This window comes from Streptococcus sp. HMSC034E12 (genome assembly GCF_001835915.1).
Taxonomy (GTDB): Bacteria; Bacillota; Bacilli; order Lactobacillales; family Streptococcaceae; genus Streptococcus; species Streptococcus vaginalis.
Genome location: NZ_KV826434.1, coordinates 115,343 through 156,336, shown reverse-complemented (window position 1 = coordinate 156,336; position 40,994 = coordinate 115,343). Strand labels below are relative to the sequence as shown.

At 36.6% G+C, this 40,994-nt stretch carries 34 protein-coding genes and 2 pseudogenes (1 of these 36 cut by a window edge); 15 read left to right on the top strand and 21 right to left on the bottom strand.

What is annotated here, in order from left to right; all coding sequences use genetic code 11:
• Positions 1-1,229, top strand: a 1,229-nt coding sequence (locus HMPREF2574_RS03850) for a DNA polymerase (protein WP_083312993.1), incomplete at its 5' end; no start/stop codon positions are given.
• A gap of 60 nt (positions 1,230-1,289) precedes the next feature.
• On the opposite strand, the gene HMPREF2574_RS03845 is transcribed toward HMPREF2574_RS03850, so the two are convergent.
• From HMPREF2574_RS03845 to HMPREF2574_RS03750, 21 genes and pseudogenes are all read right to left on the bottom strand, one after another.
• Positions 1,290-1,889 carry a hypothetical protein gene (locus HMPREF2574_RS03845; RefSeq protein ID WP_070812201.1) on the bottom strand — a complete coding sequence of 200 codons (600 nt, stop codon included), beginning with the start codon at positions 1,887-1,889 and terminating at the stop codon, positions 1,290-1,292.
• Positions 1,890-2,278: 389 nt separating this feature from the next.
• Entirely contained in the window at positions 2,279-2,947 is a 669-nt protein-coding gene (locus tag HMPREF2574_RS03840) for a helix-turn-helix domain-containing protein (RefSeq protein ID WP_070812200.1), read from the bottom strand.
• 81 nt (positions 2,948-3,028) lie between these two features.
• Positions 3,029-4,198: an ImmA/IrrE family metallo-endopeptidase gene (locus HMPREF2574_RS03835; protein WP_070812199.1), complete on the bottom strand. Its 1,170-nt coding sequence runs from the start codon at positions 4,196-4,198 to the stop codon at positions 3,029-3,031.
• A gap of 15 nt (positions 4,199-4,213) precedes the next feature.
• Entirely contained in the window at positions 4,214-4,741 is a 528-nt protein-coding gene (locus HMPREF2574_RS03830) for a restriction endonuclease subunit S (protein ID WP_180363983.1), read from the bottom strand.
• A gap of 16 nt (positions 4,742-4,757) precedes the next feature.
• Positions 4,758-5,810, bottom strand: coding sequence for a restriction endonuclease subunit S (locus tag HMPREF2574_RS03825; protein ID WP_257374174.1), 1,053 nt, complete (start codon positions 5,808-5,810; stop codon positions 4,758-4,760).
• Positions 5,811-5,871: 61 nt separating this feature from the next.
• The gene (gene xerA / locus HMPREF2574_RS03820; protein WP_070812196.1) at positions 5,872-6,840 is read right to left on the bottom strand and encodes a site-specific tyrosine recombinase/integron integrase; all 969 of its coding nucleotides are present in this window, start codon (positions 6,838-6,840) and stop codon (positions 5,872-5,874) included.
• A gap of 54 nt (positions 6,841-6,894) precedes the next feature.
• Positions 6,895-9,810, bottom strand: a complete 2,916-nt coding sequence (locus HMPREF2574_RS03815) for a type I restriction endonuclease subunit R (protein ID WP_070812195.1) — start codon at positions 9,808-9,810, stop codon at positions 6,895-6,897.
• Between the two features lie 3 nt (positions 9,811-9,813).
• On the bottom strand, positions 9,814-10,950 hold the full coding sequence (locus HMPREF2574_RS03810) for a restriction endonuclease subunit S (RefSeq protein WP_070812194.1): 1,137 nt from the start codon (positions 10,948-10,950) through the stop codon (positions 9,814-9,816).
• Complete coding sequence (locus HMPREF2574_RS03805; protein ID WP_070812193.1) at positions 10,937-12,427, bottom strand: type I restriction-modification system subunit M; 1,491 nt, start codon at positions 12,425-12,427, stop codon at positions 10,937-10,939. Before HMPREF2574_RS03805 ends, HMPREF2574_RS03810 begins: the two co-directional genes overlap by 14 nt.
• Positions 12,417-14,081: a type I restriction-modification system subunit M gene (locus HMPREF2574_RS10850; RefSeq protein ID WP_373878895.1), complete on the bottom strand. Its 1,665-nt coding sequence runs from the start codon at positions 14,079-14,081 to the stop codon at positions 12,417-12,419. Before HMPREF2574_RS10850 ends, HMPREF2574_RS03805 begins: the two co-directional genes overlap by 11 nt.
• Positions 14,058-14,837: pseudogene (locus tag HMPREF2574_RS10845) on the bottom strand (ADP-ribosylglycohydrolase family protein); the annotation flags it as partial. The pseudogene HMPREF2574_RS10845 and the gene HMPREF2574_RS10850, both read right to left, overlap by 24 nt.
• Positions 14,838-14,849: 12 nt before the next feature.
• Positions 14,850-16,463 (bottom strand): restriction endonuclease subunit S, encoded by a 1,614-nt coding sequence (locus HMPREF2574_RS03795; protein WP_070812192.1) that lies wholly within the window; start codon positions 16,461-16,463, stop codon positions 14,850-14,852.
• Positions 16,464-16,763: 300 nt separating this feature from the next.
• Positions 16,764-18,584: a recombinase family protein gene (locus HMPREF2574_RS03790; RefSeq protein ID WP_070812191.1), complete on the bottom strand. Its 1,821-nt coding sequence runs from the start codon at positions 18,582-18,584 to the stop codon at positions 16,764-16,766.
• 665 nt (positions 18,585-19,249) lie between these two features.
• Positions 19,250-19,660 (bottom strand): sigma-70 RNA polymerase sigma factor region 4 domain-containing protein, encoded by a 411-nt coding sequence (locus tag HMPREF2574_RS03785; protein WP_007895256.1) that lies wholly within the window; start codon positions 19,658-19,660, stop codon positions 19,250-19,252.
• Between the two features lie 316 nt (positions 19,661-19,976).
• Positions 19,977-21,335 (bottom strand): MATE family efflux transporter, encoded by a 1,359-nt coding sequence (locus tag HMPREF2574_RS03780; RefSeq protein ID WP_007895203.1) that lies wholly within the window; start codon positions 21,333-21,335, stop codon positions 19,977-19,979.
• Positions 21,336-21,370: 35 nt separating this feature from the next.
• The gene (locus HMPREF2574_RS03775; protein WP_007895241.1) at positions 21,371-23,104 is read right to left on the bottom strand and encodes an ABC transporter ATP-binding protein; all 1,734 of its coding nucleotides are present in this window, start codon (positions 23,102-23,104) and stop codon (positions 21,371-21,373) included.
• The gene (locus tag HMPREF2574_RS03770; protein ID WP_007895173.1) at positions 23,098-24,843 is read right to left on the bottom strand and encodes an ABC transporter ATP-binding protein; all 1,746 of its coding nucleotides are present in this window, start codon (positions 24,841-24,843) and stop codon (positions 23,098-23,100) included. The genes HMPREF2574_RS03775 and HMPREF2574_RS03770 overlap by 7 nt, the downstream gene beginning before the upstream one ends.
• Before the next feature lie 33 nt (positions 24,844-24,876).
• Positions 24,877-26,274, bottom strand: a complete 1,398-nt coding sequence (locus tag HMPREF2574_RS03765) for an ATP-binding cassette domain-containing protein (protein ID WP_007895192.1) — start codon at positions 26,272-26,274, stop codon at positions 24,877-24,879.
• Positions 26,267-26,968 carry an energy-coupling factor transporter transmembrane component T gene (locus HMPREF2574_RS03760; RefSeq protein ID WP_002989377.1) on the bottom strand — a complete coding sequence of 234 codons (702 nt, stop codon included), beginning with the start codon at positions 26,966-26,968 and terminating at the stop codon, positions 26,267-26,269. Before HMPREF2574_RS03760 ends, HMPREF2574_RS03765 begins: the two co-directional genes overlap by 8 nt.
• A 20-nt stretch (positions 26,969-26,988) precedes the next feature.
• Entirely contained in the window at positions 26,989-27,576 is a 588-nt protein-coding gene (locus HMPREF2574_RS03755; protein ID WP_007895227.1) for an MptD family putative ECF transporter S component, read from the bottom strand.
• A 19-nt stretch (positions 27,577-27,595) separates the two neighbouring features.
• Positions 27,596-28,189, bottom strand: coding sequence for a TetR/AcrR family transcriptional regulator (locus HMPREF2574_RS03750; RefSeq protein WP_007895162.1), 594 nt, complete (start codon positions 28,187-28,189; stop codon positions 27,596-27,598).
• Positions 28,190-28,670: 481 nt separating this feature from the next.
• On the opposite strand from HMPREF2574_RS03750, the gene HMPREF2574_RS03745 reads away from it, so the two are divergent.
• The 14 genes and pseudogenes from HMPREF2574_RS03745 to tet(M) all read left to right on the top strand — a co-directional run.
• Positions 28,671-28,985 carry a YdcP family protein gene (locus HMPREF2574_RS03745; RefSeq protein WP_000420682.1) on the top strand — a complete coding sequence of 105 codons (315 nt, stop codon included), beginning with the start codon at positions 28,671-28,673 and terminating at the stop codon, positions 28,983-28,985.
• A 15-nt stretch (positions 28,986-29,000) separates the two neighbouring features.
• Positions 29,001-29,387, top strand: coding sequence for a YdcP family protein (locus tag HMPREF2574_RS03740; RefSeq protein WP_000985015.1), 387 nt, complete (start codon positions 29,001-29,003; stop codon positions 29,385-29,387).
• 28 nt (positions 29,388-29,415) lie between these two features.
• Positions 29,416-30,801 (top strand): FtsK/SpoIIIE domain-containing protein, encoded by a 1,386-nt coding sequence (locus HMPREF2574_RS03735; RefSeq protein ID WP_000813488.1) that lies wholly within the window; start codon positions 29,416-29,418, stop codon positions 30,799-30,801.
• Between the two features lie 2 nt (positions 30,802-30,803).
• Complete coding sequence (locus HMPREF2574_RS10135) at positions 30,804-30,956, top strand: hypothetical protein (protein WP_000879507.1); 153 nt, start codon at positions 30,804-30,806, stop codon at positions 30,954-30,956.
• A gap of 22 nt (positions 30,957-30,978) precedes the next feature.
• Complete coding sequence (gene mobT, locus HMPREF2574_RS03730; protein WP_000398284.1) at positions 30,979-32,184, top strand: MobT family relaxase; 1,206 nt, start codon at positions 30,979-30,981, stop codon at positions 32,182-32,184.
• 42 nt (positions 32,185-32,226) lie between these two features.
• Positions 32,227-32,448: a hypothetical protein gene (locus HMPREF2574_RS03725; protein WP_001009056.1), complete on the top strand. Its 222-nt coding sequence runs from the start codon at positions 32,227-32,229 to the stop codon at positions 32,446-32,448.
• A gap of 116 nt (positions 32,449-32,564) precedes the next feature.
• Complete coding sequence (locus tag HMPREF2574_RS03720) at positions 32,565-33,062, top strand: antirestriction protein ArdA (RefSeq protein ID WP_000342539.1); 498 nt, start codon at positions 32,565-32,567, stop codon at positions 33,060-33,062.
• A gap of 88 nt (positions 33,063-33,150) precedes the next feature.
• Complete coding sequence (locus tag HMPREF2574_RS03715; RefSeq protein ID WP_000723888.1) at positions 33,151-33,543, top strand: conjugal transfer protein; 393 nt, start codon at positions 33,151-33,153, stop codon at positions 33,541-33,543.
• Positions 33,527-35,974: a conjugal transfer ATPase TcpF gene (locus tag HMPREF2574_RS03710; protein WP_000331160.1), complete on the top strand. Its 2,448-nt coding sequence runs from the start codon at positions 33,527-33,529 to the stop codon at positions 35,972-35,974. The genes HMPREF2574_RS03715 and HMPREF2574_RS03710 overlap by 17 nt, the downstream gene beginning before the upstream one ends.
• 2 nt (positions 35,975-35,976) lie before the next feature.
• On the top strand, positions 35,977-38,154 hold the full coding sequence (locus tag HMPREF2574_RS03705; RefSeq protein ID WP_000804748.1) for a CD3337/EF1877 family mobilome membrane protein: 2,178 nt from the start codon (positions 35,977-35,979) through the stop codon (positions 38,152-38,154).
• Positions 38,151-39,152 carry a bifunctional lytic transglycosylase/C40 family peptidase gene (locus HMPREF2574_RS03700; protein WP_000769868.1) on the top strand — a complete coding sequence of 334 codons (1,002 nt, stop codon included), beginning with the start codon at positions 38,151-38,153 and terminating at the stop codon, positions 39,150-39,152. Before HMPREF2574_RS03705 ends, HMPREF2574_RS03700 begins: the two co-directional genes overlap by 4 nt.
• Entirely contained in the window at positions 39,149-40,081 is a 933-nt protein-coding gene (locus HMPREF2574_RS03695) for a conjugal transfer protein (RefSeq protein WP_001224319.1), read from the top strand. The genes HMPREF2574_RS03700 and HMPREF2574_RS03695 overlap by 4 nt, the downstream gene beginning before the upstream one ends.
• Positions 40,082-40,394: 313 nt before the next feature.
• Positions 40,395-40,442 (top strand): annotated as a pseudogene (locus tag HMPREF2574_RS11105) (hypothetical protein); the annotation flags it as partial.
• 15 nt (positions 40,443-40,457) lie between these two features.
• Positions 40,458-40,994, top strand: partial view of a tetracycline resistance ribosomal protection protein Tet(M) gene (gene tet(M), locus HMPREF2574_RS03690; RefSeq protein ID WP_000691727.1) — the 5' portion only. It continues 1,383 nt past the right edge of the window; 537 of the gene's 1,920 nt are visible here — the first part of the coding sequence; it begins with the start codon at positions 40,458-40,460; its stop codon lies beyond the right edge, outside the window.

The following is a 40,994-nucleotide window of genomic DNA, read 5'->3' as shown; positions in this document are numbered from 1 at the left end:
TAGGGGATTTACCCACTACAAATATTATAGAGCCGAAATCCTGGTTATCTGATCAGGGGATTGAAGCAGAATCACTTGGTAAGAAGGCCATTGCTGAAATGATCAAAGATGCTCCGGAGGATTTAGCACAGGTCCTCTCCCTTCGTCAGCAACTTGCAAAGAGCTCTGTCAAAAAATATCAGGCCATGCAAAATGCTGCCTGCAATGATCACCGCACCAGAGGGATGTTCCAGCTCTATGGAGCCAATCGTACCGGGCGCTGGGCTGGCCGCTTAATCCAGTTACAGAACCTTCCTCAAAACCACATGGATGATCTGGACTCTGCAAGAGAACTTGTCCGCATTGGCGATTATGATTCCTTGTCTATGTTATATGATGATATCCCAGATACCCTTTCCCAACTTATCCGCACTGCCTTCATTGCAAAGCCTGGATACAAATTCTATGTGGCTGACTTTAGTGCAATCGAAGCTCGTGTCATTGCTCACCTTGCCGGAGAATCATGGCGTGCAGAGGTATTCAAAAATGGTGGGGACATTTACTGTGCGAGTGCCAGTCAGATGTTCCATGTACCGGTTGAGAAACATGGCATCAACGGTCACCTTCGTCAAAAAGGTAAGATTGCGGAGCTGGCTCTTGGCTACGGCGGCAGTGTCGGCGCACTGAAGGCAATGGGTGCCCTGGAAATGGGACTTACCGAAGATGAGCTCCAACCGCTGGTAGACGCCTGGAGGCAGTCCAATCCAAATATCGTAGCTCTCTGGTGGGACTTCGATACAGCCATTAAAAATGCAGTCAAGATGCATTGCAGCACTGCCTCACACGGTATCAAGTTCACATGGCGCAGTGGCATGCTATTCATTACTCTTCCATCCGGTCGAAAACTCACTTACGTCAAACCACGTATTGGCGAGAATAAATTCGGTGGTGAATCTGTAACCTACGAAGGTATCGGAGCAACTAAAAAGTGGGAACGCCTGGAAAGCTACGGACCTAAATTTGTCGAGAATGTAGTACAAGCCATCTCCAGAGACCTTCTGATGAATGCTATGAAAACACTCTCCAACTGCTTTATTTGCGGTCATGTCCACGATGAACTGATTATCGAATGTTCCGAAAGAGTATCCCTGGAAGTGCTTTGCCAGCAGATGGCAAGAACGCCTGAATGGATGCCGGACATCTTTCTTCGCGCCGATGGCTACGTTACAGAATTTTATAAAAAAGACTAAAAAATAGCAGCATCGGTTAGCTACTCCGGTGCTGCTGTTGTTTTATGTGATTACAGATTATCAATCACGGTACTTATCATTGTAAATCTTAAGAGCAATTTTCTGCGTTTTTTCAATGAAGGCATATCCCTGAGTCTTTCCTTTCCCAAGATCAACTTTTTCAAGGATTTCTTTCTTTTGAAAACCATCTGCAAGTAAACGAATAATCTTACCCATATTAGCATCTTGAGATTCAAGTTCTTCTATAAGTAACTCGAATGCCATCATCATGAGTGCTTTATCCTCATTATCTGTTGTTCCAGTTGGATCATAACCATTTCCATCTTCATCATCAATATCCTCAAGGAATTTATCCAATGAAAGATCATCACTTGTTATGTCCTCCTTATGCTTAAGGTATCTTTCGACTTCCTCATTAAAAAATTTCATGTAAATATCCATAAAACCTTTTTTATTCGGAATGAATACCACCGGCACTTTCTTACCATGTGGGAAGGTCCATGTTTCTACATTTTCAAAATCTAACTCCATGGGTTTCAAAGTTACAATCATTTCTTTTGTAAGAACTGCTGGAAAAAGCTCTTCATCTACACCAACGGGTGCATTGTTGAATGATTTTCTGTTACTAAAATCTCTGTAATTACTATTTTTTTCTACCATATAAATTTCCTCCGTAGTTTTTCTGCGAAGGAAATCGCATGGTAAAGGTGTGCCAAATTTAGACAATAGCTGACCACCCAAAATGGAATCCTCCGCTTTGGTTTACGTGGTCAGCACGTCCTAATCGAGCCGACATCACCTGTATGAGCATTGATGGTATTAGGAAATCCTTTGATCAGAAGGACTGCCATCAATTGCTTTTTATGAAGTTCTTCACCTCATGGTTTAAATATACTTGGATTTAAATCTTAAAAACACGAAGCCGGAGTTCCGGTTTTCGTGACTATTTCGCTGAAAAAAGCATAAAAAAAGGCCTCATAGCAAAATTAATTGCTATAAAGCCTCATTTCATACAGGAATTCCGAGTTCCTGATTTCATAAAAATATTTTTAAATATCTCGTTTTCTATTATCCGGTAGTTGCTGTTTTATTCCAAAATCCGTTAGTGTGCTATTCCAAGAAGCAAGATTCTCATCAGTATGATTATCTATGAGAAATCTATATACCATATGTTCCTCAGTAGCCTTCAATGAATAGCCTGCCTTATTTATTAATGAATAACAATATTCAGGTTTTAAATTTAATCCAATACACAATGCAAGAACTGCAGGTAATTGAATATTTTTATCCATTCTGTGGTAATCTCCAACGGAACGAACACTTAAACCAGATCTTTCTGCAAGCTGTTCTTCGGTGATACCTCGTCTCTTCATGTGATATTCTAAACACTCATAAAATTCCAAGCCTGCAGTTTCTTTCTGAATTTTAATGGATTCTTGTAATAATGCTTTTGACTTTCTTATCTCTTTAGCGCGCTCTGCAACATCCTGATTATTCTTATAATCTTTATCGAATGTTGCTTCTACAATGTTATCTGATTTTATATCTCTACACAGGAAGCAAACTCTATAATAGGAATCATCGTATTTGTTACTAACACGAATCTTCCTATCGAATGCAAGACAACACTCGTCTACATGTTCTAATGCATAATCAGTTAAAATCGGTGTACCAGCATCGCTTCTAGTAACATATTTCTCATCATTGATGCAATACATACCATTCGCATAGATAATTGCACCAGAGTGTGCCAGCTCACCTAGCTCTTGATTAAAAGTAGTCTCAATTACTGCACTCTTTTAATCAATGATAAAAGTCTGATTCTTTTGGAGGCTGCCCATCTTAAACGAATATGGCGGATAGTATTTACCATCCACATATACACTGGTTCCCTCCACAAACTCGAATCCAAGTTCTGCAAGTCGTATCTTTGCTGATACAACTGATACATCAAAGAAATCAGCAAGTGCTTGAATAGCAAATTCTGTAATAACCGCTGGTCGTGTGCCAGGATAAGCACGTCTCGTATTGGATAATATTTCTTTAAATTTTACCTTTGCCATTTCAGATGGCATTAGAATATGAGGAGTCAGAGCATTAGCTTGCCATTCCATCCACTTTAACGCATCATCAATTCCACTTGTCTTAGAATCATACTTTTCAACTATCTCACAGCTTATATGGCTGATATCATCATTAAGTAGTTTTTGCAATTCAAAGAAATTACTATGTCTATCCCAATGAACGCACTCATGCACAATGGTATTATTCCTTGATCCAACATTACGCATAAAAAATATCATCGGATTAATGAGAATTGTTCCCGCTTCAATATGCTCCTGATGGATATTCTTTTGAAGTGCATCACATACATCAACATCAGCATCATCAAAATATGTCATACCAAATATATTATCCGGCAATGGCGCGTATCTCATTTCAAGACACATATTTTTCAACAGTTCTTCCATGTTGATTGGCATAGGTGTTTTAAGTGCTTTTCTATAGTACTTTTCGAGAAATTTTGTAGCCTCAGAATCCAGGTTCTTTGAATACAAATACGGTATAAGAAACTTACTTAGAGAATCTTCTGCATTAAATTTATCCCTGCTATACAGATCAACGCCTTTGATAGTAACCATATTTAGTCCGCCTAGCAAATACCCAGTAAAAGCAACGGAAAACCATACCTGTTGTGTATCAGCTTCATAATCACGCTTTCCGATACCTTTGAGAATAATATCTGCTTGAACAGATGCATTAAATTCAAGAAGATTACCATCTCCCTGATGGAAGGATACACTCTTTACGTGAATATCATCTAATTCGATATAAGACATATCCAGAACAACATATGAATACAGTCCCAGGGAATTCTTATGACTCCACATATAGTTCTTGATTGCTTTAAACATTTCATTGTAATACTTATGTTCGAGATACTTCTCGAAGCTGCTAAATTTTTGCAATCTTCCTTCCTCCTCTTATTTTGATTTATCGCTCTCTTTAACCAACTCAACAAACACCATCTGCTTCTCAATTGGCGGTACAGGAATTAGCACTTTTTCAAGATTTTTTCTGCTAATACGTTTTCTAGTTGTTCCTGTTTTAACCGATTCAATTTGTGATTGATATAAACCTGTCAGTGTAAAGCCAATTAAATATTCTGGCTCGACCATATCCTTAAGTCTAACAATAGTGCAATCTACAGCTGTAATCGCTTTTCCTATTCCATCAGGTAAGATACAACCTCTCCCAACAGGATCTGGAAGCCTAGAAATAAGGATATCTCCAGGCAATATTTCAGTGCAGTTCAATCTTAAAAAAGTTTCCTCACTTACATATCTAGAATGTGCATCCTTATCAATGTAATACCCATTCCCGACGTTTCCTGTTTGCACTAAACGAATTCCGTCATCAGATTGATCCTTAGTTTCAATCCAATCACCATCAGCAAATAAAGTGCTTATATCTTTTAACTGAACACGTTCATACTCTGGTCTGTCAAACATCTCGATAAATTGCGATTTACCCGTAAAATTTTGATTTATCGCTCTGTTTAACAAAGTCTGCAAATCGTATTTGTAGCTCCTCATTTGGATAAGCAATCTTTGTATTATCAAATTCTTTTTTCACAATGTGTTTCATTGTTGACCCATGTGATTTATGCGCCATCTCTTCTAATTTCTGTTGAACCGCATATATATAAAAATACTTATCAATCTCTAATTTATCAAAATCAACCTTAAAAATATGTTGATTAAGAATAGCCTTTTCTCCTTGCCAAAGATAGACGCCAAGGCTTGCTGACCAAGATATCAGTACATCTCCCGTATTAACTTCAACCTTCTCTGGATATTCTCCATCAAAATAATTAAAAGCCTCACCGCTACCTGTAAGATTTTGTATTCGGATAATTGGAAGTCCTTGTTCCCCCCAATCATCAGGTTTAAATGCCATACCATTAATATATGTTGCGATATCACCTAATTTCACAAACTGTACGTCTTCTGGATGATTATCCTCAGTACCAAACATCTCGATAAATTGCGACTTAACGAGCTCATCGGTAGCTAAAATAAGCTTTTTATACTTATCTTTCATGTCATAAATAGCCCATAAAACCTCAGCCAATTTACGCTGTTCTTCCAAAGATGGCAACTCAAATTTCAATTCTTTTAAATCTCTCCAATTTATGGTTGGAGACAATGACCCAACAGAAATCTTAATCGCTGCATCTAAGAAATAATCTGATTTTATAAACATTGGGAAGAAATCTTTGTCGATTACGTCTTCCTTTGGTCTTAGCACCATACCATGTGCAGAGAATATTCCATCAAATGGAGCGATTGCTACTTTCTTCTGGTAAGCTCTTCTTTTTCCAAAAAGCACATCACCTTTTTTCATGATTAGCTTTTCGCCCTTAGGAGCAACATCAGCTCCATACCTTGTGACGTAAATACTATCTGAATCCAAATGTTCCAAACCTAGATATGTGTACTTATCCTCATCAACAGGCTTCTTCTTTTCAGTACTATTAAACGCGATTTCATCGAACTTAAAAATCCCCATTATGCGCACCTCCTCATATTGAAAATGCGCATATTTTCAGCGCTTCTATGCCCGATAAATTGCGATTAGTTTAGCCTATAAATTTCCTATGTGACTGCTTCACGTTATTTTGGTTAACCATTGCATACTGCAATGTCGTATCAATACTCTGATGCCCTAAAAGCTGTTGCACTTGTTCTATTGGCATACCTTTATCAATAGCAGTAGTTGCCAATGTTCTACGGAATTTATGTGGATGCACCTTATGCAAGTTCAGTTTTTCTCCTAGATTTCGAAGTCTGATCTCAACACCGCTAATAAGCAAACGATTGTAAGGTTTCTGTAGTGATACGAATAACGCTTCATTAGAATCCGCTCTGCTATTCAAATACTTTTGTAGATGTAACTTGGTTCTTGCATCGAAGTACACTCTTCTCTGCTTATTACCTTTTCCTAGAACAACACATTCCCTATTTTCAAAGTCGATATCATCACAGTTAAGCTTCACAAGCTCTCCAACTCTCATTCCAGTAGATGCAAGAAGATCGATCATAGCCAGATCTCGCAACCCATCACATTCGTCTCTCATTATTTCTAAAGCTTCGTCTGTATAAGTCTCCTTTACAGTTTTACAGGTCTTAACCTTATGAATCCTTCTAACCGGGCTCTTGACGATATAATCCTCATCTTCAAGCCAAGCAAAGAAGCTGGACAGAATTCTTCGTATATTATCCACTGTGACTTTACTGATATTGTTTTCTTCCTGATATCCATCTAAAAACATTCTCAAATCATCAGTTGTTATTTTCACTACATCTTTATCTATCTTTTCCACAGCATTTCGAATAGTTGATTCGTAATAATGCACTGTTTTATTAGAACATCCTTCTACTCTTTTTGCTGCAAGAAATAACTGTACCAAATCAACAGCTTTACTATCAGATTGTTCTTCAGAAGAAGAAAGACAGTCACATAAAACCTCATGCAACTGTCTCATCTGCTCTTCTCCCAAATAGGCTTGCATTTTTTGTTTTATCTTGTTTATTAGTTCATTTGTCATATCGGTAATCTCCTCATTACCGACATCCTACCCCACTAATATGAAATGCAGATATTAATAGTACTGTTCAATATAGCTGTAAGCCTTATCAAACACATCTTTATCCTTTATTTTGTATTTAATCCAAACAACACTTCTAAGAGCCTTCTTAACTTCATTCTTTCCAGTTGTTGTTTTCTGCCATCCATCGAATCTAACGATTTTTACGATATCATCTATGTCTGAAACTATTCTTTCTACAATGACTGGTGTCTTATCATTACGAAGTCCATTAAACAATTCTGTAAGAGCTGCTTTTCCTCTATCGATTTCTTCTTCAGGGACAACTTCCTTTTCTGCGCGTACTGCTTCTTTAGCTAGCTCTAACAATAATTTTAAGAACTCAATACTAGTTACCAATCCTTGCTCGTGCTTTTCCCTAAGTTCTTCTAATTTTTCACCAAGTTTCTGGAACTTAGGATCATGGCTATGCTTTTGGATTTTTGCAACAAGATCGATTTCAACCTTCATTGTAGTTTTCTTGATATCCTTTTGCTTCTCGATAAACTCATCGATTAACGCAGTATCCAATGTAAGAATATCAACATCATCATGAACCTCTCCAACTTCAATATGCTGATGAACAAGTTCAAGTGTTTTTGGTCCAAGGGCCGCCCATACAAGCTGTCCTCTGTTATCAGTTGGTTTCACTGATTCGTATACCTTACTAAGCCATACATAATCGTATTTAAATGGTTCAAGGAACGGATCTGGTGATAGTGCGTTCCATGCACGATTTAAAACTCTATAATCTGCTGCAAACTCATCTTTGATTTTGTTATTTGGCAAGCATTCCTGTGCGGCCAACAATCCTTCCCAGCCTTCTACAGTTCTGTCTACTCCCATAAAATAGCTGAGACATTTTCTCATAATTGCAGGAACCTGTTTCTTAACTTCTTCAATGTTTGTAACGACTTTTTTCATGCCCGCTTCATCGAAGTTCAAAGCCTTAGCGACATTATCAAAAATTCCTATATAATCGACGATCAAACCATTAGTTTTGCCTTCATCGTAAGTACGATTAACTCTACAGATAGCCTGAAGCAAGTTATGATCCTTCATAGGTTTATCTAAATACATTACCTGTAAAATTGGTGCATCAAATCCGGTCAAAAGCTTGTTAGTTACGATTACAAACTTTAATGGATTACTTGGTTCTCTAAACTGATCAAGTACCTTCGCTTCTTCATCACGGCTTCTCTTATATTGTTTATAACGGCCAGCTTTATCATCGCCTGTAGTCATGACAATTGTGGATGCTTCTGGTGGAACTAACTTATCTAATTCTTCCTTATACATCAAACAACATTCACGATCATAAACAACAATCTGAGCTTTATATCCGTTTGGCTCAATCTTTGTTTTATAATGGTTAACAATATGTTCTACAACCTTTTTGATACGCTTACGGTCATACATGATGGCTTTCATCGTAACATTTTTAGAAAGTTCGCCTTTATCCTCGTCAGATAAACCATCTGTCATTTCATCAAATGCCTGATCAAGCTTTTCTTTATCAACATGTAAATCAATCGGAACTGGTTCAAAGTTAAGTGGTAGTGTAGCATTATCTCTGATGGAATCTGAGAATGAATACTTACTCATATATCCACTCTTATCTTCAATAGCACCGAATGTTTTAAATGTATTCTTATCGAGTCTATTAATTGGAGTACCAGTTAAACCAAAGAAGAACGCATTAGGTAAAGCTAAACGCATCTTTTCACCGTAATCACCTTCTTGTGTTCTATGCGCCTCATCGACCATAAGAATGATGTTATCTCTCATATTAAGAGCTTTTTCAACATCACCAAATCGATAAATAGTTGTAATCGCAATCTTACGCATATCCTGTTCAAAGAAGTTCATCAAATCTTCTTTAGTTGATAAAGACTGCAAATTTGGAATATCAGCAGCGTTGAAATCACCTGTGATTTGAGTTTCCAAATCAATACGGTCATCAACAATAACAACTGTAGGATTTTGAAGTTCAGGCATCATTCTAAGCTTTTGTGCAGCGAATACCATTAGTAATGATTTACCTGATCCTTGAAAATGCCAAATCAATCCTTGCTTTGGATAACCTGCTTTTACACGATCAATCATCAAGTTAGCCGCTTCGTACTGCTGATACCTGCAAATAACTTTAATCTTACGGTGTTTCTTATCTGTAGAGAATACTGTGAAGAACTGCATGATATCCATTACTTTTTCAGGAGTGATCATATCAGCAACACTAATCTTTACATCAGCAAGGCTACCTTCTGCTTTATGGTCAGGAGTGTGCCAAGGTCCCCATTTTGTAAGTGGCATATTTACAGATCCGTATCTGTAGCACTTTCCTTCTGAGGCAAAGTTAAATACATTAGGAACAAACATTTCTGGAACAGATTTCTCATAGTCAGAAATATCCTGTGCACCATCAAGCCACGATATTGCATTTCTTACCGGTGTTTTAAGTTCACCAATAGCAACTGGTAAACCATTGATAAGAAGCACTATGTCAAAACGTTTGCCATTCTCAACAGTCGGATATACCCACTGATTTGTAACAACATATTCGTTTTTATCAAGTTCCTCTTTTGTAAGAGTCCCAAATAGCTTTATTGGTGTTGGTTTTCCGTCTTTTCCAAACGGATATGAGTTTTCTTCAAATACTTTCTTCTTGAAGGCTTCGTTTTGAGCAACTAAATTATCTGCTAGAAAAGGCTGCAACATGGCACGAAGCTTATAAATAACTTCATCCGCTCTAGATGGTTCCTCTTCAATTTCAGGATTAAGTCTTATTAAGGCATTCTTTACCATCGACTCTACCATCACATCAGAAAGTTCTCTATCAAGCTGTTCTGCCGGGATATATTTCCAGCCATTCTTCTTGAGCGTCTCTATAAAAAGTTGCTCAACAGTATTATATTCATTAAACTGTGACATAGTTTACTCCTTCCCAGCTGGAATTAAATTCTCAGCTATAATTTTCTTACTTAAGGCATCCAGATCCTTAATCGCTTCTTGTAGTGCAAATTTTGATTTATCGCTCTGTCTTTGAAAATCAATAAAGTCTCTTTGTTGCTCATCCGATGGTATTGGTATCATTAAATCGTTGATATGTTCATTTCTAAGATTATTAATATTACTACCTTGTGCCAAATCAGAAATAGTATTTCTATACGCATCTGTTCTCATATATCCAGCAATATATTCTGGATATAATTTTCCTATCGGACGAATTAATTTGCAAAACGCACCAAAGGTATACTCCATATCCGGCATACATAAAGCTGCTTTACCAACATGTTCAAGGCTTCCACTTGATGCACAGATCAATATATCGCCTTCACGTATAATCTGATCATCTGATACTCTTCCTTCTGATACAAACTGCACGTCTTCAAAATTCAGTACATTATTCGCTATATTGTTAGCTCGCAATAATGTAACAAATCCTTCTTTAAGACCCTCGCTCAGATCCTTTGGTTTATATGAAACACCACGAATTTGCAAAATATAATCTCCAAGCTTCTCTCTGTTACACTTCTTAAACATCTCGATAAATTGCGATTTCACCAATTCATCAGTCTTGTTTATTAAATCCTCATACGCATTCTTAGTTTCAATGATTGACCATAAAGTTTCAGCCAATTTGCTTTGTTCAGGCATTGATGGAAGTTCAATAGCAAATTCTTTTAAATGTGTCCACTTTACACGAGGGGATAATGACCCAGCCGATTTTCCTACAGCAAAATCAAAAAGGAAATCATTCTGAATTATGAAAGGCAAAAGATCAGGATCAACCTTGTCTTCTATTGCTCTTATTACAGTAATATCTCCGGAGCAAATTCCACCAAATGGTGCTACTGCTGCCTTTTTTAGATAAGCACGTCTTCTACCAAATAAAACATCACCTTTTGAGAATTCCTTAGTAAACGTATTCTCTGTATCTTCACTCCATGATGATAACGTAACGTTTGATGGAGTAAGATGCTCTAGTCCAACGATTCTTATTCCGGTTTTATCACCTTTATTTGATGATTTAGCCTCAATTGCAATATCTCCGAGCTTAACTGTTGCCATTACCATCACCTCCAATCACTTCATTTATCGATTCAAAATGTCTTGATGCCATTTCAGCAGCTTCTTTCCAGTCTGAATAACATTCTTGGACAGTTCTATCATCTTCTTGTTCCTCGCTACTTGTCTGAATATACAAAGGAATACTGAGAGAGTAATCATTCTTTGCTATATCCTTTATAGTAACTACTTTAGCGATGTCACCATCTGACTCATATTTATCGTATGCTTTAGCAATTTTTTCAATATGCTTGTCTTCTAGATAACTCTGAGCATTCTTTCGCGTAACTTCATTTAGTGCATTAATAAATAATACTTGTCCTTCACGATTTACAGCTTTTCTTGTTCTGCAAATGATAATGCATGCCTCCATTGGAGAGTTGTAGAAAAGATTAGGTCCTAAACCAATTACACATTCCACCAGATCAGACTTAACTAGCTTCTCTCTCATGTCCCTCTCTTCATTTCTGAATAGAACACCATGAGGAAACAGTATTGCACAGCGTCCAGTCTTTTCATCAAGACTTTTTAATATGTGCTGGAAAAACGCATAATCAGCACGTCCTTGTGGTGGAGTTCCTAAAAAATTACGCCCGTACTTATCTGACTCAAAAGCTGTTCTATCCCACTGGCTTATAGAGTAAGGAGGATTCGCTAAAATCAAATCAAATTGCTGTAATTTCGCGTGATCCGTAAATGCAGGTGTTTTTAATGTATCCGCATTTACAATATTGAAGTCCTGTACACCATGAAGAAGAAGATTCATTCTTGCAATCGCTGATGTAAGAGTTACAATTTCTTGTCCGTAGATAGAAAGATTTCTCCATTCAAGTCCTTGTTGTTTCAAATACGCAACCGCAGAAATTAACATACCTGCGCTTCCACATGTAGGATCATAAATTGACTCACCCGGCTGTGGTTTAAGCATTTCTGTCATTAAATTAACAACAGTTCTGTTTGTATAAAATTCCTGTGCTGTATGACCGCTATCATCTGCAAACTGCTTGATAAGATATTCATATCCCTGACCTAATTCGTCAGCAGGACAATTTGCTATAGATAATGTTTTAGTGCTGAAATGCTCCAGCATGTCTTTCAAAAGTCTGTCCGGTAAACGATTCTTATTAGTCCAAGATGCGTCACCAAAAATACCATGAAGCTTCTCAGGATTTGCAGCTTCAATCTTATGGAAAGCTTCAATAATAGCTTTACCAACATCCTGCGATACGTTTCTTACATCATTCCAATGTGCTCCATCCGGAATCTGAAACTGATGGTTTTCTTCCCAATCAAGTGCCTCTTCTCCATATTCAGCTCTTACCTTCTCACATTCCTCGTCATAAACATCACTAAGACGTTTGAAAAATAAAAGAGGAAAAATATATTGTTTGTATGCTCCAGCATCAACATGTGTCCGAAGAAGTACTGCTGATCCCCAGAGGTATTTTTCTAATTCATCAATCGTAATCTTACTGCTCATCGACATAACCTCCTTCAATCAACAATGCTTTCATCTTTGCTTCTGCTTTCTTAACATTTTCCAATGCTTCGAAATATTGTGCTCTTACTATTTCTGGAGCAACAACCTCTTGTTTTTTCTTTTCAATGTAGGTGTTTACCGCAAGCGTATTTCCTGCTGCATCTAAATCCGCAATAGATACAATCTTACATTTTTCAATGACATCTTTATACTCCTGATAAAGCTTGAACACTTCATTGATATCTTTCTCTTCCATTACGTTTTGAGCACGTTTTGGAGTATAGATATTTGTCGCATCAATCAAGCAAACCTTACCTTTATGTTCTGGTTTCTTATGATTATTCAAGAACAGAATACAAGCAGATACACCAGTTCCGTAGAACACACCACCTGCAAGAGCTACTACTGCTTCAATCAAATCACTCTTGATAAGCTGTTCACGAATATCTCCTTCTTTGCCGCTATGGAATAAAACTCCCTGTGGAAGAACAACTGCAACTTTACCGCCCATTGGTTTCATAGACTTGATCATGTGCTGAAGCCAAGCAAAATCTGCATTTGAATTTGAAGGACAGCCCCACATATTACGACCGTATTTATCTGACTCAAAACTATCAGCACCCCACTTTTCCTGACCAAATGGAGGATTAGCAAGAACACAGTTAAACTTCTGAAGTTGTCCATGTTCGATAAACTTTGGTGTCCTCAGAGTATCTCCCTGTGCAATCTTAAAATCGCTAGCACCATGTAAGAATAAGTTCATTCTTGCAATTGCTGATGTAGACAGATTATTCTCCTGACCATAGATTCTTCCGTAAGTCATTTGCTTATCGCCAATGTGACGAATTGCCTCAATCAGCATACCGCCAGTACCACAAGCTGGATCGTATACAGTGTCTCCTGGCTTAGGATCCATCAGCATAACCATCAATTTTACAATCGTTCTTGGTGTGTAATATTCACCAGCATTTTTCTTAGATAGGTCAGCAAACTTCTTGATAAGGTATTCATATGCATCACCCATTACATCTGCGCTATAGTTTTTATTTCCGACCTTCAGACTAGACATGTGTTCGATCAAGTCTTTTAATCTTTCATCTGTAAGCTTTGTTTTGTCGGTCCAAGTAACATCATCAAAACTTGAAAACACTCCGCTAAGAGTTCCTGGATTAGCTCGTTCAATACCATTCATAGCTTTGACGATAATCTTACCCACATCCTGACTTGCATTTCTTAAATCTTTCCAGTGACAGCCTTCTGGAATTACAAAGCTGTGATTTTCATCAAATGCAGCAAATTCCTCATCACCACCTGAAAGTTCTAGCGCTTCCTGGGTTTCTTCATCATAAACATCGCTTATTCTTTTAAAGAACAAGATTGGTGTTACATAGTCCTTAAACTCATCTTGGTTAATTGGACCTCTCAAAATATTACAAGCTTCATACAAGTGAGCAAATAGCTTCTGACTTGTTGTCTCTTCGTTTTCAGGGATAGAATCTTTCAATTCTTGATCCGCTGTCTCTGTCGCTGATTGAATCATAGATTCTCGACCTCCTGTCTTAACTTTTTTATCTTCAGAACGTTTTATTCTAACGCTCATATCATCGTGCATTTTCTCCATCACTGGAGGATATTTGTTTTCAAATAGTATCAATAGCTGCATAAGCTTCTGATCTAAGAATGTTAATGCATGCTTTCTTATATCTGTCGGAATACCATAATATGCTTCTGCAACTCCACCACAGATAGCTGCAACCGTATCACTGTCTCCACCAATAGATATTGCATTTCTAATTGCATCCTCAAATCCAGTAGACTCGAAGAAGGCCTGTAAAGCTTGTGGTACTGTTTCCTGACAAGTTTCATTGAACTGATATGTATCGCGAATTTCATCCAAAGTGAAGTTCATTGGATAATAATTCTTATCAATGTAATCTCTTATTTCAAAGATATTGCTTCCCGTCTTGGCCATAAAAATCGCAACAGCGGTCGCTTCAGCACCTTTAATTCCTTCTGGATGATTATGACTAACTTCTGTCACTAACCTTGACAGTTTCCTAGCTTCCTCAATACTATTAGCAGCAAAACCAGCTGCACTTACTCGCATTGCGGCTCCGTTTCCATAACTGTTATATGGTTTAGGATCATCAGAAAAAATCCATCCATAAAAGCTTCCACCATATCCACAGTCAGGATAATTTCTACCAACGTTCTGCATACATTCAACCGCATTTTTCGATAAATCACTATGATCTTTTTTACTTACCAATATCGCCTGCGCAATTGCTAGACTCATGATACTATCATCGGTAGGAAAACACTTATAAGTTAAAAACTCAAAATCTTTACTTCTGTGATTATTCCATTCAAAACGAGACCCGACGATATCTCCGATAATCGCTCCTAACATCTAACGACCTCCTTAAATTCTTGCTTGAAGTCTTGATAGCGTTGAACTCCATCTATTTTCTGCCTCTTGGATGGCTTTCTTATATGCTTCAAGTTCTCTTGTATATTCCTCAGCTATTGATCTTTGTTCTTCAATAGAAGGAAGTGGAATTTCTATATTGTTCAACTCCTTATAGCTGATATTCATTACTGCAGTACCCTGCTGTCTAGTAACTAACATCTTTCTTCCTAGCGGACTATCAAAGAATAGCTTTAAATAAATTGTGGATAAGCTTTCATCGGTAGCTCTAATAACTATTACATTCGATGAAGCAATACATGGATATGCTTGTTCCTCGAATATTGCTATTCTTATAGCTGTTCCTCTTGCAGGTATTAAAAGATCACCTGTCTGAAGAATATAGTTTGTAATCTTACGATCCTCTTCATCTAAATGATCCAAAGAAGAATAATCAATTTCATACTCACCAATATTAGAAATATTAACAACACCAATACTTCCGTTAGGATCTTTTCGATTGATTGCTTTTCCTCTAAAAATAGAAGCAACCGTTCCAAGCTCTTGCTTTTTCACATTTGACTCCTGGAATTTTATCCAGTCTTCATCTTGAGCCTCAAATATTCTATCAACGTTCCAATCTCCCATATCTGTCAGCTCATCTTCGAGTACAAATGTGTCATCTTGAACTACAAGCTTTTTATTACCTGTTTTACGTGCATTTTCATCCTCAAAAACAAATCTCTTAATGGTAACTTCATCTGTTCTTCCAGTTGTAATAGTAAGAAGGAATGTCTTTACTCCTGTATTATTGAAAATCCCTGATGGCAAATCAGATATCTCTTTTAGGCAATACATTGATTGCAAGAACTCTCTTAACTCTTTTACTGTTCCACCAGCAAATGTAATTTTAGCCGGTAACACAATTGACAAGATACCCTCGCTTCTTAAATGAAGAGCTAAGTTCTCGGCAGCAATCATGTCATACTCTCTGCAAATAAACTCAGAACTTTCATCAGCTTTATCTCTTACGCCAAACACCGGAACAGATAAAATCAAATCAAATTTTTCAGACGTAAATTCATACTGATATATATTTGTCTGCTTGATATCAACCATGTCATTGTCATCAAACATCTCATTTAAGACTTTGTAATAAAACGCATCCATTGTTGTCAAAGTAAAATGAGAATCAAAGTGTGTTTCAACAAGTCTTTCTAAGAATGGTGAAAACTTCTCCGCTTCTGCAATAAGAACTTCTTGAAAACCATCGATGAAATTCTTTTCCATTTCATCAACAACTGACTCAGGAACTCTAAACTTTGATCTATCATCCCCATATTCTAAAATGTCGGTCCAACTAAGTTCATCGAACCCCTTTAAAGTTCTATAGATATCAACAAATCTTTCTTTCTCTGGAAATGGATTAGGAATCTCAAAATCAGTAGCAACGCTTTCCATTAATTGATACAATTCGTCATAATCCATTTCGTTTTGAGCACAGTCCTGAAGAACCATTACTTTTTTTAATACAGCTAAAACACTTTGATATTCATTTGGTGTATTATTCCCTCTTATAGCATTAAAGAAGGAATACACTCTATCGATTCTTCTATCATTCTTTTTCATGAGCAGCTCCTCCTGCTGTTAGATATTCTAAACCTTCTAACGATATTATATCACCACGTGAGTTTGTTGTCAATATATTTTGGTATTTACATACCAAAGTTTACAAATCGTTAATTTTTATCACCTTATATATAATCGTTACAAGATGAACCCCAGGGTTCATTTTTCCTTGTTATCTATTCCCTAGTGTCAACCCTGCTTTATGGGCCAGTTCCCACAAAGCAAATTTCACATATAAAAAGAAAGGCTTTCCAGCAGCTAATCGCACTCATTAACGATAGCTCTCTGAAAAGCCTTTATTTACCACATTATTCTTACTTGCCTGGGTTCACCTTTGACATCAATACAACCGTCTCCACATGTGTTGTCCATAGGATAGGAACACAAATTATTAACCTCGTCGCTTGATTGAGGATACAATTTGTTATCAGTTTTCTCATCAACTTCCTTAGCATTTTTTCTTCTACTCTTAAATAATCTTCCGTCCTGAGAATCCTTTTTCCCTGTCTTATATATGATTGTAATCATTGCAGGATCAATTTCTCCTTCATCGTTAGTTCCTCCAATGATGATTTTATCTACTATACTTTCAAATACAGCTCTATCAAATTCCTCAAGGTATTTATTGGACTCAAGTAATTTTTTAAATCCCTCAAGCCTTTTCTTCAATGCTTTTTCATCGGTAAGTGTTACCTCTAAAGTCCTCTTTTCTGCAAGTAGTTTCTCTTTACTAATAGCTATTTCATTATACTTGTCCTGATATACATCCATGCTGATTGACTCATTCAGCCTTAACTCAACAAGATCCTTTTCTTTTTTTAGTACCTTATCAAGTTGATTTGTAATCTTCTTCAGATCTTTAGCTAAACTGTTGTCTTTCAATTCTTCTTCCACAGTTTTAAGGAATTCATTGGTAATTTCCACATTATTATGGCATACCTGACGGTAGCTTTCCATAAATGCTTTTTCTATGGCTTCTTCTTCAATCCCTTTGCTATGCGGACAATACTTCTTTCCGTTTTTAGTAGCATTGACACACTGCCATATAACTTTTGTATATTCTGAACTTGAATGCCAATTTCTTCTTGAAAGATTATGACCGCAAAATCCACATTCAAGCATACTGCTAAAAGCATATTTTCTTGAATACTTTTCTCTTTTGCCACCATTATTGGCAACAGTATTTCTGTTTTTTGACCTTCTCAATCTAATACCTTGAGCTTTTTCAAAATCTTCTTCTGAAATGATTGGCTCGTGATGGTTTTCTATATAAAACTTATCCTGTTCTCCGAAATTATCCAATCTTCTCTTTGAAATAGGATCAACCGTATAGGTCTTTCCCATCATAAGATCCCCTTTATATTTTTCGTTTTTTATGATTCCTAAAACAGTTGTTTCAGTCCATCTTTTATTTCCTCTTGGCGATAAATATCCCTGTTCTTCCAGTTCTCTGGAAATTACCATACCGCCAACACCTTCAATGTATCTTCTGAAAATATATCTTACAATCTCAGCTTCTTTTTTATTGATAGAAATGCTTTTAGTTTCCGGATCATAGTCATAGCCTAAACACCCTTGAAAGCCGACCATTTCTCCTCTTTCCATCTTCATTCTCAAACCTTTTTTGACATTGGCTGAAATATTCTCTACTTCCTGTTGAGCAACTGAACTTAAAATTGTTAAAAGCAACTCCCCGTCCATTGTTAAGGTGTTTATGTTTTCCTCTTCAAAAAAGACTGCAACATTAAATTCTTTCAGCTTTCTTACATACTTTAAGGTATCTAAGGTATTTCTCGCAAATCTTGATATAGACTTTGTAATTATCATATCTATATCGCCATTCATGCAGTCATTTATCAACCTTTGAAAATCAATTCTTCGATCAACCTGTGTTCCTGTTATCGCTTCGTCAGCATATATTCCGGCAAGAGTCCACTCGTTATTCTTCTGTATAAATTCTGTGTAGTGTTCTACCTGAGAATTATAGCTGTTAATCTGATCTTCGGTATCCGTACTAACTCTGCAATAAGCTGCCACTCTCTTTATTGAGCGTTCAACACAGCCTGATGCAGTTCTTTTCAGTGTGGTATCACCTTTAATAACTTTTACATCTTTCTTCACTGCATCCGCCTCCTTTTTGTATCTTTCTATGCAGTCTTATTATACCACACTTGCAAAACATTATAAATATAATTCTGTTGAAATGTTGTACTTTTTCATCAGTTTTAACTTTATCTTCCTGTATTCAATATCATTTAGTAAATGTTTGGACAGCAAGATAGATAGCATAGATAATTGGAGGCTATATTTTAGTAATTCGTTATTCATTATAAACCCTCCTCGTTAAAAATCATTTTTAAGTTTTATGACATTGGTAGGTGCATTGGCTGCTACATAGGAATCTCACCTCCGCCCCTTATTAAGACGAGCCGGCTTAAACTATTGAAGTATCATTATCACTACTTGTATCACAGAACAGATTGCCACATCTGTTTTTTTATGTATTCTTATTTATCGCTCGCTTTCTTATATCCTTGGCTAACCAGTATTCATAAAACCGAAAACTTTCAGCAGAAAGGTCATGGCGTAAGTCATAATCCTCCACAAGTAGATAAAGTCCTACCTTGGTCTATTCAGTTGTCAAAGATCAATATTTGAAAGGGATTGTTTTCTTTACATTTTCCTATTTGCCATAAGCAGGCTATCTCTTATTCAAGAAAGTAAAGGAGATCAAACTCCCCTTCACTTTACATAAGGAAAATTTGACCCCTTTGGTTACCGAAGTTCTAAAGTTCTTCGATAAATTTTTTCAGCTTTTCAAGAATTTTGTTTCTTCTTTTGATTAAAGCCGGATGTGTAATACTTTTAAGCTTTGCTACTGAACGAACCGTTTCATCATTGAAATACAAGCGTTCAATAATATCTCTTTCTTCTGCATTGAGCCTTGATATAGCATTTCTGACTGCTTCAATCATCATCTGTGTTTCCACAATTTTTTCTACATCAACGCTTTCATCAATAATGCTATCCACAAAGTGTCCATCATGATCCAATGATGAAAAAAAGAGCAAGTGGTTTTTCTTGTCCACCTGCTCTAAATACTTTTCGTGTTCTCTTTCTCGCCAGTAGACTTTGTATATCTGCTCACTGACTTTGACCTTTTGTCCGTTTACATAAAGGTAATATTCTTTTGGCATATATGTTTCCTCCATTCTTTTTTTGTCTGCTTGTTTTCAGGCAAAAAAAGGAGGACTCCTGCATCTTGGCATGAGAAGTCCTCTAAAACGAAAGAAACTTGTTCTTTTATAAACACTATTTAATTTTTCAATATAATTTGTAGATTCATTATCTTCTATAAAGCAAACCGAAAAAAGGGAAGAAAATGTTCTTACTATTTTTTATTATTGAATATAAAGATTTCTTCATAATTTCCTCCCTCATTCTTATATCGAACTAATATTCATATATCAAACCTTTCTAATAGTTTATTTTCACCTTTGGATAATAAGATACTTAACAATTTATCGCTTCTTCTTTTCCAATTTTTCTAAGTCTGTTAAGCATTAAAAACAAGCCGAGCAAAATCATACTAAAATCTACAATAGGTTCAGCCCACCAAACTGCTAATCCTTCAAATACCTTTGGCAATAGCAATATCGCCGGAATAAATAAAATCAGTTGTCTAAGCATTACAATCATGCTCGCTTTTTTCCCATCTCCAATAGATTGGAAAAATGTAAGAGTCATAATCATAATTCCATACAAGATGAAAGTAGAGTAGAACAATTTAAAGTTCATAACTCCAGCTTCAATTATTTCACTTCTCACATTAAACAATGACAATAATTTTTCAGAGAAAAACATGGATGGTATCCAAGAAATAGCAGCAAGTATTGTTGCCCCATACATGAAAATCTTCATAGTATCTTTTACTCTTTGATATTGTTTTGCTCCAAAATTAGCTCCTATAACGGGTTGTAAGCCTTGACTCATTCCCCACAATGGAATAAATGAGAACATATAAAGTCTCATTGTTGCTGACATTAGAATTCCCCAATTATCTCCACCATAAGCAAAAGCCTGCTTGAACAAAAATGTTTGTTGTACTGCAAATAAAATTTGCATCATCATAGCCGAACTTCCTATGCTAAACATTTCACTGTAAATTGCCTTGCTCTTTTGGATTTTATGGATACCAACAAAAGCACTTTTCTTTGAAAAATAGTGAAATGTTAATATCGCCTGTACAATTTGAGATATTACAGTTGCAATAGCTGCCCCCTCAATTGCATACTCTCCCATTAACTTCATAAAAATAGGATCTAAAATAATATTTAATAAAGCACCTACTCCCATAATCATCATAGATTGCTTCAATGCACCTTCACCACGCATTGTCATATTACCTGCTTGAGCAAAATTCACAAATATTGAACCAAAGAAAACTACTCTTAAATATCTAACTCCCAGTTCTTTAATATTCCCTTTTGCTCCTACCAAGTCAAGAAAATTAGGTGCAAATACCAAGCCTAATACGGTGATTACTATAGAGAATAAAATTACCCAATAACAAAAATTTCCAAATATTTTATCCGTTGTTTCTTTATCTCCCTTTCCAATAGCCCTTGATAATATTGACGCACTACCAACTCCAATAAGTGCTGATATACCACCATTTATTATTGTTAAAGACATTGATATACTAATGGCAGACATAGCATAATCCCCTATAATCCACCCAGCAAATATTCCATCCATAAATGGATAAAGTCCTATAACTACCATCCCTATAATTCCCGGAATAGCTAATTGAAACAACAAGTCTTTAGGACTTTTTGTTAAAAGTTGTGTTTTCATATCTTGTTTTCCCATATAACTCCCTCTAATTGTTTTTAATATTTTTTAACTTATGATAGCTGCCACTTAGTTGCTACTTGTCTTGCTTCAACAAAATTTTTGTAAATACCATCTGTTTGAATTAGTTCTTCGTGTGTTCCTTTTTGCATTATCTTTCCATTAGCCAATACAAGAATTTGATTTGCATTTTTTATAGTTTTTAGCCTATGTGCAATCATAATTACCGTTTTATTTCTCGTAAGTTCCTCCATTGCAAGCTGTAATTTATCCTCATTTTCAGGATCAACATTTGCTGTGGCTTCATCAAAAATAATAATTGGTGCATTTTTTATTATCGCCCTTGCTATAGATATTCTTTGTCTTTCTCCACCAGATAAACTTGCACCACCTTCTCCTATAACAGTTTGGTATTGTTCAGGAAGGTTCATAATAAAATCATGACAGCAAGCCTTTTTAGCAGCATCTACTACTTCTTCATGGGTAGCATTAGGCTTAGCAAACTTTATATTATTTTCTATAGTATCTTGGAACAAATACACATTTTGGAAAACCATACTGATTTGTTTCATCAATGACTCTAAGGAATATTCTTTTATATTATGTCCTCCTATACTAATCTTCCCGTTATCTATATCCCAAAACCTTGCAATCAAGTTACAAAATGTGGTTTTTCCAGCTCCTGAAGGTCCGACTATTGCAGTCATTTGGTTTTGTGGTATATCAACAGATATATCATCAAGAATTTTCTTTCCTGAATATGCAAATTCTACATTTTCAAAAGAAATATTAAAATTAGCAGGTTTTATATCTTTTCCTTCAATATCCATTTGTGGAAATTCTTCTAATTTCTTGGTTTGTTCAATAGAGCCACTAACAACTCTAAGGGCAGTTGTCGCACTTCCTGCCAATTTAATTTGTGAAAAAGCAAGAAATGAAATTATGATTGTCATAACTGTATTCAGAAACGAAAGTTCTCCTCTTTGGTAGAAGAAAATACCTGCACCTATGATTAAAATGCTGAACAAATCTAAAAGAATATTTTGAACAATCGTGTAAGGTGTAAACAACTTTTCACAATCAAGATTTGTTTTTCTGGTATTTTCAATAGCACCTCTAACTTTCTCATCACCTTTACCGGTTAAATTAAAGGATTTTATAACAGACATTCCTCCAATCTGTTCTAAAACAGTATCTACTAATTTTGCTGAAGCCATTTGTCGTTTAGGAAGAACCTCTCTTGACTTCTTTTCCATTTTTGACAAAATAACCAAATATAATAGACTTCCGACAGTTACAATAAAACCTATTCTCCATTCAAATATTAAAATCATCAAAGTAAAGATTATAGTATTTATAAATCCCGACAAGGTATTTACCATAACCATCGCAGCCGTATTTTCCACGTCTTCTAAAACGGTTGTAGAAATACCAACGACTTCTCCCCCATTGTTTTCATTAAAAAATCCCATAGGAATTTTTTTGAGCATTTCCCCTATTGAAATTCTTTTATTTGCAACCATAAAATAGCTTGCATGGCATTGTTGTAACTGTGAATAATAATTTGCAATACTTCTGCCTACTATGCTTACAACAAGAAGTATCAAAGCAATCCACGCAGGTGTCATACTCATATCTTTTTCAGCAACAGCTTTAACTATAAAATAAATTGCACTGATTTGAAGCATGTGAAAAATTGCAAACAAGAAACTTACCCATATAGAATGGTATATATTTTTCTTCTCATCACCTGAGAAATCTAAAATTTTTTTTAAAGCACTTAGCATTTTATTTCACCATCCTTTACTCCAATATGAGCATTCCACATTTTTTTATATAGCTCACAATCTTCCATTAACTCGTTATGTTTACCATGTGAAATAAGCTCTCCATTCTCAACAAAAAAGATTTGTTGAACATCTGTTATTGTTGATAACCTGTGTGCAATAACGATAACAGTTTTATTTTGTATCAATTTTGATAGAGCTTCTTTGATAATCACCTCATTCTCCGGATCAATATATGAAGTTGCTTCATCCAATATCACTATCGGGGATTTTTTAAGCATTGCTCTTGCTATTGAGATTCTTTGTCTTTCTCCTCCTGAAATATGGCTACCACTGCTTCCGACAACTGTGTCATAGCCTTTTTCCATATTCATAATAAAATCATGGCAGCCTGACTTCTTTGCAATATTTTCAACTTCTTTATCACTTGCACTTGGATTTCCCATTCGTATGTTTTCCCTAATGCTTTCATTAAAAAGGAAATTGTCTTGAGAAACAAATGCTACTAAGCTATATAACTGTTTAAGAGGAATCTCTTGGAGATTATATCCACCAATTTTTATGCTTCCTGTATTTATGTCCCAATATCCTGCTATCAGTTTTGCCAAAGTTGACTTTCCACTACCGCTCGGTCCAACAAAAGCTACCGTTGTCCCTTCTTCTATGTTTAACGACACTCCATGAAGAATTTCCTTTCCTTCTTCATATCCAAACTTCACATCTTGCAGGGCAATATCATATTTGTTTATTTTCACATCAACATTGGAATGAATTTGCTCTTTTCCTTCTAAAATTGAATTAATGGAATTTGCAATAGTTCCTATCTTTGCAAGACCATCAACAAAATTCATCGTTTCAAGTAAAGGTCCTGCAATTCCTAACGACAAAATAATAACTACTATAAATGTTTCTATACTCAAGCTTCCATTGATGTAAAAATACCAGCCAACCGGAAGGATTGTTATCATTGTAGTAGGCGATATATTTTTTGATAAAGACACAGGAAGTTGACAGCTTCTCATCCATTCATAGAAATACTTTGCATTTGCAATAACCTTATCTTTATATTTTGCATATGACCTTTTATCCTGATTGAAGGTTTTGATCACTTCTATTCCGTTAACATACTCCACAATTGCCGAGTTCATTTCACGACTAACTTTTACAGATCCTTCATACTGAGCAGCGTAGTTTTTCATCACAAGTCCCATGAAAAACATTCCTAAAGGAATAGAAACTAATGACAATAACGCCATTCTCCAGTCAAGAAATAACAAATATATGAATATACTCAAAGAGCCTAATATATTGGATGTCATTTCAGGTAATAAGTGTGCAAGAGGTTTCTCCATACTTTCGACCTGATCGACTATAATTTGCTTTAAATTACCGCTTGGAATATTTATTATTTCTCCCAATGGCATCTTTGGAAGTTTATCAAGCATTCTTAAACGAATATCTTTTAGTACACTAAAAGTCGCTTTATGAGATACTGATAATGCCAAAGAATATAAAATTGATTTCAAAGCATATGATAGCAAGCTTATGCCAAGCCACATAAGATAAACCTTGCTGTCTTCAATTCCATTCACTAAATAAACTAAAATGCGACTTGCCGCAATGTATGGAACAATCCCCGCTAAAACACCAATACTCGCTATAAATACTGATGTCTTTAATTTTGGATGTTCATCATGTGCAAGCTCCCACAATATTGCAGTAGGACTTTTTTCTTTCATTTCAACACCTCCATAGTTCTATCTATTTACATTTCATTTCAAAAATTCATATATTGCACCATCGCATTGTTTTATAAATTCAAAATCATGCGTGATTATAATAATAGTTTTTCCTTGCTCTACCATTTGATTTAAAAATCCAATCAAAATATCCATTTGCATTTTGCAAAGTCCACTCGTTGGCTCATCAAACACTATGATTGGTTTTTGACTTACCATAGACATAGCAAGCAACAATCTCTGTTTTTCACCACCTGATAACGAACTTGGGTGCATTTCTTTTTTATTAAATAAATGTACCTTTCTTAAGGCTTCATTTTTCAAATTATCCTGTTTTGTAACTGTTCCAATTTCCTGCCATACAGATTCTGTGAAAAGTTGATAATTAACATCTTGCATGACTGCAAAGATATTCTCGTACCGTTTTTTGAGCTTTTCTCCCTTATAAAAAACTTCTCCCTTGCCTTTTATAGTTCCCATAAGTAAATTGATAAAAGTACTTTTCCCAACACCGTTTTGTCCAATAATGAAATTTATCCCGGTATTAAAAGAAACACTAAAATCAAAAATTGTATTCTTATCGTATGTTTTTTTGAAATGTAGACATGTTATTGATTCATTAACAAAGTTTGATGGAGTATTTTTTTGTAACATATCTACTTTTTCATATTGTCTATTTAAAAAATCACTCTTAAAAATTTCATTGAAATTTCTTAAATTATGTTTTTCTGAAACTCTTACAAAGAAATCATCACTAAAATATTCTTTCGTGTATTCTTTAAAAGTTTTATTTTCTATTACACACAGCTTGTCTACAATGTCTTTCAAATAAAATAATCTATGCTCGACAATGATTATGATTTTATTTCTTTTTTTTAGCTCAATAATAGCTCTTTTTAAGTTCTTAATTGATTCATAATCCAAAGATGAAGATGGTTCATCTAAAAGAATAATTTCATTTTCTGAAATTCCACTAGCAGTTATAGCAATTAACTGCTTCTCTCCACCGGACAGTTCAAAAATATTCTTGTCTAACAAATCTTTACTACCTAAAACATCTGAATAATAGTGTATTTTATCTAAAATTAAATTTCTTTCTATACATCTATTTTCTAATTGAAAAGCCAATTCATCTGTGGAATTGATACAATAAAACTGTGTTTTAGGATTTTGAAACACTGTAGATATAAACTTGGATCGTTCTAATATACTCATCCCTAATAAAGATTTGTCCTTGTATAAAACATCTCCTTTTACATCTCCACAATCATATTCGGGAATAATGCCGTTTATTACTTTTAACAAACTACTTTTCCCCGTACCTGAGTGTCCCGTTATAACAGTTACCTCTCCGGGTTTGAAATTTAGATTTACATTTTCTAATATGCTTTCTCCATCAAACTTTAATACTAAATTTTGTAAACTAAGCATACTTACCCCTTATATATAAATAGATTGCCCATACCATTATCACAAAAAATATGCAATCAATGCCACCAATGCGTGATTCACTAATACTTGTTCGCTTTTGATTAACAGCTAACCCTTTTGTCATTGCGGATACTGTTAAATCATCTGCCGTCTTAGACAAACACATCAATAGTGGCACTAATCTATATTCAAATAATAGAATTGGATTTTTTATTAACTTTTTAAGCGTTAGTCCTCTCAAACGCATGGCTTTTTTTATCTGGCTATAATCAATCCTTGCGGCATAAAAGAAACGAACCATCACAGTCAATGGTATTGCTATTTCATCGGGACATTTCATTTTTTTCAATGAATAAATACTTTCCCCTACATTTGATGTGAGTATGGTATATTTCCCCATTAAAAATGCGGGAAGTATTTTCTTAACAACCATTACTAATATCAGTAAAATCGCTACCAAGGGACTGTATTCTAATTTCATTAAAAATCTATCAGCACCATAAACGAACACAAGAGTAGCCATCCCAATAATAGCTACTCTTGTATGTTTTGTATTTATTAAAAGCACTATCGGAATTACGGATATTATAAGGGCTTGCAAGAAATACTTTACTTGAATATTGCCTAAAACCATCACATATGAAAGAACTATTGTCATAAAAAGTTTTGTACGAAAATCAAGTTTGATTGTCATCCTTAACTCCTTATGAATCCTTATTTTTCCATACCAGCCTTTTTAAAATGTTTTTTTAGGAAAGCCATACCTATACTACAACCAATATATGCTCCTATAATTCCACCTATTGCCATTACGACAATAATCCAATTCGGCATTACACTAAGCATCTTATCAATAAATTCTTGGTTATATCCTTTCTCTAACATCTGCTTGACATATTCATTTCTTGATATAAAAATTGGCAACCAATTTCCTAATGTGCAAAGTGGAGCAACAGAAAATGCTAATCTTGCCTTATTAACATCCGTATATTCTCCTGATTTCAAAATAACTTCAGCAATAATACCTGCAATAACAGCGGTCAATAATGCCCAAGGTCCATGTCCCATAGCAACATATACTAATGCAATCAATAATGATTGAATAAACACCATTCCTCTTTTTTTAATCTTTGTGGAATACAGCATATTTACAGGTCCTACTAAAACTCCCTGTGCCAATGGAACAACCGGCATTAAAACTGGAACCATTCCTAAAAATGATCCAATCATCATAAATACAAAACCTAATACAGAAAATAATCCTATATTAATTAAATCCTTTACTTCTAATCGTTTACTCATTTGAAACCTCCTAATTGTTTTAATTTTTCTTTTGTACATCAACAATATAATTTATCATTGTTTCTTTTATATATCGTTTATGCTCGACATAAGACTTTCTCGCACCTAAAATTTCTGAACTTAATATCAATCCATTGATATAATTCACTAAAAAACCGTCACCAAATATATCTGCCTTAATTCCAAGCTGCTTGGCGATTAAACTTAGCTCATTAGTCGTATTAAGTTTCAATTCTTGATACAATTTTTCCAAATCCTGATTATATTTTTTTACTTGTAAAAGGAGTGTATACAATCTCATCAATTCTGTATCAGCCAGCGACTTATCAACCAAAATATCACCCATTTGCTGATATTTATCTTTTCCTCGATTGTTTTTTAAATACTCATTTATCAAGTTGTTTCTATAATCATTACCATCAAGCATTAAGTCTTTAAGCATTTCGTTTGTATTACCATAATGATGATAGACACCTCCTCTACTCATTCCTACCTCTGTGATAACATCTTCCATTGTTGTAAGTTGAAACCCTTTATTTAGAAAGCATTTCTTTGCAGCTTCTCGAATCTCTTTTTTTCTAATTTGTCCAACTTTTTGTTTTTCTTCTTTCAAAATAAAGACCTCATTTCATATCGTAATAAAAAACCGACACTACTGTCGAATTTTATTTTATCATAAATGATAGTTAATGTCAACTAACTTTTGAGTTTGAATAACAATCTTCTTTATAGCTTTGACTTTCAGCAAATTTTATTGTAAAAATAGCATAAAAATCTAGTTATCCGCATAAAAACTGGACTTATCACACTTTATCAAGGTCAAAACCACTCAATTTACTACTAATTTACTACTTATGAATGAGCTTTGATACGACGATTTATCCTTGAAAAGTGAAGATATAAAGATACTTCCAATAAAATTTGAATATTTAATAGGTAGACACTTCAAAAAATGAGGTGTCTATTTTTTTACCCGATTTTGAAAGGAAGTGAACTTATGAAAACAAAAAATCAAGAATCAAAAGGTCGTTCCCCACTCTTTAAGACCATCAAACATTCATTCAGCCAATAAAAAAGAAAGGATAGGTAAAAATATGGAACTTAAATTTGTGATTCCCAACATGGAAAAAACATTCGGCAATTTAGAATTTGCTGGCGAGGATAAAGTCGTTCAGCGAAGAATCAACGGACGGCTAACTGTCTTATCAAGAAGCTATAATCTCTATTCTGATGTTCAAAGAGCAGATGATATTGTGGTGGTGCTTCCTGCTGAAGCTGGCGAAAAACATTTCGGCTTTGAGGAACGTGTGAAGTTAGTCAATCCACGTATTACCGCAGAGGGCTACAAAATCGGCACTCGTGGTTTTACAAATTACCTTTTACATGCTGACGACATGATAAAAGAATAAAGAAAGAGAGGAAAAATGATGAGATTAGCAAATGGCATTGTATTAGATAAAGACACGACTTTTGGAGAATTGAAATTCTCTGCTCTACGTCGTGAAGTGAGAATCCAAAATGAAGACGGGTCGGTTTCAGATGAAATCAAGGAACGTACCTATGACTTAAAATCCAAAGGACAAGGACGCATGATTCAAGTAAGTATTCCTGCCAGCGTGCCTTTGAAAGAGTTTGATTATAACGCACGGGTGGAACTTATCAATCCCATTGCGGACACCGTTGCTACTGCCACCTATCAAGGAGCAGATGTTGACTGGTATATCAAGGCAGACGATATTGTGCTGACAAAGGATTCTAGTTCATTCAAAGCTCAACCACAAGCAAAGAAAGAACCGACACAAGACAAATAGTCGCTAGGTAGAAAGGAGACTTTTTCGCATGAAACAGCGTGGTAAAAGGATTCGCCCATCTGGTAAAGATTTAGTCTTTCATTTTACGATAGCGTCACTCCTGCCTGTTTTCCTGCTGGTTGTCGGACTGTTTCATGTGAAGACAATCCAGCAGATCAACTGGCAGGATTTTAACCTATCACAAGCAGATAAGATTGACATTCCCTATTTAATTATCAGTTTCAGTGTCGCAATTCTTATCTGCTTGCTGGTAGCGTTTGTATTCAAACGGGTTCGCTATGATACGGTTAAACAACTTTACCACCGTCAAAAACTGGCAAAGATGATACTTGAAAACAAGTGGTATGAATCTGAACAGGTCAAAACAGAGGGTTTCTTTAAAGATAGTGCTGGTCGTACAAAGGAAAAGATAACCTACTTCCCTAAAATGTATTATCGACTTAAAAATGGCTTGATACAGATACGGGTGGAAATCACGCTGGGAAAATATCAAGACCAACTCTTACACTTGGAAAAGAAATTAGAGAGTGGCTTGTACTGTGAGCTGACGGATAAAGAGTTAAAGGATTCCTATGTGGAATATACTTTGCTCTATGACACCATAGCCAGTCGTATTTCTATTGATGAAGTAGAAGCTAAAGATGGTAAACTTCGCTTAATGAAAAACGTATGGTGGGAATATGATAAGCTCCCTCATATGTTGATTGCTGGTGGTACAGGTGGCGGTAAAACTTACTTTATACTGACACTGATTGAAGCCTTGCTTCATACAGATTCAAAACTGTATATTCTTGACCCGAAAAATGCTGATCTTGCGGACTTAGGTTCTGTGATGGCAAATGTCTACTATAGAAAAGAAGACTTGCTTTCTTGCATTGAAACATTCTATGAAGAAATGATGAAACGTAGTGAGGAAATGAAGCAGATGAAGAACTATAAGACTGGCAAAAATTATGCTTACTTAGGTCTCCCGGCACACTTCTTAATCTTTGATGAATACGTCGCTTTCATGGAAATGCTGGGAACAAAAGAAAACACCGCAGTTATGAATAAGCTGAAACAGATTGTCATGTTAGGTCGTCAAGCTGGCTTCTTTCTAATACTGGCTTGTCAACGTCCAGACGCAAAATATTTAGGCGACGGAATCCGTGATCAGTTTAATTTCAGAGTGGCTTTAGGTCGTATGTCTGAAATGGGCTATGGCATGATGTTTGGCAGTGACGTACAAAAGGATTTCTTCTTAAAGCGAATCAAAGGTCGTGGCTATGTTGATGTAGGAACAAGTGTCATATCAGAGTTTTATACTCCCCTTGTACCAAAAGGATATGATTTCTTGGAGGAAATTAAAAAGTTATCCAACAGCAGACAGTCCACGCAGGCGACGTGCGAAGCGGAAGTCGCAGGTGTGGACTGATCTTGCTGGCTGGTGTGGCAATAGCCACGCCAGCACTTAACCCCCCGTATCTAACAGGGGGGTACAAATCGACAGGAAACAGTCAAAAAAACATTAGAAAATCCTTTGGTTACAAGGGATTTACAAAATTTCAGCGTATGTCAAATGGGCTTTAAAAGTTGACATACGCCTTTTTGATTGGAGGGATTTTTACTGAATGAACAAACTTGGTTACAGCATTTAAAAGAAAAACGCTTGGCTTATGGACTATCTCAAAACCGTTTAGCTGTTGCGACTGGTATTACAAGGCAGTATCTAAGCGATATTGAAACAGGAAAAGTCAAGCCATCAGAGGATTTACAGCAGTCCCTTTGGGAAGCTCTGGAACGCTTCAATCCCGACGCTCCCCTTGAAATGCTGTTTGATTATGTAAGAATTCGCTTTCCGACAACAGACGTACAGCAGGTGGTCGAAAACATCTTACAACTGAAACTGTCCTATTTTCTTCATGAGGACTATGGTTTCTATTCTTATTCAGAGCATTATGCTTTAGGCGACATATTCGTCCTTTGCTCCCATGAACTGGACAAAGGAGTTCTGGTGGAATTGAAAGGTCGTGGGTGCAGACAATTTGAAAGCTATCTTCTGGCACAACAAAGAAGCTGGTATGAGTTCTTTATGGACGTTTTGGTGGCTGGCGGTGTGATGAAACGCCTTGACCTTGCCATTAACGATAAGACAGGGATTTTAAATATCCCTGTACTCACTGAAAAGTGCCAACAGGAAGAATGTATCTCCGTCTTCCGCAGTTTTAAAAGCTATCGCAGTGGCGAACTGGTACGCAAAGAGGAAAAGGAATGTATGGGAAACACCCTCTATATCGGTTCATTACAAAGTGAAGTTTATTTCTGTATCTATGAAAAGGACTACGAGCAGTACAAGAAAAATGATATTCCCATTGAAGACGCAGAAGTAAAAAACCGTTTTGAGATTCGATTGAAAAATGAGCGTGCCTATTATGCAGTCCGTGATTTACTCGTCTATGACAATCCAGAGCATACCGCCTTTAAAATTATCAATCGGTATATCCGTTTTGTAGATAAAGACGATTCCAAACCTCGTTCTGATTGGAAACTGAATGAAGAATGGGCTTGGTTTATTGGGAACAATCGTGAACGATTAAAACTAACCACAAAACCAGAGCCTTACTCCTTCCAAAGGACGCTGAACTGGCTATCTCATCAAGTTGCCCCGACCTTAAAGGTTGCGATTAAACTTGATGAAATCAACCAGACGCAGGTTGTAAAAGACATTCTCGACCATGCGAAACTGACAGACCGACACAAGCAGATTTTGAAGCAACAGTCAGTAAAAGAACAGGACGTGATAACAACAAAAAAATAACTCAAATACAAATTCATTGAATATAGAGAGGAGAACATTTTTATGAATTTTGGACAAAACCTTTATAACTGGTTTCTATCAAACGCTCAATCACTGGTGCTTTTAGCAATCGTTGTGATTGGCTTGTATCTTGGCTTCAAGCGTGAGTTTAGCAAACTGATTGGCTTTTTAATTATTGCGATTATTGCGGTTGGCTTAGTCTTCAACGCTGCTGGAGTAAAAGACATTTTACTAGAGCTATTCAATCGCATTATTGGTGCTTAAATAAAACCGTTCTTTTGTGGAATATAAGTGGTTTTCTTATGTTCCGCAAAGGAATGGTACACCAAACGAAGTGCGGTAGGGATTTTTGAATCTCTACAAAGAAAGGACGTGAATATATGGACGATATGCAAGTCTATATTGCGAATTTAGGCAAATACAATGAGGGCGAATTGGTCGGTGCGTGGTTTACCTTTCCCATTGACTTTGAGGAAGTCAAAGAGAAAATCGGCTTGAATGATGAATATGAGGAATACGCCATTCATGACTACGAGTTACCCTTTACGGTTGACGAATACACTTCCATTGGCGAACTCAATCGACTATGGGAAATGGTATCGGAATTACCCGAAGAATTACAATCGGAGCTATCTGCTCTGCTCACTCATTTTTCAAGCATTGAAGAACTAAGCGAACATCAAGAGGATATTATCATTCATTCCGATTGTGATGATATGTATGACGTGGCACGCTACTACATTGAAGAAACGGGTGCTTTAGGCGAAGTACCAGCTAGTCTTCAAAACTATATTGATTATCAAGCCTATGGTCGGGATTTAGACCTTTCAGGAACGTTTATCTCAACCAATCATGGGATTTTTGAAATCGTCTATTAAATCTGTCGGTACATTACTACTGGCAGATTTTCTATTTTACGGGGTGGCTCAATCAGCTACCCCTATTTTTTATGAAAGGATTGATTACATGAAGAAAATACGAAGCTATACCAGTATCTGGTCTGTGGAAAAGGTACTGTATTCTATCAATGATTTTAGACTTCCGTTTCCCATAACCTTTACGCAAATGACATGGTTTGTCGTGTCACTCTTTGCAGTGATGATACTTGGCAACTTGCCCCCTCTTTCCATGATAGAGGGAGCATTTCTCAAATACTTTGGGATTCCTGTGGCTTTCACATGGTTTATGTCTACAAAAACTTTTGATGGTAAAAAGCCTTATGGATTTTTGAAGTCTGTCATTGCTTATGCACTGCGACCAAAGCTGACCTATGCAGGAAAAAAAGTAACGCTTGGCAGAAACCAGCCACAAGAAGCCATTACAGCAGTTAGGAGTGAATTTTATGGCATATCCAATTAAATACATTGAAAACAATCTCGTCTGGAATAAAGACGGGGAATGTTATGCTTACTATGAGCTTGTTCCTTACAATTACTCATTTCTAAGTCCAGAACAGAAAATACAAGTGCATGATTCTTTCAGACAGCTTATCGCACAAAATCGTGATGGCAAAATTCATGCTTTACAAATCAGTACAGAATCCAGCATACGTTCTGCACAAGAGCGTTCCAAAAATGAAGTCACTGGCAAGCTCAAAGCGGTTGCCTATGACAAAATCGACCAACAGACAGACGCTTTAATATCCATGATTGGCGAAAATCAAGTGAACTACCGTTTCTTTATCGGCTTTAAGTTGCTTCTCAACGATCAGGAGTTTTCTATGAAAAGTCTTACCGTTGAAGCAAAAAATGCTTTGTCTGATTTTGTCTATGATGTGAACCATAAGCTGATGGGCGATTTTGTTAGTATGAGTAATGATGAAATCCTGCGTTTTCAGAAGATGGAAAAGCTCTTAGAAAATAAAATCTCTCGTCGTTTCAAAATCCGCAGGTTAGATAAGGACGACTTCGGCTATCTGATTGAACACCTTTACGGACAGACAGGCACTGCCTATGAAGAGTATGAGTACCATCTATCAAAGAAAAAGCTGGATAATGAAACGCTGATTAAATACTATGACTTGATTAAGCCTACTCGCTGTTTGGTGGAAGAAAAACAGCGATATTTGAAAATCCAGCAGGAAGATGAAACCGTCTATGTAGCTTACTTTACCATTAACAGCATTGTCGGAGAACTGGACTTCCCGTCCTCTGAAATCTTCTACTACCAGCAACAGCAATTTACATTCCCGATTGATACGTCAATGAATGTGGAAATTGTAGCGAATCGTAAAGCCCTATCTACTGTCCGCAATAAAAAGAAAGAACTGAAAGACTTGGATAACCACGCTTGGCAAAGTGATAATGAAACCAGCTCCAATGTGGCGGAAGCTCTGGAAAGTGTGAATGAGCTGGAAACCAATTTAGACCAAAGCAAGGAATCTATGTACAAGCTGTCTTATGTGGTAAGGGTATCAGCAAATGATCTTGACGAACTCAAACGTCGTTGTAATGAAGTGAAAGATTTTTATGACGATTTAAGCGTAAAACTGGTACGACCATTTGGGGATATGCTCGGCTTACATGAAGAATTTTTACCTGCCAGCAAGCGTTATATGAATGATTATATTCAATACGTGACCTCTGATTTCCTCGCTGGTTTAGGTTTTGGTGCTACTCAAATGCTGGGGGAAAATGAGGGGATTTATGTTGGCTACAGCTTAGATACTGGACGCAATGTCTATCTGAAACCTGCTCTTGCCAGTCAAGGGGTTAAGGGTTCAGTAACCAATGCGTTAGCGTCGGCTTTTGTTGGTTCGCTGGGTGGTGGTAAATCCTTTGCGAATAACCTTATCGTCTATTATGCGGTGCTTTATGGGGCACAAGCAGTGATTGTAGACCCAAAAGCAGAACGTGGCAGATGGAAAGAAACCTTGCCAGAGATTTCCCATGAAATCAATATCGTCACTCTGACTTCTGATGAGAAAAACAAAGGCTTACTTGACCCTTATGTGATTATGAAAAATCCCAAAGATTCTGAATCACTGGCTATTGATATTCTGACATTCCTTACGGGGATTTCCTCTCGTGATGGGGAACGCTTCCCAATCCTTAGAAAAGCCATTCGTGCAGTAACCAATAGTGAAGTACGAGGGTTGATGAAAGTGATTGAGGAATTACGGGTTGAGAATACGCCACTAAGTACCAGTATAGCCGACCATATCGAAAGTTTTACAGACTATGACTTTGCACATTTATTATTCAGTAATGGTTATGTGGAGCAGTCTATCAGCTTAGAAAAACAACTGAACATTATACAGGTTGCGGACTTGGTACTTCCCGACAAGGAAACTTCCTTTGAGGAATATACCACTATGGAGCTTTTATCCGTTGCTATGCTGATTGTCATTAGTACCTTTGCTTTAGACTTTATCCATACAGACCGAAGCATTTTCAAGATTGTAGATTTAGACGAAGCATGGAGCTTTTTACAGGTAGCACAAGGAAAAACACTATCTATGAAGCTGGTTCGGGCTGGTCGTGCTATGAACGCTGGGGTATATTTCGTGACCCAAAATACAGACGACCTCTTAGATGAAAAACTGAAAAATAACCTCGGCTTAAAATTTGCATTTCGTTCCACTGACCTTAACGAGATTAAAAAGACCTTAGCCTTTTTTGGTGTAGACCCAGAGGACGAAAACAATCAGAAGCGATTGCGTGATTTGGAAAACGGGCAATGCCTTATCAGTGATTTATATGGTCGTGTCGGTGTGATACAGTTCCACCCTGTATTTGAAGAACTGCTCCATGCCTTTGATACCAGACCACCTGTGCGAAAAGAGGTGTAAATGTGAAACCATCAATAGTAAACAGAATAAAATCAAACTGGACGCTGAAACGTCTAGGTAAAGTGGCAATGACAGTGGCTTTCACACTTGTGATTGCCATTTTTCTTTTAGCCATGCTGGGAACGGTGGTTCAAGCTGCGGGCTTGGTAGATGATACGGTCAATGTGGCAAATGAATACAGCCGATACCCACTTGAAAACTATCAACTGGATTTTTATGTGGATAATAGCTGGGGCTGGCTTCCGTGGAACTGGTCGGACGGGATTGGAAAACAGGTCATGTATGGACTATATGCCATTACCAATTTTATTTGGACAATCAGTTTGTATGTTTCCAATGCGACAGGTTACTTAGTACAGGAAGCCTATTCCTTAGACTTCATTTCCGCTACAGCAGATTCCATTGGTAAGAATATGCAGACCTTAGCTGGTGTGAGTGCAAACGGATTTTCAACAGAGGGTTTCTATGTTGGATTCCTCTTACTCTTGATTTTGGTTCTTGGGGTTTATGTTGCCTATACGGGACTGATAAAGAGAGAAACCACAAAGGCAATTCATGCCATTATGAATTTTGTGCTGGTGTTTATCCTATCGGCTTCCTTTATTGCCTACGCTCCCGACTACATTAAAAAAATCAATGACTTTTCATCAGACATCAGTAATGCCAGTTTATCACTTGGCACGAAGATTGTCATGCCCCATTCCGATAGTCAAGGCAAGGACAGCGTGGACTTAATCAGAGATAGCCTGTTTTCCATACAGGTTCAGCAACCGTGGCTACTGCTTCAATACAACAGTTCAGACATTGAAAGTATCGGTATTGACCGTGTGGAAAGCCTGCTCTCCACCAGCCCAGATTCCAACAATGGCGAAGACAGAGAAAAAATTGTTGCGGAAGAAATTGAAGACAGAAGCAATACCAATCTAACCATTACAAAGACCATTAACCGTTTAGGTACAGTCTTCTTCCTATTTGTCTTCAATATTGGGATTTCCATATTTGTATTCCTATTAACAGGAATCATGATTTTCTCGCAGGTACTTTTTATCATCTATGCTATGTTTCTGCCTGTGAGCTTTATTTTAAGCATGATTCCATCATTTGATGGTATGTCAAAACGAGCCATAACAAAGCTCTTTAATACCATTTTGACACGAGCTGGAATCACATTGATTATTACGACAGCATTTAGTATTTCAACCATGCTCTATACCTTATCGGCTGGTTATCCGTTCTTTTTGATTGCTTTTCTACAGATTGTGACCTTTGCAGGAATCTACTTCAAGCTGGGCGATTTAATGAGTATGTTTTCTCTACAGAGTAACGATTCTCAAAGTGTGGGAAGTCGTGTGATGAGAAAACCTCGTATGCTTATGCACGCTCACATGCACCGTCTACAGCGGAAACTTGGACGTTCCATGACTACTCTAGGGGCTGGGTCTGCCATTGTTACAGGTAAAAAAGGACAGTCGGGTTCGGGGAGTTCTGCAAGGACACAAGCAGATCACTCCCGACCAGACGGAAAGGAAAAATCAACACTTGGAAAACGTATCGGTCAAACCATCGGTACAGTAGCTGATACCAAAGACAGAATGGTAGACACTGCTAGTGGTTTGAAAGAACAGGTTAAAGATTTGCCGACCAATGCAAGATATGCAGTATATCAAGGAAAATCCAAAGTAAAAGAGAATGTCCGTGATTTAACCAGTAGTATTTCTCAAACCAAAGCGGACAGAGCCAGTGGACGCAAGGAACAGCAGGAACAAAGGCGAAAAACCATTGCGAAGCGTCGCTCTGAAATGGAACAGGTCAAACAGAAAAAACAGCCTGCTTCTTCTGTTCATGAAAGACCGACTACAAGACAAGAACAATATCATGATGAACAGACCTCAAAACAGTCTAATATTCAGACTTCATATAAGGAATCTCAACAAGCCAAACAAGAGCGTCCAGCAGTTAAGTCCGATTTTTCAAGTCCAAAAGTGGAACGCCAAGGCAATACCGTTCAAGAAAAAACCGTTCAAAAGCCAGCAACTTCAACCACTACAGCAGATAGAACTTCACAACGTCCAATCACAAAAGAACGTCCGTCTACTGTTCAAAGAGTACCACTACAAAATACAAGAAGTAGACCACCAATCAAAACCGCCACCATTAAGAAAGTCGGTAAGAAACCATGAAGTTGAAAACTTTAGTGATTGGTGGTTCTGGATTATTCTTGATGGTCTTCTCACTGCTTCTGTTTGTTGCCATTTTATTTTCAGATGAACAGGACAGCGGAATTTCCAATATTCATTATGGAGGTGTGAATGTTTCCGCAGAAGTGCTGGCTCATAAGCCTATGGTAGAAAAATATGCCAAAGAATATGGCGTTGAAGAATATGTCAACATACTTCTTGCGATTATACAGGTGGAATCGGGCGGTACTGCGGAAGATGTTATGCAGTCCTCGGAATCCCTCGGTCTTCCACCTAATTCATTGAGTACAGAAGAATCCATTAAGCAAGGTGTGAAGTATTTCAGTGAATTATTAGCCAGTAGCGAAAGGCTCAGTGTAGATTTAGAATCGGTTATCCAGTCCTACAATTATGGTGGTGGTTTCTTAGGGTATGTGGCTAATCGTGGAAATAAATATACCTTTGAACTGGCTCAAAGTTTCTCAAAAGAGTATTCAGGTGGCGAAAAAGTGTCTTACCCCAATCCCATAGCCATACCTATCAATGGGGGCTGGCGATACAACTATGGCAATATGTTTTATGTGCAACTGGTAACGCAGTATCTTGTCACAACAGAGTTTGATGATGATACGGTACAAGCCATCATGGACGAAGCACTGAAATATGAGGGCTGGCGATACGTTTACGGTGGAGCTTCCCCGACTACTTCTTTTGATTGTAGCGGACTGACACAATGGACGTATGGAAAAGCTGGAATTAACTTACCACGAACCGCACAACAGCAATATGATGTGACCCAGCATATCCCACTATCGGAAGCACAAGCTGGCGATTTGGTTTTCTTTCATTCTACCTATAACGCTGGCTCTTATATTACTCATGTTGGGATATACCTTGGCAATAACCGTATGTTTCATGCAGGCGACCCAATCGGTTATGCCGACTTAACAAGCCCCTACTGGCAACAGCATTTAGTGGGAGCAGGACGAATCAAACAATGAGAAAGGAAGATTTAATGATGAAATTTAGAAAAAATCAGAATAAAGAAAAACAGATACCAAAGGAAAAGAAACCTCGTGTCTATAAGGTCAATCCTCATAAAAAGGTTGTGATTGCCTTGTGGGTACTTTTAGGGCTTAGTTTCAGCTTTGCGATATTCAAGCACTTTACAGCTATAGATACTCATACTATTCACGAAACAACTATCATAGAAAAGGAATACGTTGATACTCATCATGTAGAAAATTTTGTAGAGAACTTTGCGAAAGTCTACTATTCATGGGAGCAATCCGATAAGTCCATTGATAATCGAATGGAAAGTCTAAAAGGCTATCTGACAGATGAACTTCAAGCTCTCAATGTTGATACAGTACGCAAAGATATTCCTGTATCGTCTTCTGTAAGAGGATTTCAGATATGGACGGTAGAGCCAACTGGCGACAATGAGTTTAATGTAACCTACAGTGTAGACCAGCTCATTACAGAGGGAGAAAATACAAAGACCGTCCACTCTGCTTATATAGTGAGTGTCTATGTAGATGGTTCTGGAAATATGGTACTGGTTAAGAATCCGACCATTACCAACATACCTAAGAAATCAAGTTATAAACCAAAAGCCATTGAAAGTGAGGGGACGGTTGATTCCATTACAACCAATGAAATCAATGAGTTTTTAACGACGTTCTTCAAGCTCTATCCTACAGCGACAGCCAGTGAACTTTCCTACTATGTGAATGACGGGATATTAAAACCAATCGGAAAAGAGTACATCTTTCAAGAACTGGTAAATCCTATTCACAATCGTAAGGATAATCAAGTCACGGTATCGCTGACAGTGGAGTATATCGACCAGCAGACCAAAGCAACGCAGGTATCTCAATTTGATTTGGTACTTGAAAAGAACGGGAGTAATTGGAAGATTGTAAAATAACAAATATTGGTACATGATTACAGATACTTTGTAATCATGTACTCTTTTTGATAAAAAATTGGAGATTCCTTGACAAATATGCTCTTACGTGCTATTATTTAAGTGACTATTTAAAAGGAGTTAATAAATATGCGGCAAGGTATTCTTAAATAAACTGTCAATTTGATAGCGGGAACAAATAATTAGATGTCCTTTTTTAGGAGGGCTTAGTTTTTTGTACCCAGTTTAAGAATACCTTTATCATGTGATTCTAAAGTATCCAGAGAATATCTGTATGCTTTGTATACCTATGGTTATGCATAAAAATCCCAGTGATAAAAGTATTTATCACTGGGATTTTTATGCCCTTTTGGGTTTTTGAATGGAGGAAAATCACATGAAAATTATTAATATTGGAGTTTTAGCTCATGTTGATGCAGGAAAAACTACCTTAACAGAAAGCTTATTATATAACAGTGGAGCGATTACAGAATTAGGAAGCGTGGACAAAGGTACAACGAGGACGGATAATACGCTTTTAGAACGTCAGAGAGGAATTACAATTCAGACAGGAATAACCTCTTTTCAGTGGGAAAATACGAAGGTGAACATCATAGACACGCCAGGACATATGGATTTCTTAGCAGAAGTATATCGTTCATTATCAGTTTTAGATGGGGCAATTCTACTGATTTCTGCAAAAGATGGCGTACAAGCACAAACTCGTATATTATTTCATGCACTTAGGAAAATGGGGATTCCCACAATCTTTTTTATCAATAAGATTGACCAAAATGGAATTGATTTATCAACGGTTTATCAGGATATTAAAGAGAAACTTTCTGCCGAAATTGTAATCAAACAGAAGGTAGAACTGTATCCTAATATGTGTGTGACGAACTTTACCGAATCTGAACAATGGGATACGGTAATA

Excerpts from the sequence above, each read along its gene's own strand:
- HMPREF2574_RS03845 (WP_070812201.1), bottom strand. The coding sequence starts at position 1,889 with ATGGTAGAAAAAAATAGTAATTACAGAGATTTTAGTAACAGAAAATCA.
- HMPREF2574_RS03840 (WP_070812200.1), bottom strand. The coding sequence starts at position 2,947 with ATGTATTGCATCAATGATGAGAAATATGTTACTAGAAGCGATGCTGGT.
- HMPREF2574_RS03830 (WP_180363983.1), bottom strand. The coding sequence starts at position 4,741 with ATGTTTGACAGACCAGAGTATGAACGTGTTCAGTTAAAAGATATAAGC.
- xerA (WP_070812196.1), bottom strand. The coding sequence starts at position 6,840 with ATGACAAATGAACTAATAAACAAGATAAAACAAAAAATGCAAGCCTAT.
- HMPREF2574_RS03815 (WP_070812195.1), bottom strand. The coding sequence starts at position 9,810 with ATGTCACAGTTTAATGAATATAATACTGTTGAGCAACTTTTTATAGAG.
- HMPREF2574_RS03810 (WP_070812194.1), bottom strand. The coding sequence starts at position 10,950 with ATGGCAACAGTTAAGCTCGGAGATATTGCAATTGAGGCTAAATCATCA.
- HMPREF2574_RS03805 (WP_070812193.1), bottom strand. The coding sequence starts at position 12,427 with ATGAGCAGTAAGATTACGATTGATGAATTAGAAAAATACCTCTGGGGA.
- HMPREF2574_RS03795 (WP_070812192.1), bottom strand. The coding sequence starts at position 16,463 with ATGAAAAAGAATGATAGAAGAATCGATAGAGTGTATTCCTTCTTTAAT.
- HMPREF2574_RS03785 (WP_007895256.1), bottom strand. The coding sequence starts at position 19,660 with ATGCCAAAAGAATATTACCTTTATGTAAACGGACAAAAGGTCAAAGTC.
- HMPREF2574_RS03780 (WP_007895203.1), bottom strand. The coding sequence starts at position 21,335 with ATGGGAAAACAAGATATGAAAACACAACTTTTAACAAAAAGTCCTAAA.
- HMPREF2574_RS03775 (WP_007895241.1), bottom strand. The coding sequence starts at position 23,104 with ATGCTAAGTGCTTTAAAAAAAATTTTAGATTTCTCAGGTGATGAGAAG.
- HMPREF2574_RS03770 (WP_007895173.1), bottom strand. The coding sequence starts at position 24,843 with ATGAAAGAAAAAAGTCCTACTGCAATATTGTGGGAGCTTGCACATGAT.
- HMPREF2574_RS03765 (WP_007895192.1), bottom strand. The coding sequence starts at position 26,274 with ATGCTTAGTTTACAAAATTTAGTATTAAAGTTTGATGGAGAAAGCATA.
- HMPREF2574_RS03760 (WP_002989377.1), bottom strand. The coding sequence starts at position 26,968 with ATGACAATCAAACTTGATTTTCGTACAAAACTTTTTATGACAATAGTT.
- HMPREF2574_RS03755 (WP_007895227.1), bottom strand. The coding sequence starts at position 27,576 with ATGAGTAAACGATTAGAAGTAAAGGATTTAATTAATATAGGATTATTT.
- HMPREF2574_RS03745 (WP_000420682.1), top strand. The coding sequence starts at position 28,671 with ATGGAACTTAAATTTGTGATTCCCAACATGGAAAAAACATTCGGCAAT.
- HMPREF2574_RS03740 (WP_000985015.1), top strand. The coding sequence starts at position 29,001 with ATGATGAGATTAGCAAATGGCATTGTATTAGATAAAGACACGACTTTT.
- HMPREF2574_RS03735 (WP_000813488.1), top strand. The coding sequence starts at position 29,416 with ATGAAACAGCGTGGTAAAAGGATTCGCCCATCTGGTAAAGATTTAGTC.
- HMPREF2574_RS03725 (WP_001009056.1), top strand. The coding sequence starts at position 32,227 with ATGAATTTTGGACAAAACCTTTATAACTGGTTTCTATCAAACGCTCAA.
- HMPREF2574_RS03720 (WP_000342539.1), top strand. The coding sequence starts at position 32,565 with ATGGACGATATGCAAGTCTATATTGCGAATTTAGGCAAATACAATGAG.
- HMPREF2574_RS03715 (WP_000723888.1), top strand. The coding sequence starts at position 33,151 with ATGAAGAAAATACGAAGCTATACCAGTATCTGGTCTGTGGAAAAGGTA.
- HMPREF2574_RS03710 (WP_000331160.1), top strand. The coding sequence starts at position 33,527 with ATGGCATATCCAATTAAATACATTGAAAACAATCTCGTCTGGAATAAA.
- HMPREF2574_RS03700 (WP_000769868.1), top strand. The coding sequence starts at position 38,151 with ATGAAGTTGAAAACTTTAGTGATTGGTGGTTCTGGATTATTCTTGATG.
- HMPREF2574_RS03695 (WP_001224319.1), top strand. The coding sequence starts at position 39,149 with ATGAGAAAGGAAGATTTAATGATGAAATTTAGAAAAAATCAGAATAAA.